Here is a 55,887-nt window from a genome sequence, read left to right on the forward strand (position 1 = left end):
CCGCCGAATAATTGGTCTTGCAGGTGGAATTGGACCATATAGTCTCATTCAAAACGTAGGGGATCACAGCATGACCTGGTTCGCTTTTGGCCGTCGCGCGCCGGGCGCACGTGCCTTCGCCGCCCTCCTCGCCACCACTCTGATCGGTGCCGCCGCCGTCGCGGCGCCCGCCGCGGCCCAGACCGCGGCGCCGGAGAAGCTCACCGTGCGGCTCGATTTCTCCCCCTGGGGCGTGCATGCCGGCATGCAGCTCGCCAAGGAGAAGGGCTGGTTCAAGGACGCCGGTCTGGACGTGGACGTGCAGGACGGCCGCGGCTCCGGCAACACGCTCCAGCTGGTCAATTCCGGCCAGGTGGACGTGGGCCAGATCCAGCTCGGCCTGCTGCCCCAGGCGCGGGAGAATGGCTCGCAGGTGAAGTCGTTCGCCGGCTTTGACAAGCGCACCGACCTCGCCGTGCTGGTGGACAAGGACAGCCCCATCACCAAGGTGTCGGACTTCGCCGGCAAGAGCGTCGTGGTGTTCGCCGCCAGCCCGTGGGCGCCCTTCATCGACTACTGGCTGAAGCAGGGCGGGCTCGACCGCACCAAGGTCAACGTGATGTTCGTGGACCCCGCCGCCCTGTGGGGCACCTACACGGCGAAGCGCGCCGACGGGCTCATGTCCACCTCGCCCTCCGCCCTCCCCGTCGCCGAGGCGGCGCGGCCCTCCAAGGCCATCCTCGCATCGGACGCGGGCGTGGTCTTCCCGAGCTACGGCCTCATCGCCACCGAGAAGACCATCGACACCCGCAAGGACGCGCTGAAGAAGCTCGTCGCCGTGCAGCAGAAGGCGTGGGACTACATCCGCAACGGCCACGTGAGCGAGGCGGCCGACGCCATCATCGCCCAGCGCCCGGATGCCAAGCTGAACAAGGCCGTGCTGGAGGAGCAGATCCGCCTCACCATCGACTTCTTCGACACCCCCGCCACCAAGGGCAAGCCCTTCGGCTGGCAGGCGGAGGAGGACTGGACCAAGGCCCTCGCCGCGCTGGAAGCCGCTGGCGCCGTCAAGCCCGGCACGAAGCCGGAGGCGTATTTCACCAACGAGCTCGTGAACTGATACGCTCGGATCATGTCCTGACGGGTCGCAGCACCATGGCGTATGTCTCCATCGACCGCGTGAGCAAGGCCTATGCCTCGCCACGCGGCCCGGTCCATGCCCTTGAGGACATCGTGCTCGATGTCAACGAGGCCGAGTTCGTCTCCATCCTTGGCCCGTCGGGCTGCGGGAAGTCCACGTTGCTCAAATGCGTCGCCGGGCTGGAGAAGGTCACGGGCGGCAGCATCTCCATCCACGGCGAGAAGCTGTCTGGTCCGCCGCTCGAAATGGGCATGGTGTTCCAGCGCGACGTGCTGCTGGACTGGCGCACCATCCTCGACAACGTGCTGCTCACCGCCGAGTTCGCCCACATCCGCCGCAGCGCTGTCATCGACCGGGCGCGGGCGCTCCTCGCCCGCTTCGGCCTCGCCGGCTACGAGGGGCGCCATCCGTGGGAATTGTCCGGCGGCATGCGCCAGCGCGTCGCCATCTGCCGGGCGCTGCTCACCGACCCCAAGCTTCTGCTCATGGACGAGCCCTTCGGCGCGCTGGACGCCATGACGCGGGACGACCTCAACCTCGAGCTCGCCCGCATCTGGCAGGAAACCCGGAAGACCGTGGTGTTCGTCACCCACGGCATCCAGGAGGCGGTCTTCCTCTCCGATCGCGTGGTGATGATGGACCGCAACCCCGGCCGCATCGTCGAGATCATCGACATCGACCTGCCCCGCCCGCGCGCCCTGGCGCTGCGCGAGACGCCGGAATTCGGCCGCTACGTGGCGCACATCCGCCACCTGTTCGCCAGCCTCGGCGTGCTGAAGGACGACGCCCCCGCGGAGGCCGAGGCCATCGCCCGCGCCGCGGCCGGAGGGCATGGCCGATGAACCGCCTCTATTCCGCCCTGTATGAAACCGCCATGGTGGCGGCCCTGCTCGCCGGCGCGCTGGTGCTGTGGCAGCTGGGCGTGGCGGTGTTCCGCCCGCCGGCCATCATCCTGCCCGCCCCCACCGACATCTGGGCCGAGTTCATCAGCTCGCCCGGCTTCTTCCTGCGCATGGCGGCCTTCACCCTCTACACCACCCTCGCGGGCTTCGCCCTGGCGGTGGTGCTGGGCCTCGTGCTCGCAGTGGGCATCGTGCATTCCAAGTTCCTGGAGCGCACGGTCTACACTTTGCTGGTGGCGCTCAATTCCGTGCCCAAGGTGGCGCTGGCGCCGCTGTTCGTGATCTGGATGGGCACCGGCATCGAGCCGAAGATCGCCATCGCCCTGATGCTGGCGCTGTTCTCCGTGGTGATCGACGCCGTGCTCGGCCTGCGCACCGTCGATCCGGACATGGTGAACCTCGCCCGCGCCAGCCGCGCCTCCACCTTCGACATCCTGCGCAAGATCCGCCTGCCCAACGCGCTGCCCAGCATCTTCGCCGGCCTGAAGGTGGCCATCTCCTTCGCGCTGGTGGGCGCCATCGTCGGCGAGTTCGTCGCCGGTTCCGAAGGCCTCGGCTTCGCCATCCTGACCGCCCAGGGCCAGTTCGACACGCCGCGGGTGTTCGTCTGCCTGTTCCTGCTGGGGCTGCTCGGCACCGTGCTGTTCTACGTGGTGGAGGCGGTGGAGACGCTGCTCCTGCCCTGGCACGTCTCCAAGCGCGCCGTTCCCGGCAGCGACCACTGAGCGAGGGCGGCCCAGCCCCCGTTCCGGCGCCCGCGCGCCTCGGCCGGCGCGAGGCGCTGCTCGCGGCGGCGGCGCTCGCCGCCACGGCGCTCCTGTGGGGCAGCAACCACGTCGCCGCCCGCGCCATCCACGGCGACGTGCCCCTCCCGGCGCTGATGTTCTGGCGCTGGGCGCTGGCCCTCGCCGTGCTCACCCCCTTCGCCCTGCCCGGCCTCATGCGCGAATGGCCGGTCATCCGTCCGCAGCTCTGGCGCATCTTCGTTCTGGGCACGGCGGGCGTCGGGCTGTTCTCCGCCTGTCTCTTCGCCGGCGCCTATTACAGCCTCGCGCTGGAGGTGGGGCTGCTCAACGCGACGACGCCCATCTGGGTTGTGCTGATGGCCATGGCGGCGGGGGCGCCCTCCGGCGGGGCGCGGCAATGGGGCGGCATCCTGCTCGCCCTCGCCGGGGTCGCCACCATCCTGCTCAAGGGGTCGCTCGCCGGCATCGGCACCCTCGAATTCCACGTGGGCAACATATTCACCCTGGCGGGCGCCATCGTGTTCGCCTGGTACACCCTGGCGCTCGGCGCGCGGCCCCTCGGCATCTCCTCGCTGAGCGCCACGGTGGTGATGGCCTGGAGCGGCCTCATCAGCATCCTCGCGCCGGCCTATGCGGGCTATCTGCTGCTCGGCGGCACCGATCCGCTCCTCTCCGCCGATCGTCCGCCCGCGGCGAGCCTTGCCGTCGCCTATATCGCCTTCGGCCCGACCCTGCTCGGCAACCTGTTCTGGATCTACGGCGCCTCGCGCCTCGGTGCGGCGCGGGCGGGGCCGTTCCTCTATCTCTCGCCGGTGGCCTCGCTGGTGCTGGCGGTGACCCTCCTCGGCGAGCCGCTGGCCCTGTTCCAGCTTGCCGGCGCCTGCGCCATCCTGTGCGGCGTCGCCCTGTCGAGCACGGCGCGCCCCGCCGCCTGAGGCCGGCCGGCGCCGATCTTTATGAGATTCCTATACGGACGGTCGGGCGCCCGTCTCGAATCCTTATGCGCCGTCTTCCAGATTGAGCCTTGCGGAGACCGGTGCCCTGCGGGGGATGCACCGGCGCTTCGGCGTGGGGCATGAGCCCCACGCACCCCGATCACTCGAAGGCACGCACGATGCTCGACATGGTGATGCTCGCATTGGGCTTCGGACTGTTCGCCGGGGCCATCGGCTATGGCTTCGTCTGCGAGCGGCTCTAGCGGCTCGACCCCTCATCGACTTCGAGGCGGGCGACCCACCGGGCCCATCGACGACATCGGCCCGGCGGATCGCGCGCCGACCAAACCCCTTCCGGCACCCTTGCCGAGGAGACGTCCCATGATCGTCGACTATGTCGCCGGTGGCCTCGTGGCCGCTGGCCTCCTCTTCTATCTCACCCTCGCGCTCGTAAAGCCCGAGCGGTTCTGAGGAGCCCATCCCATGCCCCTCGATCTCACCTTCACCGGCCTGATCCAGATCGCCCTATTCTGCCTCGCGGTCGGGCTGCTGACGCGGCCGCTCGGCGGCTACATGACGCGCGTCTTCACCGGCGAGCGCACGCTGCTCTCCCCGGTGCTGCGCCCCGTGGAGGGCCTCGTCTACCGCGCCGGCGGCATTGATCCGGCACGCGAGCAGCACTGGCTCGCCTATGCCGTCTCCATGCTGGTGTTCCACGCCGGCGGCTTCCTGCTGCTCTACGCCATCCTGCGGCTCCAGGGCTTTCTGCCGCTGAACCCGCAGGGCATGGGCGCGATGACGCCGGAGCTCGCCTTCAACACGGCGATCAGCTTCCTCACCAACACCAACTGGCAGAACTACGGCGGCGAGAGCACCCTCAGCTATCTCACGCAGATGCTGGGCCTCGCCCACCAGAACTTCCTCTCCGCCGCCACCGGCATCGCCTTGGCGCTGGCACTGATCCGCGGCTTTTCCCGCGCCTCGGTGCGCACGGTGGGCAATTTCTGGGTGGATGTGACGCGCTGCACCCTCTACGTGCTGCTGCCCATCTGCATCGTCTACGCCCTCTTCCTGGTGTGGCAGGGCATGCCGCAGACCCTCGGCGCCTATGTGGACGCGACGACGCTGGAAGGCGGCACGCAGACCATCGCGCTCGGGCCGGTGGCCTCGCAGGTGGCCATCAAGATGCTGGGAACCAACGGCGGCGGCTTCTTCAACGCCAATGCCGCGCACCCGTTCGAGAACCCCACCGCGCTCTCCAACTTCGTGCAGATGGTCTCCATCTTCGCGCTCGGCGCGGCGCTCACCAATGTGTTCGGGCGCATGGTGGGCGACGAGAAGCAGGGCTGGGCGATCCTTGCCGCCATGGGCGTGCTGTTCATCGCCGGCGTCGCGGTGACCTGGTGGGCGGAGGCTTCGGGCACGCCCGCGCTGAACGCCCTCGGCCTCTCCGGCGGCAACATGGAGGGCAAGGAGCTGCGCTTCGGCATCGTCGCCTCGGCGCTGTTCGCGGTCATCACCACGGCCGCCTCCTGCGGCGCGGTGAACGCCATGCACGACAGCTTCACGGCGCTCGGCGGCATGATCCCGCTCATCAACATGGAGCTCGGCGAGATCATCGTCGGCGGCGTGGGCGCCGGCCTCTACGGCATGCTGCTGTTCGTGGTCATCACCATGTTCGTGGCCGGCCTCATGGTGGGCCGCACGCCGGAATACGTGGGCAAGAAGATCGAGGCGAAGGAAGTGAAGATGGCCATGCTCGCCATCCTCGTCCTGCCGCTGATGATGCTCGGCTGGTCCGCGCTGGCGGTGGTGCTGCCCTCGACGGTGGCCTCCATCGCCAATCCGGGGCCACACGGCTTCTCGGAGATCCTCTACGCCTTCACCTCGGCCGCCGCCAACAACGGCTCGGCCTTCGGCGGGCTCACCGGCAACACGCCCTTCTACAACGTGACGCTGGGCATCTCCATGTTCGTCGGGCGCTTCCTGATGATCGTGCCGGCCCTCGCCATCGCCGGTTCGCTGGCGGCGAAGAAGACCGTGCCGGCCTCGGCGGGCACCTTCCCCACCACGGGCGGGCTGTTCGTGGGGCTTTTGGTGGGGGTGATCCTCATCGTCGGCGGGCTCACCTTCTTCCCGGCCCTCACCCTCGGGCCCATCGCCGAGCACCTCGCGGCGCTGGCGGGCCAGAGCTTCGGTGCGGGAGGCTGACGTGGCCGAACCCGACATCCGCCCCGGGCGGCGGGGGCGCGACGCCCGCCCCGCCCGCCGCCTGCCGCTCAGCCCCTCGGAGCTGATCCTGATCGCCAGCGTCGCGTGCCTCGTGGCCGCGGCCGCCGTCCAGGCGGTGATCGCGCTCATCGCCGAGGCCTCCGGCCAATGACCCCTTCTGCAAATTCGGGAGTTGCTCCCATGGCAAGACAAAGCTCAAGCGTGATGCAGACCTCCATCCTCGTTCCCGCCATCGGCGCGTCGTTCAAGAAGCTCGATCCGCGCGCGATGGTGAAGAACCCGGTGATGTTCGTGGTGGAGGTGGTGGCCGCGCTCACCACCCTCCTGTTCCTGCGCGATCTCGTCACCGGCGGGAGCGGCCTCGGCTTCTCCTTCCAGATCATCCTGTGGCTGTGGTTCACCGTGCTGTTCGCCAATTTCGCCGAGGCGGTGGCCGAAGGCCGCGGCAAGGCGCAGGCCATGACCCTGCGGCGCACCCGCACGGAGACGCAGGCCAAGCTGCTGGCGGCCGACGGCAGCCACACCAGCGTGCCCGGCACCGCCCTCAAGGTGGGGGATGTGGTGCTGGTGGAGGCGGGCGACGTCATCCCCTCCGACGGCGAGGTGGTGGAGGGCGTCGCCTCGGTGAACGAGGCCGCCATCACCGGCGAGAGCGCGCCCGTGATCCGCGAATCCGGCGGCGACCGCTCGGCCGTCACCGGCGGCACGACCGTGGTGTCCGACTGGCTGAAGGTGCGCATCACCGCCGCCGCCGGCTCCACCTTCCTTGACCGCATGATCGCCTTGGTGGAGGGCGCCGAGCGGCAGAAGACGCCGAACGAGATCGCCCTCAATATCCTCCTCGCGGGGATGACCATCATCTTCATCTTCGCCACGGCCTCGATCCCGAGCTTCGCCGCCTATGCGGGGGGCACCATCTCGGTGGTGGTGCTGGTGGCGCTGTTCGTCACGCTCATCCCCACCACCATCGGCGCGCTGCTCTCCGCCATCGGCATCGCCGGCATGGACCGCCTGGTGCGCTTCAACGTGCTCGCCATGTCGGGCCGCGCGGTGGAGGCGGCGGGCGACGTGGACACCCTGCTGCTGGACAAGACCGGCACCATCACCCTCGGCAACCGGCAGGCCTCCGCCTTCCGCCCGGTGCGCGGCGTCAGCGAGCAGGAACTGGCGGATGCCGCCCAGCTCGCCTCGCTCGCCGACGAGACGCCGGAAGGCCGCTCGGTGGTGGTGCTGGCCAAGGAGAAATACGCCATCCGCGGTCGCGACATGGCGAGCCTCAACGCGCAATTCGTGCCGTTCACCGCCCAGACCCGCATGAGCGGCGTCGATCTCGACGGCGCTTCGGTGCGCAAGGGCGCGGTGGACGCCATCCTCCGCCATGTGGAGGGCACGAGCCACGCCGTCGCCTCCTCGGGCGCCCTCGCCAACGTGCGCACCCTGCCCAATGCCGAGGCGGTGCGGGAGATCCAGGCCATCGCCGAGGAGATCGGCAAGGCCGGCGGCACGCCGCTCGCCGTCGCCCGCGACGGCCGGCTGCTCGGCGTCATCCACCTGAAGGATATCGTGAAAGGTGGCATCCGCGAGCGCTTCGCCGAGCTGCGCCGCATGGGCATCCGCACGGTGATGATCACCGGCGACAACCCGCTGACCGCCGCTGCCATCGCCGCCGAGGCGGGGGTGGACGACTTCCTCGCCGAGGCCACCCCCGAGGCGAAGCTGAAGCTGATCCGCGACGAGCAGGCCAAGGGCAAGCTGGTCGCCATGTGCGGCGACGGCACCAACGACGCCCCGGCGCTGGCCCAGGCCGACGTGGGCGTCGCCATGAACACCGGCACGGTGGCCGCCCGCGAGGCCGGCAACATGGTGGACCTCGACAGCGACCCCACCAAGCTCATCGAGATCGTGGAGATCGGCAAGGCGCTGCTGATGACGCGCGGTTCGCTGACCACCTTCTCCATCGCCAACGACGTGGCGAAGTATTTCGCCATCATCCCGGCCATGTTCGTGGCCTTCTACCCGCAGCTGTCGGCGCTCAACGTGATGGGCCTCGCCTCGCCGCAGAGCGCCATCCTCTCCGCCATCATCTTCAACGCGCTGGTCATCATCGCGCTGATCCCGCTGGCGCTGAAGGGCGTCGCCTTCCGGCCCATCGGCGCTGCGGCGCTGCTGAAGCGCAATCTCGCCATCTACGGCCTCGGCGGCATCGTGGTGCCCTTCGTCGGCATCAAGGCCATCGACCTCGCCGTCTCCGCTCTGCACCTCGTCTGAGGAGTTTCATCCCATGCTCAAGGACCTTCGCCCGGCGCTCGCCGTGCTCATCCTGCTCACCGCCCTGACGGGCCTCGCCTATCCCCTCGCCATCACCGGCGTCGCCCAGGCGGTATTCCCGACGCAGGCCAACGGCAGCCTCGTCCGCAAGGACGGGACCGTCGTCGGATCGGCGCTCATCGGTCAGAACTTCACCGCTGAGCGCTATTTCCACGGCCGCCCCTCCGCCACCACCGGCGCCGACCCGGCGGATGCCTCCAAGACCGTGCCGCAGCCCTACAACGCGGCCAATTCCATGGGCTCCAACCTCGGCCCGACCAATCCCGCCCTCGCCGACCGGGTGAAGGCGGACCTTGAGACCCTCAGGGCCGAAAACCCCGGCGCGCCGGTGCCGGTGGACCTGGTGACCACCTCGGGCAGCGGGCTTGATCCCCACGTCTCGCCGGCGGCGGCGCTGTTCCAGGTGTCTCGGGTGGCCAAGGCCCGCGGCCTGCCGGAAGAGACCGTGCGCCAGCTGGTGCTTGCCCATGTGGAGGAGCGCACCCTCGGGCTTCTCGGCGAGCCGCGGGTGAACGTGCTCGCCCTCAACCTTGCGCTCGACACGACGCGGGCGCAGTGACAGACAACTGACCGATCATGGGCGCGCCGTCCCCGGCCCGGGGGCGGCGCGTGATCCGTGGAAGGAGCCATGGCCGAAGAGCGTGCCGAACCCGTCCGACCCTCGCCCGAGGCGCTGCTCGCCGCAGCGCGGCAGGAGGCGCGCGGCCGCCTCAAGATCTTCCTCGGCGCGGCGCCGGGCGTCGGCAAGACCTACGCCATGCTGGAAGCCGGCCGCGCCCGCGCCGCCGAGGGCGCCGACGTGGTCATCGGCATCGTCGAGACCCACGGCCGACGCGAAACCCAGGCGCTGGTGGAAGGGCTGGAGCTGATCCCCCGCCGCCAGGTCGCCTACAAGGGCCACGTGCTGGACGAGATGGACCTCGACGCCATCCTCGCCCGCCGCCCCGCCCTGGTGCTGGTCGACGAACTCGCCCACACCAACGCCCCCGAGAGCCGCCACGCCAAGCGCTACATGGACGTGGAGGAACTGCTCGCCGCCGGCATCGACGTCTATTCCACCCTCAACATCCAGCACGTGGACAGCCTCAACGACGTGGTGGCGCAGATCACCCGCGTGCGGGTGCGCGAGACCGTGCCCGACGCCATCATCGACCGGGCGGACGACATCGAGGTCATCGACATCACCCCGTCGGACCTCATCCAGCGGCTGCACGACGGCAAGGTCTACGTGCCGCAGACGGCGCGGCGGGCGGTGGAGAATTATTTCTCCCCCGGCAACCTCACCGCCCTGCGCGAGCTGGCGCTCCGCCGCACCGCCCAGCGGGTCGACGACCAGCTGCTCACCCACATGCAGGCCCACGCCATCCCCGGCCCCTGGGCGGCGGGCGAGCGGGTGCTGGTCTGCGTCAGCGAGGATCCGCGCACCCCGGCGCTGCTGCGCTACGCCAAGCGCCTCGCCGACCGCCTGCGCGCCCGCTTCGTGGCGCTCAACGTGGAGACGGCGCGGGTGCTGCGCCTCGACGCCACCCAGCGCGCCCGCATCGCCGAGTGCATGCGCCTTGCCGAGCGCATGGGCGGGGAGGCGGTGACCATTCCCGGCGGCACCCGCATCGCCGACGACGTGCTGGCCTATGCCCGCGCCACCAACGTCACCCAGATCGTCACCGGCAAGTCGGATCGCCCGTTGTGGTTCGAGATCCTCAACGGCTCGGTGGTGCATGATCTGGTGCGCAGGTCCGGCAACATCTCGGTCCATGTCATCGCCGGCGAGGCCGAGGCGGCACCGGCGCCGGATCGGGTGGAGCCGGCCCCCGTCCGGCGTATCGACGCCCGGCCCTACCTCGTCAGCCTCGGCGTGGTGGGCGTCGCGACGCTGGTGGGCTTCGGCCTCCAGCAGGTGCTGGCGCTGCAGAACATCGCCCTCGTCTTCCTCACCGCGGTGCTGGTGAGCGCGGTGCAGTTCGGCCTCGGGCCGGCGCTGTTCGCCTCCCTCGCCGGCATGCTGGCGTTCAACTTCTTCTTCATCCCGCCGCTCTACACCTTCACCATCGCCGACCCGGAGAACGTGGTCGCGCTGTTCTTCTTCCTGGTGGTGGCGGGCATCGCTTCCAACCTCACCGCGCGGGTGCGGGCGCAGGCGCTTGCGGCCCGGGCGAGGGCCAAGACGGCGGAGGACCTCTACCTCTTCTCCCGCAAGCTGGCGGTGGCCGGCACACTCGACGATCTGCTGTGGGCCACAGCCTACCAGATCGCCTCCATGCTCCAGGTGCGCGCCGTGCTGCTGCTGCCCGAGGGCGACACGCTGGCGGTGAAGGCCGGCTATCCGCCGGAGGACGACATCGACGCAGCCGACCTCGCCGCCGCCAAATGGGCCTTCGAGCACAACCGCATCGCCGGCCGCGGGGCCGATACCCTGCCGGGGGCGAAGCGCCTGTTCATGCCCATGCAGACCGGGCGCGGCGCGGTGGGCGTCATCGGCATCGACCGCGACGCCGAGGGCCCGCTTCTCACCTCCGAGCAGCGCCGGCTCATCGACGCCCTCGCCGACCAGGCGGCGCTGGCGGTGGAGCGGGTCAACCTCGTTGCCGACGTGGAGAAGGCGCGCCTCCAGACCGAGACGGAGAAGCTGCGCGCCGCCCTCCTCACCTCCATCTCCCACGACCTGAAGACGCCGCTCGCCTCCATCCTCGGCGCGGCGGGCACGCTGAAGGACTTTTCCGGCGCCCTCGATGCGCCAGCCCGCATCGATTTGCTCGCCACCATCGAGGAGGAGGCGGAACGTCTCAACCGCTTCATCGCCAATCTGCTGGACATGACGCGCCTCGAGTCCGGCGCGGTCTCGCCCCATGCGGGCTATCATGACGTGAGCGAGATCGTCGGTACCGTGCTGCGCCGCGCCGGGCCGATCCTGCGCAACCATCGCGTCGCCACCCGCATCGCGCCGGACCTGCCCATGTTGTTCATCGACCCGGTGCTGTTCGAGCAGGCCCTGTTCAACCTGCTGGACAATGCCGCAAAATACGCGCCGGAGGGCTCGCAGGTGCTGATCGAGGGCTATAGCGACGGGCGCGAGGTGGTGGTGCGCGTGCTGGACGCCGGCCCCGGCATCGCGCCCGAGGACCGCGCCAGGGTGTTCGACAAGTTCTTCCGGGTGCGCAAGGCCGACAGCGTGCGCGCCGGCACAGGCCTCGGGCTCGCCATCTGCCGCGGCTTCATCGAGGCCATGGGCGGCACCATCACCGTCTCCGGCCGCTACGACGGACCCGGCTCTGCCTTCACCATCCGCATGCCCGTGCCCCCCGCCCCCAGGCTGGAGGCCCTGCCGTGAGCGCCCGCGTGAAGGTGCTGGTGGTGGACGACGAACCGGCCATCCGCCGCCTGCTGGTGGCCGGGCTCGGCACGCAGGATTACGAGGTGCTCACCGCCGCCACCGCCGCCGAGGCGGAGGCGGAGGCGGCGCGGGCGCGGCCCGATCTCGTCATCCTCGACCTCGGCCTGCCCGACCGGCCGGGGCAGGCGCTTCTGGCGGCGTGGCGCGCGGCGGGGGAGGACATGCCCGTCGTCATCCTCTCCAGCCGCACCGACGAGCCGGGCATCGTCGAGGCGCTGGACGCGGGCGCCGACGACTATGTCACCAAGCCCTTCGGCATCAACGAACTGATCGCCCGCATCCGCCTCGCCCTGCGCCACCGCCTGCAGCGCCAGGGCGAGAAGCCGCTGTTCCAGGTGGGCGACCTCTCGGTGGACCTGGTGCGGCGCATCGTGCGGCTGAAGGGCGAGGAGGTGAAGCTCTCGCCCAAGGAATACGACATCCTGCGCCTGATGGTGCAGCATGCCGGCAAGGTCCTCACCCACCATTTCCTGCTCCAGCGGGTTTGGGGGGACGCTTACGACGTGCAATATCTGCGCGTCTACGTGCGCCAGCTGCGGCAGAAGCTGGGCGACGACCCCGAACATCCGCGTTACATCCGCACCGAGACCGGCGTCGGCTATCGCCTCAGCGCGCCGGAGTGAGGGCGCGAGGGCGCTGAGCGGCCGAGGCCAGCGCATGCGTCGGGGCCCGCGCCAGTCTCTTTCACCATCGCCCTCCCTCCCCCTCCTCCGTCGCCCTCCGGCTTGACCGGAGGGCCCATGGCACGCCCGGGCGCTCTGCACAGGCGGAGAGATGGGTGCTCCGGTCAAGCCGGAGCACGACGGCGGGGGGAATACCGGAAGCGGGAGTGGCCGGGATCGCCGCCCCTCCCCCTCTCCTCCGTCGCCCTCCGGCTTGACCGGAGGGCCCATGGCACGGCCGGGCGTTGCGCGGGGCGGAGAGATGGGTGCTCCGGTCAAGCCGGAGCACGACAGCGGGCGGGGGGCCGGCGCGCGCTGGTGCGCCACCAATGGCGCTTCCACCCCGAGCGCCCCCGCCCCCTCACCCGCGCGCGAAAGGGTCGGCGGCGAGAGCGGCGAGAGCGGCGTGATATTCGGCGCCGAGCCGCTGGCACAGCTCGGCGGCGGGCGGCAGGTCGGCGATGCCGCCCACCCCCTGCCCGGCGGACCATATGGCCTTCCACGCCTTCACCTCGTTGTTGAGGTCGAGCTTGCCGTGGCCCGTCAGATTGTCCGGGTCGAGCCCGGCCGCTCGGATGCTGGGCTTGAGGAAGTTGGCGTTCACGCCGCTGATGGCCGGCGTGTAGAGGATGTCGGCGGCGGCGGAAGACAGGATCATGTCCTTGAACTCTTCCTGCACCATGGCCTCGCGCGTGGCGATGAAGCGCGTGCCCATATAGGCAAGGTCCGCCCCCGCCGCGCGGGCGGCGAGGATCTGCGCGCCGGTGTTGATGGCACCCGCCATCAGGATGGTGCCGGCGAACACCTGCCGGATCTCGCTCACCAGCGCGAAGGGGCTCACGCTCCCCGCGTGCCCGCCCGCCCCTGCCGACACCGCGATGATGCCGTCCACACCCGCTTCCGCCGCCTTCTCCGCATGGCGGCGGCTGATGACGTCGTGGAACACCACGCCGCCGTAGGCATGCACTACCTTCACCAGGTCCGGCACCGCCCCGAGCGAGGTGATGATGAGCGGCACCTGCTCCTCGGCGCAGATGGCGAGGTCCGCCTCCAGCCGCGGGTTGGACTTGTGCACGATGAGGTTGACGCCGAACGGCGCCGCATCGCCCGCCGCCGCAAGGCGCGCCTTGATCTCGCGCACCCAGTCGCGGAAGCCCTCGCTGGTGCGGCAGTTGAGCGCCGGGAAGGTGCCCACCATGCCCGAGCGCGAGACCTCGACCACGAGATCCGGCCCCGAGGTGAGGAACATGGGCGCGGCGACGGCGGGGATCTTCAGGCGGCCCTCGAAAGAAGCGGGAATGGGCATGGAATGGTCCTTGGGTCTTGAGCGGCCGGGCCGCCGACGTGTTTGCACAATTCGAGTGGTCCTGCCACCGCCGGTCCGGATGTGATAGCCGCCTGGCGCACGGCTATCCGGCCTCGGCTGTCCCCACGGCCGCCGCGCTCGCCTTCGCGGTCCCGCGGGTGAAGAAAGCGGCGATCTTTTCTTGCGCCTGCGCACTCTGGATGAGGCGGGCGCAATAGTCGCGCTCCACCTTCTGCGCCGTGTCCATGGCGAGGCGTGATCCCTCGAAGACGCAAGAGAGGATCGCCTGCTGCGCCGGCTCCTCGCCCCGCGTTCGGGCCAGCACGCGGGCGTTCCAGAGGGCGAAGAGGTCGCCGGCGGCGCTGCTGGTGGGCGCCAGGCCGGGCAGGCGGAAGCCCTTCGCATCCCACGGGGCGACAGGGTTCACCCGGCCGTTCCGCAGCGCCGCCTTGGCGGCGGGGATGAGGTCGCCGGGCGGCACGACGGCATCGAGCAGTCCGGCCTCCAGCGCCTCGGCGGCGGGCATGGTCCGGCCCTCCAGCAGCAGCGGGATCGCCTTGGCGATGCCGAGGCGCCGCAGCACGCGCTGGGTGCCGCCGGCGCCGGGCAGGATGCCCAGCGTCACCTCGGGCAGGCCGAACAGAGCCTTGGGGCTGTCGGCGGCGATGCGGTGATGGCAGGCGAGCATCCATTCCAGCCCGCCGCCCAGCGCCGTGCCGGGCGCTGCGGCCACCACCGGCTTGCCGCAGGTCTCCAGCCGGCGGAACAGGCCGCCGATGCGGCCGATGCGGCGCGCCGCCTCGATGAGCGTCACCTGCGGCGCGGCGAGCCCGGTCATGATGGATAGGTCCGCCCCGGCCAGGAAGGAGGACTTGGCCGAGGTGACGACGATGCCCGACACGGCGCCATCCGCCACGAGGCGCTCCACCTCCGCCTCCAGCACCTCGAGCAGCGCCCAGCCGATCGTGTTCACCGGCCGCTCCGGCTGGTCGAGGATGAGGGTGGCAATGCCGTCGCCGTCGATCTCAGTGCGCAGCATGGCTCAGACCCGCTCGATGATGGTGGCGACGCCCATGCCGGCGCCGATGCACAAGGTGGCGAGGGCCGTGCCCTTGCCGGTCCGCTCCAGCTCGTCGAGCACGGTGCCGAGGATCATGGCGCCGGTGGCGCCGAGCGGATGGCCCATAGCGATGGCCCCGCCGTTCACGTTCACCTGGGCGGGATCCAGCTCCAGGGCGTCGATGAAGCGCAGCGCCACGGCGGCGAAGGCCTCGTTGATCTCGTAAAGGTCGATGTCGCGCGCCCCCATCCCCGCGCGCTTCAGCGCCCGTTCGGCTGCGAAGGACGGGGCGGTGAGCATGATGGTGGGCTCCGAGCCGATCTCGGCGAAGGCGCGGATGCGCGCCCGCGGCGTGAGCCCCGCCGCCGCCCCGGCCTCCCGCGTGCCGATCAGCACCGCGGCGGCGCCGTCCACGATGCCGGAGGAATTGCCGGCGTGGTGCACATGGGCGATCTCGCCCACCTCGGGATAGCGCAGGAGCGCGATGGCGTCGAAGCCCGGGTCGGCGCCCATGGCGGCGAAGGCGGGCTTCAGCCGCGCGAGGTCCTCGGTGGTGGAATTGCCGCGCACGGTCTCGTCGCGCTCCAGCAGCACCTCGCCGATATGGTCGGTGACGGGCACCACCGAGCGGGCGAAGCGGCCTTCCGACCACGCCCGCGCGGCGCGGCGGTGGCTCTCCACCGCGAACGCGTCCACCGCGGCGCGGTCGTAGCCCCATTTGGTGGCGATGAGATCGGCGCTGATGCCCTGCGGCACGAAGCGCGTGGCGAAGGACACGTCCGGGTCCTGGCTCCAGGCCCCGCCGTCGGACAGGATGGGAATGCGGGACATGGATTCGCAGCCGCCGCCCACCACAAGGTCCGCCTGCCCGGCCATCACCTTGGCGGAGGCCATGTTGACCGCCTCCAGACCCGAGCCGCAGAAGCGGTTGATCTGCACCCCCGCCACCTGCTCGTCATAGCCCGCCCGCAGCGCCGCGATGCGCGGCAGGCACTGGCCCTGCTCGCCCACGGGCATCACCACGCCCATCACGATGTCGCTCACGCCGCTGGTGTCGAGGGCGCTGCGGTCGCGCAGGGCGCAGAGCACCGTCGAGGCGAGATGGACGGGGGTCGCCGCGTTGAGCGCGCCGTCCGGCTTGCCGCGCCCGCGCGGGGTGCGCACGTGGTCGAAGATGAAGGCGTCGGGCATGGCAAGGTGTCCTGCGTAACGGCGCGCGCACGGGTGGGGAGCTCAGGCGGAGGCGTAGAGCCCCTCGATCTCCGCGGCATACTTCTTCTGGATGTTGGAGCGGCGGATCTTCATGGTCGCCGTCACCTCGTCGTCGTCATGGTCCAGCTCCTTGGTGAGGAGATGGAAGCGGCGGATATGGGAGACCTGCGCCAGCTGCGCGTTGGCACGGCCGATCTCCGCTTCGATCAGCGCGCGCACCGCGGGGTTTTCCACGAGGTTGCGGAAGTTGGTGTAGGCCACCGCCTTCTCCTCGGCCCACTTGCCCACCGTCTCGAAGTCGATCTGGATCAGGGCCGAGACGTATTTGCGCGCCTCGCCGATGACGATGCATTCCTTGATGAAGACGCTGGACTTGGCGACGTTCTCGATCTCCGACGGGCTCAGATTCTTGCCGCCGGCGGTGATCATGATGTCCTTGAGGCGATCGACGATCTTCACCTGATCGCCCACCATCTCCACCACGTCGCCGGTGTGCAGCCAGCCGTCGCGCAAGGCGGCGGCCGTCGCCTCCGGGCTGCGGTAATAGCCGGCGAAGACGATGTCGCCCTTGACCAGAAGCTCGTTGTGCGGCCCGAGACGGACCTCGACGCCTTCAGCAGCCGGGCCGACACAGCCGGGCCTCAGGTCCGACAGGCGCTGGCCCGTGGCCATGCCCGTGGTCTCTGTGGCGCCGTAGACCTCCACCAGCGGCACGCCGATGGTGCGGAAGAAGCGTACGATGTTGGGCGAGATGGGCGCCGCCCCCGTCATCGCCACCTTCGCCCGCCGCAGCCCGATGAAATTCTGCAGCGCGCGGAAGAACAGCACGTAGGCGAGGGCGAATGTCGCCCGCTCCCTGAGCGTCCGTTCGGCCGTCGGCTTGGTGGCGAACGGCTCGCAGGCCTTCAGCAGCCGCTCGTAGAGCGCCCGGCGCAGGCCGCCCGCCTCCATCATCTTGATGGTGATGGCGGCGTTCAGCTTCTCCCAGATGCGCGGCACCCCGAGGAACATGGAGGGCGCCACCTCGCGCAGGTCCTCCTGGATGGTGCGGACGCTCTCGCCGAAATTCACCTGCGAGCCGAGATAGATAGGCGCCATGGTGGTGAGCATCTGCTCGGCCACGTGGCAGAGCGGCAGATAGGAGACGTGGGTGGTCGAGGCGTCCAGCTCCAGCCGCTCGGCGAGCGCGATCGCCTCCGCCCTGAGGTTGCGATAGGAGAGCATCGCCCCCTTGGGCTTTCCGGTGGAGCCGGAGGTGTAGATCATCAGCGCGATGTCGCCGAGGGTCTGGCGCGCCAGCACGTCGTCGATGAGGCCGGGATAGGCGGCGCGGTGGGCGGCGCCCTCCCCGAGCAGCGCGTCGAAGGAGACGACGGCGCCGTCGGCATAGCCGCGCAGGCCCTTCTTCTCCATCACCACGATGCGCCGGAGCTTCGGCAGTTCCTCCCGCCGCTCCAGCACCTTGTCCACCTGCTCCTGGTCCTCGCAGACGACGATCTCCGCCTCCGCATGGCCGAGCACATAGGCCACCTCGTTGGCCGGGCTGGTGGGATAGACGCCCACCGTGACCGCGCCGACGAGCCCGGCGCCGAGCTGCGCCAGCACCCACTCGATGCGGTTCTCCGACAGCACCGCCACGTGCCCGCCCGCATTGAGCCCCAGCGCCCGCAGGCCGTGGCCGGCGAGGGCCGCGCGCTCGAAATAGGCCTGCCAGGAGACCGGAGTCCAGATGCCGAAATCCTTCTGGCGGATGGCCGTGCGCGCGCCGATGCGCTCGGCATTGAGGCGCAGCATCTGCGGCAAAGTGAGGTTGGGGAAGCTCGGCTTCGTCATGGGTCGCACGCTCACGAAAGCCAGCGCTTGCGGCGCTTGTAATGCTTGATGTCGCGATAGCTCTTGGCGCCGGCCTCGCCGGCCATGCCGAGGTAGAACTCGCGCACGTCCTGGTCCGCCATCAGGCGCTCGGTGGGGCCGTCGAGCACGATCTTGCCGGTCTCCATGATGTAGCCGTAGTGGGAGACCGCGAGCGCCACCGCCGCATTCTGCTCCACCAGCAGCATGGAGACGCCGCGCTCGCGATTGATGCGGGCGATGATGGTGAAGATCTCCTCCACCAGCTTGGGCGACAGGCCGAGGGAGGGCTCGTCCAGCAGGATCAGCTTCGGCTCCGCCACCAGCGCGCGGCCGATGGCGAGCATCTGCTGCTCGCCGCCGGAGAGATAGCCGGCGCGGCCGTGCCGACGCTCGTGCAGGCGCGGGAAATACTCGTACACCGCCTCGAAGGATGCGGGCTTCGCCTTGCGCCCGGAGAGCGCATAGGTGGCGGCGACGAGGTTTTCCTCCACCGTCAGGTCCTCGAAGATGCGCCGGCCCTCCATGACGTGGAACAGGCCACGGCGCACCAGATCGTGCGGCGCGAGCGCCCCGCTCGGGGCGCCGTCGAAGGTGATGGCGCCGGAGGTGACGTCGCCGTCCTCCAGCGCCAGCAGGTTGGAGACCGCCTTCAGCGTGGTGGACTTGCCCGCCCCGTTGGAGCCGAGCAGCGCCACCACCTTGCCGGCCTCCACCTTCAGGGACAGGCCGCGCAGCACCTGGATCGTCTTGTTGTAGACGACCTCGATGCCGGAGATGTCGAGGATGGGAGCCGCAGGGACCGCAGCCTGGCTCATCTTCCCCTCCCCCGAACCGCCGTCAGGCCAACCGCCGTCATGCTCCGGCTTGACCGGAGCATCCATCGCGCCGACGCGCCGGAGCGCCCGGACCGGCCATGGGCCCTCCGGTCAAGCCGGAGGGCGACGGCATAAGGGACCGGCTGGAGCGGGTTCATCTGGCTCACTTCTTCAGGCTGATCCAGTCGGACGCCGGCTTCATCTGCTTGTCGGCGGCGCTGAACTGGTAGATGCGCCCCACCGGCACCGAATTGCCCGGCACAGAGACGGGCACGCCCATGATGCCGCCGGTGTCGAAATCCTTGATGGAGTTGAGCGCGGCCTTCAGATTCTTGGCGTTCAGCTCCTGGCCCTTGTCCAGCGTGCGCCTGGCCGCCTCGCCCATGAGCATGGCGGTGAGGAAGCCCTGCATGTAGCCCGTCGCCTGATAGGTGGGGCGCAGCTTGCGGATCTTCTCCAGCATGGGGGCGTCGGGCGCGGTGTCGTAATAATAGCGGTAGGGCATCACGCCCATGAAGCCGTCCGCCGGCGCGCCCACATTGGCCCAGAGCGAATTGTCCATGGACCAGAAGGTGCCCATGAACTTGGTCTTGAGCCCGAGCTGCTTGGCCTGCGACATGAATTCCGGCAGCGGCGCCAGCACATAGCCGTGGAAGATGGTGAAGTCCGGATTGGCGCGGCGCAGCTTCAGCACCTCGGTGGAGACGTCCACCGCCGTGGGCGGGGTGACGATCTGCGCGACCACGTCGAGGCCCGTCGCCTTCGCCCGCTTCACGCTCGCCTCGATGGGGTCGCGGCCGAACTCGGTATCGGAATTGACGAAGACCAGCTTCGCCCCCGGCTGCGTCTTGGCGATGTATTCGAGCAGGATGGCGAACATCTCCACATAATCCGGCCCGGCCATGAACTGGAACGGATACTTGGCGGGATCGTTCAGCTCGCTGCCGAAGGAGGCGCCGGCCATCATGATGGTGCCGCGGCGGTTCAGCTCCTCGTTGATGGTCTTGGCGAAGCCGGTCGAGTCCCCATAGTAGAGATGGATGTCGTTCTGCGTGGTCAGCTTGTTGAACACCGCCACCGAGGTATCCACCTTGTAGGCGGTGTCCTCATAGGCGAGGCGCAGCTTGCGCCCGGCGATGCCGCCCGCCTCGTTGGCGATCTTCACATAGTCCGAAATGCCGGCCTCGATGGCGACGCCGGCGAAGGCGAACACGCCGGTGAGCGGGATGGACCCGCCGATCACCAGCTCTTTCTCCTGCGCCTGCACGGTGAGGCCCGGAAAGGTCGAGGCAAGGCCGGCACCGGCGGCGAGGGCCATCATCTGACGTCTGTTGAGACTGGTCATAGGCGTTTCCTTCCTTGGATCTTTTTACTTCCGTTTTTCTTTATTCACGTCCTGAACGGCCACAAATGGAAGAAGCGGCGGACGCGCCGCACCATCTCCGCAAGCCCGTGCGGCTCGAACACCAGGAACAGGATGATGAGTGCGCCGAACACGATGGTGCGCACCGGCGAGAGTGCGGCGCCGGCATTGGGGAAGACCGGGCCGAGCCACTCCACCACGTATTTCAGCAGTTCCGGCACCAGCGTCATGAAGGCCGCGCCCAGCACCGGGCCGAGAATGGTGCCGAGCCCGCCCACGATCACCGCCGCGAGGAAGAAGATGGAGGTGGCGAAGGGAAAGCTTTCCGGCGTCACCACGCGGAAGAAATAGGCCCACATGCCGCCCGCCACCCCGGCATAGAAGGAGGACAACGCGAAGCTCATGAGCTTGTAGCGCAGCAAAGGAATGCCCAGCACCTCGGCCGAGATGTCCCGGTCTCGGATGGCGATGAAGGCGCGGCCGATGCGGGTGCGGAACAGGTTCGCCGCGCCCAGCACCATCAGGCAGGTGATGGGCACGATGACGAAATAGAGCGCGAACGGGCTCGCCAGCTCCAGCCCTAAGAGACGCGCCGGGGCCACGTTGATGCCGCGCACGCCGCCCGTGACCGACACCCAGTGGGTGAAGACGAAATGCAGGATGAAGGAGGCGGCGATGGTGGCGATGGCGAGGTACAGCCCCTTCACCCTCAGGCTCGGGATGCCCACCAGCACACCCACGAAGGCGGCGACGAAGCCGGCGGCCAGGATGTTGAGGAGGAAGGGCGTGCCCAGCGCGCCTTCGAGAAAGGCCACCGCATAGGCCCCCACCGCCATGAAGGCCGCCTGCCCGAGGCTCACGAGGCCGGTATAGCCGGTGAGGATGTTGAGCCCGGTGGCGCTCGCCACGTTGATGGCGACGAGGCAGGCGAGATAAAGCCAGTATTGGTTCAGCACGAAGGGCGCGAGCACCAGCATGGCGATGAGCACGCCCATCCACGCCCGCTGGGTGGCGGTGACGAGCAGGCCCTCGTCGGCGATGTAGGTTTCCTTGGCGGTTGCGATGCGCATCAGAGCCGCTCGATCTCGACGGTGCCGAACAGGCCGTAGGGCCGGATCATCAGCGCCGCGATGAGAAGGGAGAAGGTGGTGACAAGCTTGTACTCGCCGCCGAGGAAGGTGCCGGCCCAGGCCTCCACGAGGCCGATGAGGATGCCGCCGACGAGCGCGCCGAGCACGCTGTCCAGCCCGCCGATGATGACCACCACCAGCGCCGAGAGGCCGAACACGCCCATGGTGGGCGAAATGCCGCCGATGGCCCCCACCAGAAGCCCCGCCCCCGCCGCGGTGGCGCAGGCGACGATCCAGGCCAAAGAGAACACCGCCGGCACGTTGATGCCGCAGGAATAGGCCGCCGCCTGGTCGGTCGCCGTGGCACGCAGGGCAACGCCGCCGCGCCAGAAGCGGAACAGCAGCAGGAACAGGGCGATCACGATGGCCGCCACGACGAAGCCGATGGCGATCTTGCGCGAGACATAGGCCTCGCCGATGAACACCGGCGTCTGCCCCATGAAGTCCGGCAGGGCCCGCGGATCGGTGTTCCAGATCAGCTCGACGGCGCCGATGAGCACGGAGCCGAGCCCCACCGTGAGCATCAGCACCGAGATGGAGCTTTCCCCCAGCATGGGCCGGATGAGCGTGCGCTCCACCACCATCCCGAACAGCCCGCCGCCGGCGATGGCGAGGGGGATGGCGAGCCAGGTGGAAAGGCCCAGAGCCGTGACGAAGGCGAAGAAGAGATAGCCGCCCAGCATCAATATCTCGCCCACTGCGAGGTTGATGACGCGCGTCGCCTTGTAGATCAGCACGAAGGACAAAGCGGTGAGCGACAGGAGCGCGCCGGAGCCGAGCCCCGCCAGCGTCACCTCGGTGAAGAAGAGCCAATCCATCAGGCGGCCTCCCCCACGCCGGAGAGACGCCGCATCAGCTCCGCCGGATCGCCCGAGCCGAGATAGGCGGCGGCGACCTCGCTATTGCGCTGCACCTCGGCGGGCAGCCCCTGGGCGATGACCTTGCCGAAATTGAGCACCACCACATGGTCGGAGATGTCCATCACCATCCCCATGTCGTGCTCCACCATGAGGATGGAGATGCCCCACTCCTCCTTCACGTCGAGGATGAAGCGGGCCATGTCCTCGGTCTCTTCGCGGTTCATGCCGGCGACGGGCTCGTCCAGCATCAAAAGGCGCGGGCGCATGGCGAGCGCGCGGGCGAGTTCCACCCGCTTCTGCAGGCCGTAGGAGAGCGAGGCGACCGGCTTGTTGCGGATGTGGTCGATCTCCAGGAAATCGATGATCTGCCGCTCCACCTCGGCGCGCAGCTCCATCTCCTCGGCCCGGGCCGCGCCCCAATAAGTCAGCGCCTGCAACAAGTTGGTCTTCATGTGGGCGTGCCGGCCGAGCTTGATGTTGTCGAGCACGGTCATGCCCTTGAAGAGCGCGATGTTCTGGAAGGTGCGGGCCAGCCCCGCCTTCGCCCGCTCCGGCGGATGGGTGCGGGTGATGTCGGCGCCGTCGAGGCGGATGGAACCGGCGCGCGGGCGGTAGAAGCCGGAGATGCAGTTGAAGAGCGAGGTCTTGCCCGCGCCGTTGGGGCCAATGAGGGCGGTGATGGTGCCGGGCTTCACCTCGAACGACACGTCGGTGAGCGCCTTCAGCCCGCCGAACCACAGGCCGAGGCCTTCCACCGCGAGATGGGCGGGAGCGAGATGGGCAGCGGCGCCGGGCGCGGCGGCGGGAGAGGACGCGGCAGGAGCGATGCTCATGCCCCCTCCCCCGGCCGCAGGCCGGCGCACGCGCGGTCCCCGGCCCGATGGACCAAGATGACGTGTTCCAAGGCACTCCCTCCAAAGTCGCCGGTTTCTCCGGCGATCATCTTGGCTTTACTTGTTCTCAGCTCTGCGACTTGCTCAGAGCGTAGCGCGCGAAGATGCGCTCCACCGGCTGGTCGATCTCGCGTCCCGCCCGCACGAAGCCCTTGCGCCAGTCCACCAGATGCCGGCGCATCCAGGTGCGGGCGAGATCGAGGTCGCGGGCCTTGATGGCGTCGATGATGTGGCGGTGCGCCTGCGCCATGCGCCCTGCGCCCTCCGGCACCCGACGGCAGATCATCTCCGTGGACGGAAAGAACAGGAGGGCGGCAGGCTCGCGCGCCATCTCCAGCACGAGGTTGCCGCACGCGCGGGCGAGCAACGCGTGAAACTCCGAATCCAGCTCCGCGATGACGACGGGATTGTTCACCGCCGCTTCCAGGCGCTCCTGATTGTCCTCCAGCGCGGCCAGCATCTCCGCATCCGCATGGACGACCGCGCCCTCGACCGAGCCCACTTCGAGCACCATGGCGGTGTCGAACAATTCGCGGAAAGTCACGTCCTGTAGCACCAGCGCCCGGCTGATCCGGGTGGACAGGCCGCCGGCGCGCGGCTCGCAGACGAACAGCTTGCGGCTCGCTTCCCGCCGCACCAGGCCGCCCTGTTCCAGCACGCGGATGCCCTCGCGCACGGTGGAACGGTTGACCCCGAACTGCCGCACCAGCGCCGCCTCGGTGCCGATCTCGTCACCCGGCCGCAGGCGGCCCGAGACGATCTCCGCCTCGATGGCGTCAGCCACCATCTCGTAGGCTGAAGGGACCTTGATGCGGTCGAAGCGTTCCATGGCGCCCGAGGCTCAGAAGCGAAAAGCCGCTTTGTCCGACAAACGCTATTTTTCTCGTCGCAACGTGTCAATGCACCAGCTTTGCAGGTGCAACATGGCGATAATATATTGCTTTTAAATGATATAATGGCAGTTGGCAGAATCTGCCCGATAATCCCCGGAATTGTCGCAGTGCGACATTCTTCCGCCAAGTCGACGCTTATGGGGCGGAATTTCGAGGCGGGTTCGGTGACCGTCTTTGCCCGCTCAGGCCGAGCGGCAGAGGGCGGTAAATCCGGCGGCGACAAAGCGCACGAAATCGTCGAACAGGTCCGGATCGCCTGCCGTGGCCCGGCCGTCCGACAGGCGCTCGATGCGCTTGTCGGCCACGTACATCAACAGCGCGCCCACGGCATATTCATAGGCCCACAGCAGGCGGTCCGGCGGGCATCCCGGCAAGGCGATGGCCATGGCGTCCACAAAGGCCCGGACCAGCGGGTCGTAGAAGCGCTCGATGATCTGCGTCGCCTCCGGTCCCGGATCCCAGGCGGTGCGGGCGACCAGGAGGGAGAAGCTGTCGCCGCTCGCCGACCCGTGCAGGCGCACCACCGGCTCGGCCCAGGCCACCACGATCTCCTCCACCCGTCCCGGCCCCGGCCCGCGCGCGCCCACCTCGCGGATGCGGGAAATGCGCTCGTCCAGATTGGCCTGGCGATGCTCGAAAACGGTGGCGAGGAGCTCGGGCTTGCGGCCGAAATAATAGCCCACCAGAGCCACCGGCACGCCGGCGCGGGCGGCGATGTCGCGCACCGATACGGCGGAATAGCCGCGCTCCGCGAAGAGATATTCCGCGCTCGTCAGGATGTCCTGCCGCCGGTCGGGGCGCTGCAGTTCACCGGGAGCCACGGCCGAGCGCCGCGCCCTCTTCGCCCGCGCCGGCGCCGTCTGTCGCGCCGTGCCGGGGGACTTTTGCCTCGTCGTCTCCATGGACTCGTTCTAGCCTCGCACCGGCCGCGGCGCCAGCCGCTGCATCAAGCGCGCCGATGGCCGCTCGCGGCATCTTGTACAAGCGTACAATAACATATACGACTGTACAAAACAGGCAGGATCGCGCCGCGCCGGGAGGAAGCCGAGACAGTGCCCCGATTCATCGACATTTCGATTCCGCTGGAAAACGACGTGCCCGCGGACCCGCCCTTCCAGCGGGTACGCATCGAGTATTCCACCCATGCGCAGACCGCCGCAACTCTGTGCACGGCCTTTCCCGGATTGACGTCCGAGCAGCTTCCCGACCGCATGGGCTGGGCGGTCGAGACGGCCCACATCTCCACCCACAACGGCACCCATGTGGACGCCCCCTGGCACTACCATCCAACCATGGATGGCGGCGCGCGGGCCATCACCATCGACGAGATTCCCCTCGACTGGTGCTTCCGTCCCGGCGTGAAGCTCGACTTCCGCCACCTGCCGGACGGCCATGTGGTGTCCCCGGCCGAGATCGACGCGGAGCTCGCCCGCATCGGCCACACCTTGAGCCCCCTCGACATCGTGGTGGTGAACACCGCCGCCGGCCTCGCCTACGGCCAGCCCGACTATATCGACAAGGGCTGCGGCTTCGGCCGCGATGCGACGCTGCACCTCGTGAATCTGGGGGTGCGCGTCGTCGGAACGGACGGCTGGAGCTGGGATGCCCCCTTCTCCTTCACCGCCCGCCGCTTTGCCGAAACGGGCGACGCTTCCCTCATCTGGGAAGGCCACAAGGCGGGACGCGAGAAGGGCTATTGCCAGATCGAGAAGCTGCACAATCTCGAAGCCCTTCCCGCCACCGGCTTCACCGTCAGCTGCTTTCCCGTGAAGGTGCGCGCCGCCTCCGCCGGCTGGACGCGCGCCGTCGCCATCCTTCCCGATTGAACGCCTCTTTTCCCGGAGACATGTCTTGAGCAAGGTCATCATCACCTGCGCGGTGACGGGCGGCATCCACACGCCCACCATGTCCGATGCGCTGCCCATCACGCCCAACGAGATCGCCGAGCAGGCCATCGCCGCGGCGGAGGCCGGCGCCGCCATCCTGCACCTGCATGCCCGCGATCCGAAGGACGGCCGCCCGACGCCCGATCCGGCGGTGTTCATGGAATTCCTGCCCCGCATCAAGCAGGCGACCGACGCGGTGATCAACATCACCACCGGCGGCGGCCTCAACATGACGGTGGAGGATCGCCTCGCCGCGCCGCTGAAGGCCGCGCCGGAAATGTGCTCGCTGAACATGGGCTCCATGAACTTCGCGCTGCATCCCCTCGCCAAGCGCTATTCCAACTGGAAGCACGAGTGGGAGGAGCCCTACCTCACCGGCACCAAGGACTTCATCTTCCGCAACACGTTCGGCGACATCGAGCGGATCTACAAGATGCTGGGCGAGGAGCACGGCACCAAGTTCGAGCATGAATGCTACGACGTGGGCCACCTCTACAATCTCGCCCACTGCCTCGATCAGGGCTGGTTCAAGCCGCCGGTGTTCCTGCAGCTCATCTTCGGCATTCTCGGCGGCATCGGCCCGGACATGGACAATCTGATGTTCATGAAGCGCACCGCCGACAAGCTGTTCGGCAAGGATTACTACTTCTCGGTGCTCGCCGCCGGCCGCCACCAGATGCCGTTCGCGACGCAGTCGGCCATGATGGGCGGCAATGTGCGGGTGGGGCTGGAGGACAGCCTGTTCATCGGCCGCGGCAAGCTCGCCTCCTCCAATGCCGAGCAGGTGGCGAAGATCCGCCGTATCCTGGAGGAGCTCGGCCACGAGATCGCCACCCCGGACGAGGCCCGCGCCACCCTCGGCCTCAAGGGCGCCGACAAGGTGAGCTTCTGACAGACTGAGGAACGCCATGGCAGCGCCCAACCCCATCGACGGCTTCGAGGTCGATCCCGCGGCCCTCTCCTATGTGGGCGAGGGGCTCCAGCGGCCCGAATGCATCCTCGCCGAGCGCGACGGCTCCCTGTGGAGCGCGGATGCGCGCGGCGGGGTGGTGCACATCCGCCCGGACGGCACGCAGACCCTCATCGCCCAGACCGAGGAGACTCATTTCGCCTCGGCCACCGACGAGGAGACGCGGTTCGTCTCCGGCACGCTGCCCAACGGCCTCGCCTTCGCCCGCAATGGCGACATCCTCATCTCCAATTTCGGCACCGACCGGCTGGAGGTGATGACCCGCGACGGGCGCAGCCATGTGCTCGCGGACACCCTCGACGGCGCCCCTATCGGCAAGGTCAATTTCGTGCTGCGCGACAGCCGTGACCGCATCTGGCTCACCATCTCCACCCGCATCAAGAACTGGATGCGGGCCATGAGCCCGAGCGTGTCGGACGGCTATGTGGCGCTCTATGACGAGGGCCGTCTGCGCATCGTCGCCGACGGCTTCTGCTTCACCAACGAGATCCGCTTCGATGCGAAGGAGGAGTGGCTCTATGTGGTGGAGACCGGCGGCAAGAAGGTGACGCGCCTGCGCGCCCTGCCCAATGGCGACCTCGTGGACCGCGAGACCTTCGGCCCCTCGGACCACGGCGCCTTCATCGACGGCATCGCCTTCGACGCCTATGGCAATCTGTGGGGCACCCACGTGATGACGGATCGCATCTTCGCCATCACGCCGCAGGGCGACCTGCGCATCATTCTCGACGACGACAAGGGCAGCGCCGCCGGCAAGGCGCTGATGGCGGCGCTGGAGCAGGATGCCGTGACGCCGGAGCTGATGCTGGCCTGCGGCGGCACCATCGCGCCCTGGTTCGCCAGCGTCACCTTCGGCGGACCGGACCTCAAGACGGTTTATGTGGGCAGCCTGCGCGGCACCCGCATTCCGCTCTTCCGCTCGCCGGTGGCGGGCCTGCCCATGGTGCATTGGTAAAAGCCGAGCGGACCGAACGAACCAACGGGAGGAAGTCATGAAGGTAAGGATTGCGGGAGCCGCGCTCGCGGTGACGCTGGCGGCGGGCCTGTCCCCGGCAGCGGCGCAAGGCTCCGGCCCGGTGAAGGTGGGTGTGCTCACCGACATGTCGGGCGTCTATTCCGACATCACCGGCAAGGGCTCGCTGATCGCCGCGCAGATGGCCATCGACGACTGCCTGAAGGCCGAATGCGCCGGCATGAAGATCGAGATGATCTCGGCCGACCACCAGAACAAGGCGGACATCGCCTCGGCCACCGCGCGCAAGTGGATCGACCAGGAGGGCGTGGACGTCCTCGCCGACATGTCCAACGCCTCCATCCAGCTCGCCATCGCGCCGCTGGTGAAGGAGAAGAACCGCGTTGCCCTCTTCCCCGGCGGCACCGCCCGCCTCACCGGCGATGCCTGCCAGCCCGGCCATGTGGTGCAGTGGATGTGGGACACCTACGTGCAGGTGGCCGGCATCGCCAACCGCCTCACCCAGCCGGGCACGTCGTGGTACCTCGTCACGGCGGACTACGCCCTCGGCCAGCAGCTGGAAGCCGATGCCAAGACGGTGGTGGGCAAGAAGGGCGGCAAGGTGCTCGGCTCCGTGCGCCATCCCTTCCCGGCGGTGGACCTCTCCTCGCCGCTGCTGACGGCCCAGGGCTCCGGCGCGGACATCATCGCCCTCGCCAATGCCGGCAACGACACGGTGCAGGGCATCAAGACGGCGCGCGAATTCGGCATCACCACCTCCAAGCAGAAGCTGGTGGCCTTCTTCCTCACCGCGCTGGACGTGAAGAGCGTGGGCCTGCCCGTCGCCCAGGGCACTCTGCTCTCCGAGGGCTTCTACTGGGACCTCGACGACGGCACACGCGCCTTTTCCGAGCGTTTCAAGGCGCAGAACGGCAAGGTGCCCTCCGCCATCCACGCCGGCGTCTATTCCTCCGTCCTGCATTATCTGAAGTCGGTGGCGGCGGCGAAGAGCAAGGATGCCGAGACGGTGGTGAAGAAGATGGGCGAGCTGCCCATCAAGGACGACGTGGTGCGCAACGCCAGGCTCCGCGAGGACGGCCGCATGGTGCACGACTTCTACGTGTTCGAAGTGAAGGCGCCCGACGCCTCAAAGGGCGAGTGGGACCTCTACAAGCTGGTTGCCACCCTGCCCGGCGACGAGGCGTTCCGCTCCCTCGCCGACAGCGCCTGCCCCGCGGTCATCGCCGCACGCGGCGAGAAGAAGGCCAACTGAGCCGGCCCTCGCGGCGCGGCCCCATTCTTGCTCCGTTCGCCGGCGCGCTCCCTCACGCGGGAGCGCGCCGGCAGGTGTGGGCGCCGGGGACGCGGTGGGACGAGGGCAAGACCTTGGCTGACTTGATCTTTTTCGCGCCGCACGGCGCCTGCGCCGGCGCGTCGCATATCCGACACGGCATGCGCCATGGTGCGGCCGTGCACCGGCATGGGGCGTAAGGCGGCCATGACGAGCCTTGCCGCCCCTCTCCCCGCCGCCGACGACGCCCCCGCGCGGGATGGCGCCATCTCCGCCGGCCCGATGATCTCGGCCCTCTCCTGCGGCAAGCCGGCCTTCCTGGTGGTGCTGCTGCACGAGGAAGGCGCGTGCGGGCAGGATGTCATCAACCTCGCCCTCAACTGGGCGCCGGAGCTGCCCAAGGCCGATTTCCTCGCCGCCGAAGCCCCGTTTGTTACCGAGGGCGGCGGCCGGCGCTGGTTTCCCGATGACCCAATGACGCCGGAGGCGATCTCCGCGGGGCTCGCCGCGGTGGGGCCGAAGCTGGAGGCGTTCCTCGCGGAGATGCTGGCGGCGCGGCGCCTGCCCGACCATCACCTCGCCCTCGTCGGCTTCTCGCAGGGCGCCATGCTGGCGCTGCACGCCGGACTGCGCCGGCCCAATGCGCCGGCCGTGGTGATCTCTTTCGGCGGCGCGCTGCCGGAGGACGATCCCGCCGCCGAGGCCGTCACGGCCCGCCCGCCCGTGGTGTTCATCCATGGCGAGGCGGACGCGGTGGTTCCCGCGGCACAGATGATCGCCACCCGCGACCGCCTGAAGGCCCTCGGCATCGCCGCCAAGAGCATGCGCCGCCCGGAGTTGGGCCACGGCGTGGATGACGTGGGCATCATCGCCGCCGGCGACGTGCTGACCCAATCGCTGAAGAAGAAGCCGCCGGCCGCGGCGGCCCAAGAGAGCCACGACCAAGACAGCCACGACCAAGACAGCGACGATCATGACGACCACGATCACGACGACCACGACCACGATCATGACCACTGAGACGGCGTCCGCCCCCCCGGCGGAGACCCCTGCCGCCCCCGAGCCGCTCCGCCGCTTCAGCTGGGATATCCAGTCCATGGTAGAGCTGGCGGATGATCCGCGCGAGATATTGATGATCGGCCGCGATCTCATGGGCCGCCTCGTGGCGTCGGACGACTGGCTGCCCGAGGTGTTCGCCCGCCTCGATGGGGCGCCGTTCCGCCAGTACCAGCTCTATGCCGACCAGATGACTCGCTTCACCGTCGTCGCCACCGTGCTGGCGCTGGGCGCGGCGCTCCCTTTGTGCGAGCAGGCGGTGTGGGAGCTGGCGGGCGTGCTGCGCGGCGCGATCGTCCGCCAACGCTTCGGCCTGCCCGAGGGGGCAGCACCGGTGGCGCGGGCGGTGGAGAAGAGGTTCGCGGCGGGCGCGGTGGATGCCTTCGTCGCCAAGGATGGCGACGGCCTCGCCATCGCCAATGGCTCGTCGACGGACCCGGCCATCCTCATCCAGGTCCACGGCGCGGAGATCGGCGGGCAGCCGCGCCGGACCGTCGCGGCGGACGGCGCCCGCGGCACCTTCGCCACCACCTACGCCAACCCGCCCGAGGCGCCGGCCTGGGACATCCTGACCATCCAGGCGCGGATCGTGGACTGAGAGGGGAGCCGTGGGCGGCAGCTAGCGCGAACAAAAAAGCCCCGGAGCAGTGATTGCCGCTCCGGGGCCTGCCTCAGAGTCTGAGGATCAGTTCTTCGTCTTGTCCACCAGCGCCTTGGCCTTGATCCAGGGCATCATGGCGCGCAGCTTCTCGCCGACTTCCTCGATGGGATGGGCGTTGGCGCGGGCGCGGGTTGCCTTGAAGGAGGCCTGGTTGACCTTGTTCTCCAGCATCCAGTCGCGGGTAAACTTGCCGGACTGGATGTCGTTCAGCACGCGCTTCATCTCGGCCTTGGTCTCGGGCGTGATGATGCGCGGGCCGGTGACGTATTCGCCATATTCCGCGGTGTTGGAGATGGAATAGTTCATGTTGGCGATGCCGCCCTCATAGATGAGGTCGACGATGAGCTTCACCTCGTGCAGGCACTCGAAATAGGCCATCTCCGGGGCGTAGCCGGCTTCCACCAGGGTCTCGAAGCCGGCGCGGATCAGCTCCACGAGGCCGCCGCACAGCACCACCTGCTCGCCGAAGAGGTCGGTCTCGCACTCTTCCTTGAAGGTGGTCTCGATGACGCCGGCGCGGCCGCCGCCGATGGCGGACGCATAGCTGAGGCCGAGGTCATGGGCGTTGCCCGAGGCGTCCTGGGCGATGGCGATGAGGGTCGGTACGCCGCCGCCGCGCTGGTACTCGGAGCGCACGGTGTGGCCGGGGCCCTTCGGGGCCACCATCAGCACGTCGAGGTCCTTGCGCGGCTCGATCAGGTTGAAGTGCACGTTGAGGCCGTGGGCGAACAGCAGCGCCGCGCCGTGCTTCATGTTGTCGGCGAGGCTGTCGCGATAGATGTCGCCCTGCAGCTCGTCGGGGGTGAGCATCATCACCACGTCGGCCCACTTGGCGGCGTCGGCGGCGCTCATCACCTTGAAGCCCTCGGCCTCGGCCTTCTTGGCGGTGGCGGAGCCCGGACGCAGCGCGACCGCCACTTCCTTCACGCCGCTGTCGCGCAGGTTGAGCGCATGGGCATGGCCCTGGCTGCCGTAGCCGACGATGGCGACCTTCTTGCCCTTGATGAGGTTCAGGTCGGCATCGCTGTCGTAATAAACGCGCATCATTGTCTCCTTATGGGCGTTGTCTTGAATTGGGTGATGGCCGCGGCTCCTTTGCACCGGATCGCGGCAAATGAAAACAGGCGTTTCGCCCGGCACCCCTGCCGGTGAACGCCTGTTTCCGATCGGTCACATGGTCAGGCCACGGTCCTCACATGGCCTCCGGTCCGCGGGAGATGGCGACCACGCCGGTGCGCGCCACCTCCACCAGGCCGAGGGGCTCCATGAGCCAGGCGAACTGGTCGATCTTGTCGCTCTTGCCGGTGATCTCGAACACGAAGCTCTCGCGGGTGGCGTCGATGACGCGGGCGCGGAAGGCCTCGGCCAGCCGCAGGGCCTCGCCGCGGGCCTCGCCCACGCCGCGCACCTTCACCATGGCGAGCTCGCGCTCCAGACCGCTCGATTCCACGGTGAGGTCGCGCACCCGGTGAACGGGCACCAGGCGGTCGAGCTGGTTCTTGATCTGCTCGATCACCATGGGCGTGCCGGTGGTGACGATGGTGATGCGCGAGAGGTGGCCCTCGTGGCTCACCTCCGACACCGTCAGGCTGTCGATGTTGTAGCCGCGGCCGGAGAACAGGCCGATGACGCGGGCCAGCACGCCCGGCTCGTTGTCGACCAGGACGGAAAGGGTGTGGCGCTCGGTGGGCTCGGGGGTCTGGGACATGGAAGTCTCGGATGGATGGGCGTGAGGGCGCCGGGAAGAGGCTCCCTCTCCCCTTGCGGGAGAGGGTTGGGGTGAGGGGGTGTGTCGCGGCTCGGCCAGCCGGCCGCCTTTCACCCGCCCGTCCTCACCCTCAGCCTGGCCCCTCTTCCGCAAGGGGAGAGGAGAAGGGCAGGAAAGGGAGAGGTCCGGAGCGAGCAGGACGTCCGTCGCCTCACACCAGCATCTTGCCCTCGTCGGTGATGGCCTCGTCGAGGTCCACGGCCATGTCGCCGAGGATCATCTCGTTGTGGGCGCGGCCCGAGGGGATCATGGGGAAGCAGTTTTCCTGCTGGTCCACGATGCAGTCGAAGATCACCGGCCGCTTGATGGCGATCATCTCCGCGATGGCCGCATCGAGGTCGGCCGGCTTGTCGCAGCGGATGCCCACGCCGCCATAGGCGTCGGCCAGCTTCACGAAGTCGGGCAGCGCCTCGGAATAGGAGTGGGAGTAGCGCCCGCCGTGCAGCAGTTCCTGCCACTGGCGCACCATGCCCATGTATTTGTTGTTCAGGATGAAGATCTTCACCGGCAGGTCGAACTGCACCGCGGTGGACATCTCCTGCATGTTCATGAGGATGGAGGCCTCGCCCGCGATGTCGATGCACAGCGCGTCCGGGTGCGCCTTCTGGGCGCCGATGGCGGCGGGCAGGCCGTAGCCCATGGTGCCGAGGCCGCCGGAGGTCATCCAGCGGTTCGGCTCCTCGAAGCGGAAGAACTGCGCCGCCCACATCTGATGCTGGCCCACCTCGGTGGAGATGTAGACGTCCTTGTCCTTTGTCAGGTTGTAGAGCCGCTCGATGGCGTACTGCGGCTTGATGATCTCGTCGGACACCCGATAGGCAAGGCAGTTGCGTGCCCGCCAGCGGTCGATCTGCGACCACCAGGCATCCATGGCGCCGGCGTCGAGCCTGAGGTCGCGGGCCTTCCAGGCGGCGACGAGGTCGGCGAGCACGCGGGTGCAATCGCCGATGATGGGCAGGTCCACCTTGACGTTCTTGTTGATGGACGAGGGATCGATGTCGATGTGGATCTTCTTCGAGCCCGGCGAGAAGGCATCGAGGCGGCCGGTGATGCGGTCGTCGAAGCGCGCGCCGATGCACACCATCACGTCGCAATCGTGCATGGCCATGTTGGCTTCATAGGTCCCATGCATGCCCAGCATGCCCAGCCACTGGCGGCTGGCCGCCGGGAAGGCACCGAGGCCCATGAGGGTCGAGGTGACGGGCACGTTGGTGAGCCGCGCCAATTCGCGCAGCAGGCGGCTCGCCTCCGGGCCGGAATTGATGACGCCGCCGCCGGTGTAGAAGATCGGCTTCTTCGCACCGGCAAGCATCTCCACCGCAGCGGTGATCTGCGGCACCTCGGCATTCAGCTTCGGGCGGTAGGTCTTGTGCTGGATGTTTTCGCGCCCGACATAGGTGCCGGTGGCGAACTGCACGTCCTTGGGGATGTCCACCACCACCGGGCCGGGCCGCCCGTTCTGGGCGACGTAAAAGGCCTCGTGCAGCACGCGCGCGAGGTCGTTCACGTCCCGCACCAGGTAATTGTGCTTGGTGCAGGGGCGGGTGATGCCCACCGTGTCGCATTCCTGGAAGGCGTCATTGCCGATGAGGTGGGTCGCCACCTGTCCGGTGATGCAGACGATGGGGATCGAATCCATGAGCGCGTCGGTGAGGCCGGTCACCGCATTGGTGGCGCCGGGGCCGGAGGTGACGAGCACCACGCCGACCTTTCCGGAGGAGCGGGCATAACCCTCGGCCGAATGCACCGCCGCCTGCTCGTGCCGCACCAGGATGTGCTCGATGCGGTTCTGGTGGAACAGCGCGTCGTAGATGGGCAGGACCGCGCCGCCCGGATAGCCGAAGATGTGCTCGACGCCCTGATCGGCGAAGGCCTGGATCACCATTTCGGCGCCGGTCATCTGTTTGGTCATGGTCGAAACTCCCTGCGGAGCGCGTCGGGCTCCGGGCGGCCGCTGCGGCCGGACTGTCGATGGATACGAAGGTCGAGAAGCAGGTCCAGAAACGACGAAGGGGCCCGAAGGCCCCTCGTCACGCACCACCTCGCTCGTCGCGGCCTCAGGCCGGACGGAAAGTGGCGCACCACCCTACGAGAAGAATAACGATCTTGCGCATGTCGGCGCCGTCCCTTTCGAAAGTTGCGCGAAACTACCGGCGCTCAGCGGGCCCGTCAAGCGCCCCGATGCATTCCATTAGGGAATGTGTGCTAGCTTCCGCGGATCCCGCCGCGATATTGCCCCATCTTCGGGGTCTGTATATCAAGCAGAGTTCCGCAGGGGTGGAATGAGGAGGGGCACAGCCTCATGAAGAAACTGACGCTCGTCATGTCGGCCGCACTGGTCGGAACGGCGCTCTCGGCCGGCGCCGCCCTGGCGGATTGCCAGAGCGACGTCGTCTCCATCCGCGGAGAGCTCGAACAAAAGGGCAAGGCGCTTCAGGCCGTCATGGGCAAGAAGCAGAACGACCCGCAGGTCCTCTGCCCGCTGTTCCGCGCCTATGCCGCTGCCGAATCCAAATGGGTGAAGTTCCTCGCCGACAACAAGGACTGGTGCCAGATCCCCGCCCAGGCCATCGACCAGGCGTCGGCCTCCAACAAGAAGACGGTGGAGCTGCGCAACCGCGTATGCGATGCGGCCGCCAACGGCGGCGCCCCGGCCGGCGCGCAGAAGCCGCCGCCGCAGGGCTCCATGTCCAGCGCGCTGGGCATCACCACCGGCTACAGCATCAACCCGGAAAAAAATACCGGCGTCTTCGGCACGCTCAACGGCAATGCGCTGAAGTGAGGTTCGCGTATTGAGTTCGAGCGAAGGGGCGACCGCCCCGCCGATCGCCGATGCGCCGCGGGGCAATTGGGTGGAACGCGTCGCGCCCGCGCCGCTGCGCCCGTATTTGCGCCTGGCTCGGCTCGATCGCCCCATCGGGTCCTGGCTTCTGCTCCTGCCGTGCTGGTGGTCGACGTCCCTCGCCGCCATCGCCAATGACGCGCCGCATCCGGATCTGAAGCTGCTAGTGCTGTTCGCCGTCGGCGCAGTGGCCATGCGCGGCGCCGGCTGCACCTGGAACGACATCCTCGACCGCAAGATCGATCGGCAGGTGGCGCGCACGCGCGGCCGGCCCATCGCCTCCGGCGCCGTGAGCGTGCCGGCAGCATTCGCCTTCCTGGTGCTGCAGGCCCTCATCGGCCTCGCGGTGCTGCTGTCGCTGCCGCATTTCGCCATCGTTACTGGCCTCGCCTCCCTCGGCGTGGTGGCGGTCTACCCGCTGATGAAGCGCGTGACCTCGGTGCCCCAGCTCATCCTCGGCATCGCCTTTTCCTGGGGGGCGCTCATGGGCTGGGCGGCGGTCATGCGCACCATTGCCGATCCCGCCCTGCTGCTGTTCGCCGGCTGCGTGCTCTGGGTGTTCGCCTACGACACCATCTATGCCCATCAGGACAAGGAGGACGACGCCATCGTCGGCGTGCGCTCCACCGCTTTGCTGTTCGGCCGCGCCAGCGCCCTCGCGGTGGGCATCTGCTACGCTTTTGTGGTCGCCCTGTTCGCGGCGGCCCTCCTGTCCGTTCCCGTCGGCGTCTTCTCCGTGCTCGGCCTGATCGGCTTCGCGCTGCACTTGTGCTGGCAGGTGCTTCGGCTCGACATCGACGACCCGGCGCGCTGCCTCGCGGTGTTCAAATCCAACCGCGACGCCGGCCTCATCCTGTTCGCGGGCCTCGCCCTCGACACCTTGATTCCCAACACCATAGCCCCGCTTCTGCCCTGACCCGGCGCGGGTCGGATTGACGCGGTGCAGCACGAGTCGGCTTGCCTCGCGGCGTCGGCGCCCCTATGTGGCAGGCGCATGAGCATCGAGACGACGAGCGCCGGCGGCGGGGCAGCCCTCCCCTCCGCCCTCGACGACGCCTTCGCCCGTCAGGTCACCGACACGGTGACGGCGGCGGGGGAACTCGCGCTCGCCATGTTCAGGGCCGGGCTCAAGACCTGGACCAAGGGCAACGACTCCCCCGTCACCGATGCCGACATGGCGGTAGACGCGTTCCTGCGCGAGCGCCTCACCGCGCTCGATCCGGCCATCGGCTGGCTGTCGGAGGAATCCGTCGACGGTCCCGAGCGCCTCGCCGCCCGCCGGCTGTGGGTGGTGGACCCCATCGACGGCACCCGAGCCTTCATGGCCGCCGGCGCGGACTGGGCGGTTTCGGTGGCGCTGGTGGAGGACGGCCGCCCGGTGGCGGCGGTGCTCTTCGCGCCGGCGAGCGGCGAGCTCTTCACCGCCGTGGCTGGCGCCGGTGCGCTGCACAACGGCCGCCCCCTCGCCATCGCTCCGCGCACCCGCCTGGATGGAGCCCGGGTGGCCGGCCCCGCCGCCGACCTCGACGCCATCGCCCGAACGGCGCCCATCGAGCGCCTGCCGCGCATCCGCTCCCTGGCGCTGCGCCTCGCCCGCGTCGCCACCGGCGAGATCGACGTCGCCTTTTCCGGCGCCAACAGCAACGACTGGGACCTTGCCGCCGCCGACCTCATCGTGGAGGAGGCGCGGGGCCTGCTGACCACGCGGGACGGCGCGCGCCTGCGCTACAACGCGCCGGTCCCGCGCCATGCGTCCCTCGTATGCGCCGGCGCGCCGCTCCATGCGGAGGCGCTTGGCGCCCTCAAGGCTGAAGTTTTTTTGAAAGCCAAATTGGACACGCCATGACCGAGACCAACAAGCAATTGCCGCACCTCGTTTTCGGCGGGGAGCTGACCACCCTCGACGGCACCGAGTTCAAGGATCTCTCCAAGCTCGACATTGTCGGGATCTACCCCGACTATGCCAGCGCGGCCGCTGCCTGGAAGGCGAAGGCGCAGCAGACGGTGGACAACGCGTTGATGCGCTACTTCGTGGTACATCTTCACCGGCTGCTTGATCCCGAGACCGGCAAGGTTCAGGGCGGGTGAGCGTGAGGCCACGAGCGGTGCCGCAGGGCCCGCGCCGGCGGCGGCACACAGAAAGAGCGAGCAGACCCTAAATGTGGCGGCGACTGAGGACCAACCGTGCCTTCAAAGTGGCGGCGGGCACGACGTTCGCGTCCTATTTCAAGCTCGTGGCGCGCACGACCGACTTCATCATCGAGCCGCCGGACATCTTCGAGACCATCGACGAGCACATGCCCGTCATCGTCACCTTCTGGCACGGGCAGCATTTCCTTACGCCGTTCGCCATGAAGCCGCACCACAAGGCGAAGGTGCTGATCTCCCGCCATGCCGATGCGGAAATCAACGCCATCGCCGCCGAGAAGCTGGGGGTGGGCACCATCCGCGGCTCCGGCGCCACCTCCCGTCGGGACTTCCACCGCAAGGGCGCGGTTTCGGCCACCTACGAGATGCTCGACACGCTGAAGGAGGGCATCAACGTCGCCATGACCGCCGACGTGCCGAAGATCGCCCGCAAGGTCGGCCTCGGCGTCGTGACCATTGCGCGCTATTCGGGACGCCCTATCATCCCGCTCGCCATGGCTACCCGTAACCGGATAACGCTGAAGAGCTGGGACCGCGCCAGCCTCAACCTGCCCCTCGGCCGCGGGGCCGCGGTGGTCGGCGAGCCCGTCTATGTCGCGCGCGACGTGGACGAGGCCGGGCTCCACGCCGCCCGGGACCTGCTCCAGGCGCGCCTCGAGGCCGCCACGGCGCGGGCCGAGGCGCTCGCCCGATCGAGGGGCGCATGAAGGGGCGCGCGCTGCCGCTCACCCTTCGCCTCTATCGCGGCGCCAGCTCGGCGGCCGCTCTCCTCGCCCCGGTCTGGCTGTCCTACCGCGTGCGCAAGGGCAAGGAGGACCCGGCCCGCCTCGCCGAGCGGCGCGGCTATGCCAGCGCCGATCGGCCGCGCGGCCCGCTGGTCTGGGTGCACGGGGCGAGCGTCGGCGAGGTGATCTCGGTGCTGCCGCTGATCGAGCGGCTGAGCGCCCGCGGCTTCAAGGTTCTGCTCACCTCCGGCACGCTCACCTCCAGCCGCGTGGCGGAGCGGCGGGCGCCGCCCGGCGTCATCCACCAGTTCGTGCCCCTCGATGCCCGCGGCTTCGTCGGCCGCTTCCTCGACCACTGGGCGCCCGACCTCGTGCTCCTGGCCGAGTCGGAGCTGTGGCCGAACGTGCTGGCCGAGCTCGGCCGGCGCGGCACCCCCGTGGTTCTGGTCAACGGCCGCCTCTCCGAGCGCTCGGCGCGCCGCTGGGCGCGCCTGCCGCGCAGCGCCCGCGCCCTGCTCTCGCGCGTCGACCTCTGCCTCGCCCAGAGCGAGGAGGACGCCGCGCGCTTCCGCGGCCTCGGGACGCCGCGCGTGGTGGTCTGCGGCAACCTCAAGTTCGACGTGCCGCCGCCTGCCGCCGATTCGGTGGAGCTGCAGCGCCTCTCCAAGGCCGTCGGCCGCCGGCCGGTGCTGCTCGCCGCCTCGACCCATGATGGGGAAGAGGACCTGATGATCGAGGCGCACGAGATCCTCATCTCGAAGATCCCGGACCTTCTCACCATCCTCGTCCCGCGCCATCCCGACCGCGGCGCGGACGTGGCGGCCCTCGCCCAGTCGGCCGATTTCTCCTCGCGCCAGCGCAGCCTCGGCCAGCTGCCCGATGCCGAAACGGACATCTACGTCGCCGACACCATCGGCGAGCTCGGCCTGTTCTACCGCCTCGCGCCCGTGGTGTTCATGGGCGGCTCCCTGGTGGAGCACGGCGGGCAGAACCCCATCGAGCCATCGAAGCTCGGCGCCGTGGTGCTGCACGGCCCCCATGTGTGGAACTTCGGCGCCATCTATGCGCAGCTCGACCGTGACGAGGGGGCGGCCGAGGTGCCCGATGCCCTCGGCATCGCCCGCGCCGCCTATGCGATCATGAAGGACCCCCAGCTTCACGGCCAGATGTCGGATGCCGCCCACGCAACCGTCAGCGCCCTCGGCGGCGCGCTGGAGCGGACGCTGGGCGCCATCGAGCCCTATCTGATCCAGATCCGCCTCGAGGCCCGCTGATGCGCCGCGCGCCCGCCTTCTGGTGGCGCGAACCGGGCCTTGCCAGCGCCCTCCTCTCCCCCATCGGCGCGGTGGTGGGCGCCGTCGCGGCCCGCCGCATGACGCAGGCGGGGGGGATCGTGGAGGTGCCGGTGCTGTGCATTGGCAATCCCACCGTGGGCGGTGCCGGCAAGACGCCCACCGCCATCGCTCTGCTCCAGCGCCTCATAGCGGCGGGCCACCGCCCGTTTGCCCTGCTGCGCGGCCACGGCGGCACGGCGCGCGGGCCGCTCCGGGTCGATCCGGCGGTACACGGCGCGCGGGAGGTGGGCGACGAGGCGCTGCTGCTGGCGTGTGTGGCGCCGACCATTGTCGCCGGCGGCGACCGGCTCGGCGGCGCCCGGCTGGCGGTGGCGGCGGGCGCAACCCACGTGGTCATGGATGACGGCTTCCAGAACCCCTCCCTCGCCAAGGATGCATCCCTGCTGGTGATCGACGGCGCGGTGGGCATCGGCAACGGCGCCGTCACCCCTGCCGGGCCGCTGCGTGCGCCCCTCGCGCCGCAGCTCGCGCGGGCGGACGCGGTGCTGGTGGTAGGTGAGGGAAAGGCGGGCGACGCGGTTGCGGGTGCCGCCCGCGCCGCGGGTGTCGCGGTTCTGCATGGCCGTCTCGTGCCCGACGGGGACGCGGTGGCCTCCCTGCGAGACGGGCCGCTCGTCGCCTTCGCCGGCATCGGCCGGCCGGAGAAATTCTTCGCGACCCTGGAGGCGGAGGGCCTCGCGCTTGGCACCCGCCACGCCTTTCCCGACCACCATCCCTATCGCGTGGAGGAGATTGCCCACCTCGCCGCCGAGGCGGAGCGCGGCGGGGCGCGGCTCGTCACCACGCAGAAAGACATGGCGCGCCTCTCCGGCCCGGCGTTCGCCGCGCTGCGCGGGCGCATCGCCACCCTGCCGGTGACCCTCGTCCTGAGCGAAGAGGCGGGCCTCGGCGGGCTGATCGCCCGCGCCGAGGCGCGCCGCGCAGCCCGGGGGTGAGCGCTCAGGCCTTGCGGGCGAACAGCGCGGCGACGGCGACGCCGAGCCAGCCGAGGATCATGAGGGAGCCGCCAAAAGGCGCGCTTCCGCCCAGGAGCTTGACATCCATCAAGGCCCGCATCGCCAGATCGCCGGAAAACAGCACTGCGCCGAGGGCGATGGCGCTGGCGCCCGTCCTCACAAGCGCACCCGCGCGGGACAGGTGCAGCGCGAGCGCGCAGAGCGCCGCCAGTGCGGCGGCGTGGAAGAGCAGGAAGTGCGCGGCGGTTTCGAGATTGGCGCCGCCGCCCACGTGGGCGGCCGCGGCCGCCGCGGCAACGCCAGCGGCGCCCATGAGGCCGGACAGGACAAGAAGAAGGCGGGTCCAGACATCCATGGCAGGTATCCTGCTGCGCAGAGCGCGATCTGTCCGTCTATAGGCCCGGCGCAACGGGGGGGAAACGCCCCGGACTGCGGCATCAAGGTGCAGGGCCGGTACGTTGCGGGAGTGGGGGCCGACCAACGGCTATGCGCCCAAAGTCTGCGCCGGGATGCCTTGTGGAGCGCCCGGCCGGTCCCCATAATCCGCCGCAAGCAAGGCGGGAAAAGCCGCCGTGAACGAAGGATCGCGGGTCTAGCACCTCGCGCGAGGGAGGCAAGAGAATGTCCGACAAGGTCTATGACGTTCCGTCCGATTGGGCGAAGAAAGCCTATGTGGACGATGCCGGCTATGAGTCCATGTATGCCGCCTCCGTGAAGGACCCGGATGCTTTCTGGGCCGAGCACGGCAAGCGGATCGACTGGTTCACGCCTTATACCAAGGTCAAGAACACTTCGTATGATCCCGGCCACGTCTCCATCAAGTGGTTCGAGGACGGCATCACCAACGTCGCCTACAATTGCGTCGACCGACACCTGGAGACGCGCGGCGATCAGGTGGCGATCATCTGGGAGGGCGACAGCCCCGACGAGAGCCGCCACATCACCTATCGCGAGCTCTCCGCCGAGGTGAACAAGCTCGCCAACGTGCTGCGCAACCGAGGCGTGGAAAAGGGCGACCGCGTCACCATCTACCTGCCGATGATCCCCGAGGCGGCGTACGCCATGCTCGCCTGCGCGCGGCTCGGCGCCATCCATTCCATCGTGTTCGGCGGCTTCTCGCCCGACAGCCTTGCCGGCCGCGTGGCCGACTGCGGCTCCAAGTGCATCATCACCGCCGACGAGGGCCTGCGCGGCGGCCGCAAGGTGCCGCTGAAGGCCAATGTGGATGCCGCCATCAACCAGATCGACGGCGGCGTCGACCATGTGATCGTGGTGCGCCGCACCGGCGGCAAGGTGGACATGACCCCGGGCCGCGACGTGTATTACGACGAGGCCGTCGCCATGGTGACGGAGGAATGCCCGGCCGAGCCGATGAATGCGGAAGATCCGCTGTTCATCCTCTACACCTCCGGCTCCACCGGCAAGCCGAAGGGCGTGCTGCACACCACGGGCGGCTATCTCGTCTATGCGTCCATGACGCACCAGTACATCTTCGACTATCACCCCGGCGACATCTACTGGTGCACGGCGGACGTGGGCTGGGTGACGGGCCACTCCTACATCGTCTACGGTCCGCTGGCGAACGGCGCCACCACGCTGATGTTCGAGGGCATCCCGAACTATCCCAGCATGTCGCGCTTCTGGGACGTGATCGACAAGCACAAGGTCAACATCTTCTACACCGCCCCCACCGCCATCCGCTCGCTGATGCAGGCGGGCGAGGAGCCGGTGAAGAAGACGTCGCGCGCGTCCCTGCGCCTGCTCGGCTCGGTGGGCGAGCCCATCAATCCCGAAGCCTGGGAGTGGTACTACCGCGTGGTGGGCGAGGAGCGCTGCCCCATCGTGGACACCTGGTGGCAGACCGAGACCGGCGGCATCCTCATCACCCCCCTGCCCGGCGCCACCAAGCTGAAGCCCGGCTCCGCCACCCGCCCGTTCTTCGGCGTGGTGCCGGAAGTGGTGGACGCGGCCGGACAGGTGCTCGAAGGAGCATGCGAAGGCAACCTCGTGATCGCGGATAGCTGGCCCGGCCAGATGCGCACGGTCTATGGCGACCACGACCGCTTCGAGCAGACCTATTTTGCCACCTATCCGGGGAAATACTTCACCGGCGACGGCTGCCGCCGCGACGCGGACGGCTTCTACTGGATTACCGGGCGCGTGGATGACGTGATCAACGTCTCCGGTCACCGCATGGGCACGGCGGAAGTGGAAAGCGCCCTCGTCGCCCATCCCAAGGTGTCGGAAGCGGCGGTGGTGGGCTTCCCCCACGACATCAAGGGTCAGGGCATCTATGCCTATGTCACCCTGATGGATGGCGAGGAGCCCTCCGAGGAGCTGCGCAAGGAGCTCGTCGCCTGGGTGCGCCGGGAGATCGGCCCCATCGCCTCGCCCGACCTCATCCAGTTCGCGCCGGGCCTGCCCAAGACCCGCTCGGGCAAGATCATGCGCCGCATCCTGCGCAAGATCGCGGAAGACCAGTTCGAGAGCCTCGGCGACACCTCGACCCTGGCCGACCCGACCGTGGTGGAAGACCTCATCCACAACCGCCAGAACAAGCGCGACGCGGCCTGAGGATCTCACACACTTTTGTCATCTCCCGGCGGTCCGGGGGATGACGAAGATCCGGCAAACTTTCGGCACAACGAGACGGCGCCCCCCGGGCGCCGTTTTCGTTTGCGCCGCACAGCAAAAAAACCGGGCGCTCGTGAGAGGCCCGGCCGGAGGAACGCGACGAAGAGGGAAGCCGGCGTCAGTGGGAGCGGCCGACCACGGTATATTCGCCGGCGGCAACGCGCTCGGCGACGCGGGCGACGTATTCGGCGCTCGCCTTCTCGCCATAGGTGGCGACGAGGCTGCGCAGGGCGGTGAACAGGGCGGCCTGCACGAGGCAGTCCTCCTCCAGCCCCTCGCGCACCGCCTCGACCCACGCGTCGTTCAGATAGGTCAGCGCGGCGTGGCGGTCGTCGGCGGCCATGTCCGAGATTTCGGGCAGGTCGATGACAGGGGTGGGCAAGGTGGACACGGTGTTTCGCCTCCGCGCCGTGAACCGGACGGCGCAGGCGCATCTCTAGCACGCCGCGCGGCGCTGTTCAGGGGAGTTCTGACCAAAAGGTTAATGTCAGGCGGTCAATTTCCGCCAAATCGAACCACGATCTCGTGTGCGAGCCGCGCGCCCTCGTCCAGCTGGCGGTCCACCGCCACTTTCGCCGCCGGCGTGCAGGTGCGGTAGACCTCCGCATAGCTCGAATAGCCGCGATTGAAGCTGGCGATGATTCGCGCACGGCGGGCATCGGAAGGCTGCTCGGTGTCGATCAGCGCCTGCATCTCGTTGCGCCAGCGCTGGCCTTCCGCCGTGACGCCGCACAGCGGCCGCAGATAGTGCAGCGCACCGAGGATTTCGGCGAGGCGCATGAGATCGCCGTCATAGGGCGGCGGCGCGCCTTCACTCGGCCCCGCGGCCGCGGCGGGAGAGAGGGTGCCAAGGGTCAGGGCGGCGGCGAGGAGAAGGGCAAGGGTGCGCATGGCGGTGCTGGTTCCGCCGCCACTCCTGCGGCCCGCGCCCGGCCGGGTCAAGGGGGGCAGGGACATCCGACTCACGTCTCGCCCAGAAGGAGCGCCGCCTTCTCCACCACCTCGGCGAGCCCCTCGGTGGTGGTGAGGCCCGCCACCTCGACGGGGCGGAACCAGCCCACCTCCGCCGCTTCCTCACCCGGCATGGGCTCGCCGGCGCGCCAGCGGGCCGCATGGGCGAGCACGACGAAATGCGCCCTCAGTTCGCCCTCGCGATCGCGCACGATGATGTCGCGGGCGGCGGCGAGGCCGACGATCTCAGCCTCCACCCCCACCTCCTCCATCACCTCCCGGGCGGCCGCCTGCGCCACCGTCTCGCCGGGCTCCACGCGCCCGCCGGGCAGGCTCCACAGGCCCGCGCCGGGATTGGCCGCGCGGCGGGCGAGCAGCACCAGCGGGCCGCGGAATACCGCGGCGCTGGCGGCAAGGGTGGGACGCACGGCGGAAAGAGCGGCCGTGGCGGCCGCGGTCGCGTCAGGCGCGGGGGCGTCGGACATGGTGGATCTCGAAAAGGGCTCGATGCGGCCGGGGATCAGGGGTGCCCGCCCGTGACGGACGGCTTGTGGAGCGTCGGCGGCAGCTTACCTTTGCCCGATCCCTGGAGCACGCGATTCGTGACCGCCGACGCCGACGACACCCCCGACCCCTCCGCCCGCAGGACGCCCGCCCCCCGGCGGGCTGCGCCGCGGGCGTGGCAGCGCATGCTTTCGGGCCGCCGGCTCGACCTGCTCGACCCCTCTCCTCTCGACGTGGAGATCGAGGACATCGCCCACGGCCTCGCCCGCGTGGCGCGCTGGAACGGCCAGACCTCCGGCGCCAACATCTATTCGGTGGCGCAGCATTCCCTGCTGGTGGAGCGCCTGTCGCGCCGCTCCCATCCCGACCTCGACCGGCGCTGGCGGCTGTGCGTGCTGCTGCACGACGCGCCGGAATATGTGATCGGCGACATGATCTCGCCCTTCAAGGCGGTATTGGGCGGGGATTACAAAGCGGTGGAGGCGCGCCTTCTCGCCGCCATCTCCATCCGCTTCGCTCTGCCGGCGGTGTGGCCCGATGCGCTTGTGAAGATCGCCAAGAGCGCCGATCGCGCCTCGGCCTATTTCGAGGCGACGCGCCTTGCCGGCTTCTCGGCGGAGGAGGCGAAAGCCTTCTTCGGCCGCCCGGCGCGCCTCGACGCTGCCGTGGAAAAGGACTATCTCACCCCCTGGGAGGCGGAAACGGCAAAAGCGCGTTTCCTGAAGAGGTTCGAGGAGCTGAACCCATGATCCACGTGTGCTCCCTCGCGAAGCTGCACGAGACGGTGGCGAGCACCGGCGCGCGGCATGTCATCACGCTCATCAACGGCGGCACGGTGTTGACCCGGCCGAGCAATGTCGACCCCACCAACCACCTCTTTCTCGGCATCAACGACATCGTCGAGGAAATCGAGGGTATGGTGGCGCCGGAGGAGGCGCACATGCACGAGCTCTTCGAGTTCGTGCATGCCTGGCCGCGCCAGACACCGCTGGTGATCCATTGCTACGCCGGCATCTCGCGCTCCACCGCCGCGGCCTATGCGACGCTCTGCGCGCTTCTGCCCGAGCGCGACGAGCTGGAGCTCGCCCAGCGCCTGCGCCACGCATCCCCCACCGCGACGCCGAACCCCCGCATCGTTGCCCTGGCCGATGCAGCGCTGCGCCGCGAGGGCCGCATGGTGGCCGCCATCCACACCATCGGCCGCGGCACCGACGCCTTCGAGGGCGAGCCCTTCTCCCTGCCGGTGGCGTGACGCGGCCGCGGCGCCTCGGCGCGGGCCTTTTGGCGCGGGAGCTTTGGCGACAAGGGGTAGGGTTTGAATTGTCCTGTGCCACCGAGCTTGGCGCGTGCAATCGCTTGCGCGCGCAAATGCCTTCGGGTATTTTGTTACGCCCAGTCAAGATACTTCAGCTCGCGTATCAAGCCCGGCAAGATCATTTGGCGGCTATAGTATTGCGCGCCGCGCCCGACAACGCCTGAAGTACCCAGCCGCGGGCGTGTAAGTCGTTGTACCAAGACATCTGAGCCGCGGCTGATGCCTGTTCTTCATAACCGCGCCGTCCGATCTTGTCCTGATTACCGCCACGGGCCCCATCCACCTGCGCGGGCGCCCGCACCCGACCCTTCCATTGCCGACCTGCGGCAACGAGGCCCAGCGCCATGGCTGACATCACCGGCACTCCCGGCAACGACACGCTCACCGGCACCGACGAGGCCGACACCATCCAGGGCCTCGGCGGAGACGACGAGATTTTCGGCCTCTACGGCAAGGACAACTTGTACGGCGGCGAGGGCAACGACAATCTGGTCGGGGCCGACAGCAACGACCTCCTTGACGGCGGCACCGGCGACGACCGGATGGAGGGCAACGAGGGCAGCGACACCTACATCGTCGACTCGGTCGGAGACGTGGTCGTCGAGGCCTTCGACCCCTCCGAGAACAGCGATGTCCGGCATACAGACCAGGTCCTGACGAGCCTCGACAGCTACACGCTTGGCGAATACGTCGAGAACCTGACCTACACCGGCACGGGCAGTTTCACCGGAAACGGCAACGCCCTCGCCAACGTGCTGACCGGCGGCGCGGGCATCGATACCCTCGCCGGCGGGGCGAACAACGATACCTATGTCATCAATCGCGTCGACGACGTGGTCATCGAGGCCGCGGACAACGGCACCGATACGGTGATCGCCTCGTTTACCGGCCCCTACACGCTCGGCGCCAATCTCGAGAACTTCACCTACGACGGGTCGGATACGTCCCCCATCACCCTCACAGGCAACGAGCTGGACAATGCGATCCGCACCGGCGACGGCGCCGACGTGATCGAGGCGATGGGCGGGAATGACACCGTCTACGGCCTTCTCGGCGACGACACCATCTACGGCGGCGACGGAAACGACAGGCTCTACGGCGGCGCCGGAAACGACTTCATGGATGGCGGCGCCGGGGTGGATCGGTTCGACGGCAGCAGCGGCGACGATACCTATGTGGTCGGAGCCGGCGACACCATCACCGAATATTACGACAGCGGCATCGACACGGTGCTCACCGACCTGTCGAGCTACACGCTGGTCGGCTATGTGGAAAACCTGACCTACACGGGGACGGGCGACTTCAACGGCACAGGCAACAGCGCCGCTAACATCATCATCGCCGGCAGCGGCAACGATACCATCTATGGGATGGGCGGCTCCGACACCATCTATGGCATGGACGGGGACGACCTGATCCACGCCGGCGACACCGGCGCCAACACCCTCGTCGGCGGCGCCGGCAACGACACCTATTACGTTCGCACCTACGACACCATCATCGAGGAGAGCGGCGGCGGCTACGATGTCGCCTTGTCCCGCTCGGCCTCCTACACGCTCGGCGCGTTCGTCCAGGACCTCACCTTCGTCAATCCCGGCGCGTCCACGGGCATCGGCAACGATCTCGACAACATCATCAGCGCCTATTCCCTTTCGGCCTACAACGACACGCTCAAGGGCAAGGGCGGCAACGACACGATCTACGCCTTCGGCGGCGACGACGTGCTGGACGGCGGCGACGGCAACGACACGCTGGACGGCGGCACGGGCAACGACCAGATGACCGGCGGATCGGGCAACGACGTGTTCCTGGTCGATGCCGCGGGCGACGTGGTGATCGAGGCGGCCGGAGGCGGGACCGACACCGTGCGCACCTCCTTGGCCAGCCACACCCTCGCCGCCAATGTGGAAAACCTGACCTACACGGGCGCCGCCGCCTTCGCTGGCACCGGCAACAGCCTTGCCAACGTCATCCGTGGCGGCGCCGGCAACGACACCATCGACGGGGGCGCCGGCAACGACACCATGTATGGCGGCCTCGGCGACGACCTCTATTTCGTCGATGCGGCCGGCGACGTGGTCATCGAGGACGCGGATGCGGGGATCGATTCCATCCGCGCCGCGACCGCGATCTATACGCTCGGCACGAACGTGGAGAACCTCGCGTACATCGGGTCCGGCAATTTCAGCGGGACCGGCAACACCCTCGCCAACGTGATGGCGGGCGGCGCCGGCAACGACAGCCTCGTGGCCAGCGCCGGCAACGACACCCTCAGCGGAAATGCCGGCGACGACTATCTGGACGGCGGCACCGGCGCCGATGCCATGACCGGCGGAACCGGCAACGACGTCTATCTGGTGGACAACACCGGCGACACGGTGAGCGAGGCGGACGGCGGCGGCACCGATCTGGTGCGCACCTCGCTCTCCTCCTACACCCTCGCGGCGGCGCTGGAAGACCTCACCTATACCGGCGCCGGTGACTTCACCGGCAACGGCAATGCCTCCGCCAATGTGCTCACCGGCGGCACCGCCAACGACACGTTCACCGCCGGCGCCGGCAACGACACGCTCTATGGCCGCTCCGGCAACGACTGGCTGGACGGCGGCACCGGCAGCGATGCGCTGATCGGCGGCACCGGCGACGATGTCTATCTGGTGGATTCCACCGGCGACGCCATCACCGAATATGCCGACGGCGGCAACGACACGGTCCGCACGACGCTGGTCAGCTACACCCTCGCGCCGGAGCTGGAGAACCTCGTCTACACCGGCACGGGCGGCGCCAATTTCACGGGCACCGGCAATGCCGCGGACAATTCCATCAGCGGCGGCAAGGCCAACGACACGCTGGACGGCGGCGCCGGCAACGACGCGCTGGCCGGGGGCCTCGGCAACGACACCTACATCGTCGATGCCGCCGGCGACGTGGTGACCGAGGCGGCGAACGCCGGCACCGACACGGTGCGCACCTCGCTCTCCTCCTACGCGCTCGGCGCCAACGTCGAGAACGTCACCTATACCGGGACGGGCGATTTCACCGCCACCGGCAACACCCTGGACAACACGCTGAAGGGCGCCGCCGGCAACGACATCTTCTCCGGCGACACCGGCAGCGACACGCTCTATGGCCTTGTCGGCGACGACTGGCTGGACGGCGGCGCGGGCAGCGACTGGATGGAGGGCGGGGCCGGGAACGACACCTATGTGGTGGACAGCACCGGCGACACCGTGAAGGAGGCTGCCTCCGCGGGCACCGACACGGTGCGCACCACGCTCGCGACCTATACGCTCGGCGCGGACTTTGAGAACCTCGTCTATACCGGCACGGGCGGCGCCAATTTCACCGGCACCGGCAACGCGCTCGACAATTCCATCAGCGGCGGCAAGGCCAACGACACGCTGGATGGCGGCCTCGGCAACGACTCCATGGCGGGCGGGCTCGGCAACGACACCTATTTCGTCGATGCCGTCGGCGACGGGGTGAGCGAGGCGCAGGACGCGGGCATCGACAGCGTGCGCACGTCGCTCACCACCTACACGCTCGGCGCCAACGTGGAGAACGTGACCTACACAGGCGCGGACAATTTCTCCGGCAACGGCAACGGCCTCGCCAATGCTTTGAAGGGGGGCGCGGGCGACGACACCCTCTATGGCGGCGCCGGGAACGACACGCTCTACGGCCTCGCCGGCACCGACACGCTGGCGGGCGGCTCCGGGGCGGACCTCATCTATGGCGGGGGCGGCGCCGATCAATTCGTCTATTCCGACGTGGCCCAGTCGAGCGCCTCGGCGTTCGACACCATCGCCGACTTCTCGGCGAGCGGCGGCGACATCGTCAATCTTGCGGCCATCGACGCCAACAGCGTCGGCGGCTCCGCCAACGACGCCTTCGTCTATGTCGGGTCCGCCGCCTTCTCCGGCACCGCGGGCGAGCTGCGCTTCGCCGACGGCCAGCTCCAGGGCGACACCAATGGCGACGGCAACGCCGATCTCGTCATCGCCCTCAGCAACACCACTTCGCTCTCGGCGACGAGCCTGAAGCTGTAGCCCGCGGGGGCGCTCAGCCACGCCCCGCCACGCCCACCAGCCCGGGGACGGGCACGCCCTTTTCCGAGCGGGTGGATGCAGCCTCCAGCGCGACGAGGGCAAGCCCCGCCTCCGCCGCGAGGCGCCGGACATGGGCCTCGCCATGCGCGAAGCGCAGCGTCTCGCGCAGCAGCACGCCGTCGCCGCCGTGGGTCTCAAGCGTGAAGGCGAACAGCCCGCCGGCGGCGAGCGCGCGGTGTGCGGCGCGGAAGATGGGCGCGAGGTCGCCCACGTAGCACAGGGCGTCGGCGGCGAGGACGAGGTCGAGCCCGGCCTCCGCCTGCGCCTCCAGCGCGGCTCTCATCTCCCCCACCTCCAGGCGGGCATAGACGCCGAGCGCGCGCGCCTTTTCCAGCATGGCCGGCGAGAGATCGACGCCCTCCAGCCGCGCCGCCAGAGGCGCGAACAGCACGCCGGCAAGGCCGGTGCCGCAGCCGAGGTCCAGCGCCGCGCCGAAGGCGGGCTCCCGCCCCACGGCGGCGCAGGCGCGCAGCGTCGCCTCCACCAGCAGCTCGGGGCCGCGGTAATTGAGGCTCTCGCGCAGGGCGGCGTCGAAGCGGTCGGCATATTGGTCGAACAGCGTGCGCACATAGGCCGCCGACATGGCCCCTTGGGCCGGCTCCCCTCCGAGACGCGCCCGCCGCAGGCCCGCGCCGAGCCTGTCATCGGGATCGAGTGCCAGCGCCCGGCCATAGGCGTCCCCGGCCGCGGCGCCGTCGCCGAGGCTCTCGCGCGCCTCGCCCAGCAGGAACCACGCGGCGGCAAAGGCGGGCGCCGCGCGCACCGTTTCGGCCAGCAGGTCCGCCGCCGCCGCCGCGTCACCTTCCGCCAGGAAGGCCCGCGCCCAGTCGAGCCGCCGGTCGAGGACGGGGTCGCCGGAGGTGGAGGGATGGGCAGGAAAGGCCAAGGCCGACCTCGGGATTGTCAGGGAACCTCGCGCACGCGCTTGGGCGTTCCCATATAACGGGCAACCCGCCCGATAAAGATACCCGCCGGAACACATGCGCCCGGAAGACCTGCTCTGTCCCTCGCCCCGCGGGCTCTATTCGCCTGCCGGCGATTTCTACGTGGATCCGACCCGTCCGGTGGAGCGCGCCGTCATCACTCACGGCCATTCCGACCACGCCCGCGCCGGCCATGCCCACGTGCTCGCCACCCGCGAGACGCTGAACATCATGGCGCTGCGCATGGGCGCGGGGTTCGCCGGGGCGACCCAGGCCATCGCCTATGGCGAGGCGGTGGAGATCAACGGGGTGAAGGTGAGCGCCCATCCCGCCGGCCACGTGCTCGGCTCGGCGCAGATCCGCATCGAGAAGGACGGTCTGGTGATCGTGGTATCGGGTGACTACAAGGATGCCGCCGATCCCACCTGCGTGCCGTTCGAGCCGGTGCGCTGTCATGTCTTCGTCAGCGAGGCGACCTTCGGCCTGCCGGTGTTCCGCCACCCGGACGCCATGGGCGAGACCCAGAAGCTGCTCGCTTCGGTGCGCATCTTCCCCGAGCGCACCCATATCGTTGGGGCCTATTCCCTCGGCAAGGCCCAGCGCATGATGGCGCTTATCCGGCAGGCGGGCCACCGCGCGCCCATCTATGTCCACGGCGCCCTCATCGCCATCACCGATTACTACCTTAGCCTTGGCATGGACCTCGGCGAAATCGTGCCAGTGAAGGGCGCGCCGAAATCCGCCTTCGCGGGGGCCATCGTCATCGCCCCACCCTCCTCCATGACCGACCTGTGGGCGCGCCGTTTTGCCGATCCCATCACCTGTTTCGCCTCCGGCTGGATGCGGGTGCGCGCCCGCGCCCGCCAGCGCGGCGTCGAGCTGCCGCTGGTGGTGTCCGACCACGCCGACTGGGACGGGCTCTGCGCTTCCATCCGCGCCACGGGATGCGAGGAATTGTGGGTGACCCACGGCGCCGAGGACGCCCTCGTCCACTGGGCCCACACCCGGCAGCTGAGAGCGAAGCCGCTCCACATGGTGGGCTATGGCGAGGAGGACGAGGAAGCCGCCCTGCCCGCCGCGGAGCGCGAGGGATGAACCGCTTTGCCGCGTTGCTGGACCGCATGTCCTACGAGGCCGGGCGCAATGCCAAGATCCGGCTGATGGCGGACTATTTCCGCACCACGCCGGACCCCGAGCGCGGCCTCGCGCTGGCAGCGCTCACCGGCGCGCTGTCCTTCGCCAATGCCAAGCCCGGGCTGGTGCGCGCGCTGATCGCGGAGCGGGCGGACCCGGTGCTGTTCGAGATGTCCTACGATTATGTGGGCGACCTCTCCGAAACCGTCGCGCTCATGTGGCCGAAGCCGGAAGGCGCGGCGCCGCACGCGCCGCTGCTGTCCGAGATCGTCCACGGCCTCTCCACTTTGTCCAAGACCTCTTTGCCCCGCCGCCTCGCCGACTGGCTCGACGGCCTGGACGAGACCGGCCGCTGGGCGCTTCTGAAGCTCATCACCGGCTCCATGCGCGTTGGCGCCTCGGCGCGTCTCGCCAAGACCGCAGTGGCGAGCCTCGGCCAGGGCCTGACCGAGATCACGCCGGACGAGGTGGAGCTGGTATGGCCGGGGATGGTCCCGCCCTATGAGGACCTGTTCGCCTGGGTGGAAGCGCGCGGTCCGCGGCCGCAGACCTCCAATCCCGCGCCGTTCCGCCCGGTGATGCTGGCCCACGCCATCGAGGAGGCGGATTTCTCCACCCTCGATCCCGCCGCCTTCCGCGCCGAATGGAAATGGGACGGCATCCGCGTCCAGGCGGTGGCCGGCACCGGTCCGGAGGGCGAGCGAACGGTGCGGCTTTATTCGCGCACCGGCGAGGACATCTCCGGGGCGTTTCCGGACCTTGCCGGATCCTTGGCCGATGCCACCGCCTTCGACGGTGCCATGGACGGCGAGCTTCTCATCGTCCGCGACGGCAAGGTGGAGCCGTTCAACGTGCTCCAGCAGCGGCTGAACCGAAAGACGGTGACGGTCAAGATGCTGGCCGAGTTCCCGGCCCATATCCGCGCCTACGACCTGCTGGTGGAGAACGGCGAGGACCTGCGCGACCACACCTTCGAGGCCCGCCGCGCACGGCTTCAGGCGCTGGTGGAGCGGCTCGCGAGCCCCCGCATCGACCTCTCGCCCATGATCGCCTTTTCCTCATGGGATGAACTGACCCGCGCCCGCCGCGATCCCGAGGCCGCCGGCGCCGGTGCGGACGCCGAGGCGGTGGAAGGGGTGATGATCAAGCGGGCCGACAGCCTCTATCTGCCGGGCCGGCCCAAGGGGCCGTGGTGGAAGTGGAAGCGCGATCCGCACACGGTGGATGCGGTGCTCATGTATGCCCAGCGCGGCCACGGCAAGCGCTCGTCCTTCTATTCGGACTACACCTTCGGAGTGTGGACGCAGGGCGAAGAGGGCGAGGATGTTCTGGTGCCGGTGGGCAAGGCCTATTTCGGCTTCACCGACGAGGAATTGAAGCAGATCGACGCCTTCGTGCGGCGCTTCACCGTGAACCGCTTCGGCCCGGTGCGGGAGGTGGTGCACGAGAAGGAAAGCGGCCTCGTGCTGGAGGTGGCGTTCGAGGGCCTCGCGCGCTCCACCCGCCACCGCTCCGGCATCGCCATGCGCTTCCCCCGCATCGCCCGTCTGCGATGGGACAAGCCGCCGGGCGAAGCCGACCGGCTGGAGACGCTGGAGGCGCTGCTGGCGTAGCGCTCGCCGCTCACGCCGCGGCCGAGCGGTGCTCAGCCCGCGCCGCCTGCCACACCTCCCGCGCCGCATCCGCATTCATCAGCGCGATGCCGAGGCCGACGATCACGTCGGGCCACGCCGACACGCTGAGCCAGGTTACGAGCCCGGCCACGATGATGGCCATGTTGACGAGGGTGTCGTTCCGCGCCGAGAGGAAGGCAGCCCGGGTGAGGCTGCCGCCGTGGCGCCGATAGCGCGAGAGGATGAGCGCGCAGGCGAGGTTGACCGCCAGGGCGCCGAGGCCGGTCAGGGACAGAATGAACGGCTCCGGCGCCGTGGGGGTCATCACCTTCGTCCAGGCGGTCCAGAGCGTGGCGAGGCCGGGAACGAGGATGATGGCGGCGAGCGCCATGCCGAGCCGCGCGCGCCAGACCGCGGGCCAGCCGAGTGCCACGAGGATCAGCAGATTGATCGACGCATCCTCGAGGAAATCGACGCTGTCGGCGAACAGCGACACCGATCCGATGGCGCCCGCCACCGCAAACTCGATGCCGAAATAGCCGAGATTGAGCAGCGCCACCACGAGGACGGCGCGGCGCAGCCCGGGATCTCGGGAAGCTTCGTCCATCGCCTCACCTTTATCCGAACACCATGGCTCGCGGAGCAGCGCGCTGCCCGCCTCTCACTGGCTGGCCCAGATGATGCGGGCCATCCATTCCACCTGGTCGAGGGGGATCTGGCGGTCCTCATGAGCGGGGTTGAGGGAGCGCAGCTCCACGTGGCGGGTGGTCTTGCGCACCAGTTCCTTCGCCAGCACCTCGCCCTCCTTGGTCTTCAGCACTACCCGGTCGCCGCGGCGCGGCTCGGAGGCGGGGGACACCACGACGATATCGCCGTCGCGATACACCGGCTCCATGGAATCGCCGGCGATCTCCAGCGCATAGGCATGGGTATCGTTCACGTCGGGAAAGGCGATCTCGTCCCAGCCCGCGCCGGCAGGGAAGCCGGCGTCGTCGAAGAAGCCGCCCGAGCCGGCCTGGGCGAAGCCGATCTGCGGAATGGCGTGGATCGGCCCCTTGGGCGGATCCTCGGCAAAGCCGGAGGCGCCGCCGTGGGGCGGACGGTCGGCGGGGTCCATGAGGGCGAAGAAGTGCTCGGCGCTGGTGCCGGTGGCGGCCAGCGCCTTGGCGATGCTCTCGGTGGAGGGCCAGCGCGCCCGCCCGTCGATGGTGATGCGCTTGGAGCGGTTGAAGGTGGTGGGATCGAGCCCCGCCCGGCGCGCGAGGCCGGAGGTGGACATTCCGTGCTGCTCGGCGAGCTGGTCGATGGCGCGCCAGATCTGACCGTGGGTAAGCATCAGATAGAGGTTCCTTGCCTCGACAGCGGACCCGCCGCCTCCGGATCCTGGCGCATCCCCGACGATGCGGATGATAAGAATTTGTTCCCTATTTGTACAGGAATTGAATCCGCACGCAACCTGGAGGCGAAATGGGTTGCCGTTTCGTTCAGGCCACCCTATGGCAAGCGCGCCCCTTTTGAAGTCCCCTGTTCGAGTCCTCTGCCCCGCGCCCGGAGCCCAGCCCATGCCCGCCCCCGACCTCGTCTTCAAGATCTGCCCGGCCGACATGTGGGCCGAAGCGGAAGCCCGGGGCGAGTTCACCGGTGCGCCGGTGGATCTTGCAGATGGCTTCATCCATTTCTCCACCACGGCCCAGGTGCGCGAGACTGCGGCACGGCATTTCGCCGGCATGGACGGCCTGAAGCTGGTGGCGGTGGAAACCGCCGCCCTTGGCCCGGCGCTGAAATGGGAGCCGTCCCGCGGCGGCGACCTCTTTCCCCATCTCTACGGGGCGCTGCTGCTCTCGGCCGCGCTCTGGGTGCGCGATCTGCCCCTGGGACCCGACGGCGTGCACGTCTTTCCCGCCGAACTTGCCGCCCCGCCGCGCTGACCTCAGGGGCCGAAGGTCCGCCGCACCAGCGCCGGCAGCCGCAGGGCCTGCAGCACCCCGCGCGCCAACAGGAAGGCGAGGAAGGCGAGCCACAGGCCGTGGTTGCCGAGCGGCTGAAGCGCCCACCAGGCCAGCAGATAGACGGCGAGGGCGGCGAGCATGAGGTTCCGCATGTCCCGCGACCACAGGGCGCCGATATAGACGCCGTCGAAGGCGTAGGCCGTCACGCCCGCCACCGGCAACAGCGCGGCGTAGATCAGGAATATCCGCGCCTCGGCCCGCACCTGCGGGTTGGTGCTCATGGCATCGACGATGGCCGGGCCGGTCAAAAGATAGACGACGCCGGCCGCGAGGGCGAAGCCGAGGCCCCACAGGAGGCTCAGCCGCACCCCCGCCGAAAAGTCCGCCCGCCGCCGCGCCCCGACGGCCGAGCCGCAGACCTGCTCAGCGGCGGTGGCGAAGCC

General features: G+C 69.0%; 54 protein-coding genes (1 of these 54 running past the window's edge). 32 read left to right on the top strand and 22 right to left on the bottom strand.

Annotated elements, in window-relative coordinates:
• The first annotated feature begins 70 nt into the window (after positions 1 to 70).
• The 12 genes from ABLE93_RS01860 to ABLE93_RS01915 all read left to right on the top strand — a co-directional run bounded on the left by ABLE93_RS01860 (position 71) and on the right by ABLE93_RS01915 (position 12,277).
• The gene (locus tag ABLE93_RS01860; protein WP_348837548.1) at positions 71 to 1,099 is read left to right on the top strand and encodes an ABC transporter substrate-binding protein; all 1,029 of its coding nucleotides are present in this window, start codon (positions 71 to 73) and stop codon (positions 1,097 to 1,099) included.
• A 35-nt stretch (positions 1,100 to 1,134) separates the two neighbouring features.
• Complete coding sequence (locus ABLE93_RS01865; protein WP_348837549.1) at positions 1,135 to 1,962, top strand: ABC transporter ATP-binding protein; 828 nt, start codon at positions 1,135 to 1,137, stop codon at positions 1,960 to 1,962.
• The gene (locus tag ABLE93_RS01870) at positions 1,959 to 2,747 is read left to right on the top strand and encodes an ABC transporter permease (RefSeq protein WP_348837551.1); all 789 of its coding nucleotides are present in this window, start codon (positions 1,959 to 1,961) and stop codon (positions 2,745 to 2,747) included. The genes ABLE93_RS01865 and ABLE93_RS01870 overlap by 4 nt, the downstream gene beginning before the upstream one ends.
• A gap of 56 nt (positions 2,748 to 2,803) precedes the next feature.
• The gene (locus ABLE93_RS01875; protein ID WP_348838460.1) at positions 2,804 to 3,703 is read left to right on the top strand and encodes a DMT family transporter; all 900 of its coding nucleotides are present in this window, start codon (positions 2,804 to 2,806) and stop codon (positions 3,701 to 3,703) included.
• Between the two features lie 140 nt (positions 3,704 to 3,843).
• Positions 3,844 to 3,966, top strand: coding sequence for a hypothetical protein (locus ABLE93_RS01880; protein WP_348837552.1), 123 nt, complete (start codon positions 3,844 to 3,846; stop codon positions 3,964 to 3,966).
• A gap of 118 nt (positions 3,967 to 4,084) precedes the next feature.
• Positions 4,085 to 4,174 (top strand): potassium-transporting ATPase subunit F, encoded by a 90-nt coding sequence (locus ABLE93_RS01885; protein ID WP_348837553.1) that lies wholly within the window; start codon positions 4,085 to 4,087, stop codon positions 4,172 to 4,174.
• A 12-nt stretch (positions 4,175 to 4,186) separates the two neighbouring features.
• Positions 4,187 to 5,914: a potassium-transporting ATPase subunit KdpA gene (gene kdpA / locus ABLE93_RS01890; RefSeq protein ID WP_348837554.1), complete on the top strand. Its 1,728-nt coding sequence runs from the start codon at positions 4,187 to 4,189 to the stop codon at positions 5,912 to 5,914.
• Between the two features lies 1 nt (position 5,915).
• Positions 5,916 to 6,086 carry a hypothetical protein gene (locus ABLE93_RS01895; RefSeq protein WP_348837556.1) on the top strand — a complete coding sequence of 57 codons (171 nt, stop codon included), beginning with the start codon at positions 5,916 to 5,918 and terminating at the stop codon, positions 6,084 to 6,086.
• Positions 6,087 to 6,115: 29 nt separating this feature from the next.
• Positions 6,116 to 8,203, top strand: coding sequence for a potassium-transporting ATPase subunit KdpB (kdpB, locus tag ABLE93_RS01900; protein ID WP_348837558.1), 2,088 nt, complete (start codon positions 6,116 to 6,118; stop codon positions 8,201 to 8,203).
• A 13-nt stretch (positions 8,204 to 8,216) separates the two neighbouring features.
• The gene (locus ABLE93_RS01905) at positions 8,217 to 8,822 is read left to right on the top strand and encodes a K(+)-transporting ATPase subunit C (RefSeq protein ID WP_348837559.1); all 606 of its coding nucleotides are present in this window, start codon (positions 8,217 to 8,219) and stop codon (positions 8,820 to 8,822) included.
• Positions 8,823 to 8,891: 69 nt separating this feature from the next.
• Positions 8,892 to 11,591 carry a DUF4118 domain-containing protein gene (locus ABLE93_RS01910; RefSeq protein WP_348837560.1) on the top strand — a complete coding sequence of 900 codons (2,700 nt, stop codon included), beginning with the start codon at positions 8,892 to 8,894 and terminating at the stop codon, positions 11,589 to 11,591.
• On the top strand, positions 11,588 to 12,277 hold the full coding sequence (locus tag ABLE93_RS01915) for a response regulator (RefSeq protein ID WP_348837561.1): 690 nt from the start codon (positions 11,588 to 11,590) through the stop codon (positions 12,275 to 12,277). The genes ABLE93_RS01910 and ABLE93_RS01915 overlap by 4 nt, the downstream gene beginning before the upstream one ends.
• Positions 12,278 to 12,677: 400 nt before the next feature.
• Here ABLE93_RS01915 and ABLE93_RS01920 read toward each other — a convergent pair whose 3' ends face one another.
• The 11 genes from ABLE93_RS01920 to ABLE93_RS01970 all read right to left on the bottom strand — a co-directional run bounded on the left by ABLE93_RS01920 (position 12,678) and on the right by ABLE93_RS01970 (position 24,523).
• On the bottom strand, positions 12,678 to 13,622 hold the full coding sequence (locus tag ABLE93_RS01920; protein ID WP_348837562.1) for an NAD(P)H-dependent flavin oxidoreductase: 945 nt from the start codon (positions 13,620 to 13,622) through the stop codon (positions 12,678 to 12,680).
• A 103-nt stretch (positions 13,623 to 13,725) separates the two neighbouring features.
• Entirely contained in the window at positions 13,726 to 14,661 is a 936-nt protein-coding gene (locus ABLE93_RS01925) for an enoyl-CoA hydratase-related protein (RefSeq protein ID WP_348837563.1), read from the bottom strand.
• A 3-nt stretch (positions 14,662 to 14,664) separates the two neighbouring features.
• On the bottom strand, positions 14,665 to 15,873 hold the full coding sequence (locus ABLE93_RS01930) for an acetyl-CoA C-acetyltransferase (RefSeq protein WP_348837564.1): 1,209 nt from the start codon (positions 15,871 to 15,873) through the stop codon (positions 14,665 to 14,667).
• Between the two features lie 42 nt (positions 15,874 to 15,915).
• Entirely contained in the window at positions 15,916 to 17,727 is a 1,812-nt protein-coding gene (locus tag ABLE93_RS01935) for an AMP-dependent synthetase/ligase (RefSeq protein ID WP_348837565.1), read from the bottom strand.
• Between the two features lie 11 nt (positions 17,728 to 17,738).
• A complete protein-coding gene (locus tag ABLE93_RS01940) occupies positions 17,739 to 18,563 on the bottom strand; it encodes an ABC transporter ATP-binding protein (protein ID WP_348837566.1) in 825 nt (274 codons plus the stop codon).
• A 163-nt stretch (positions 18,564 to 18,726) separates the two neighbouring features.
• A complete protein-coding gene (locus ABLE93_RS01945) occupies positions 18,727 to 19,908 on the bottom strand; it encodes an ABC transporter substrate-binding protein (RefSeq protein ID WP_348837567.1) in 1,182 nt (393 codons plus the stop codon).
• A gap of 44 nt (positions 19,909 to 19,952) precedes the next feature.
• Entirely contained in the window at positions 19,953 to 20,996 is a 1,044-nt protein-coding gene (locus ABLE93_RS01950; protein WP_348837569.1) for a branched-chain amino acid ABC transporter permease, read from the bottom strand.
• Complete coding sequence (locus ABLE93_RS01955; RefSeq protein WP_348837570.1) at positions 20,996 to 21,874, bottom strand: branched-chain amino acid ABC transporter permease; 879 nt, start codon at positions 21,872 to 21,874, stop codon at positions 20,996 to 20,998. Before ABLE93_RS01955 ends, ABLE93_RS01950 begins: the two co-directional genes overlap by 1 nt.
• Entirely contained in the window at positions 21,874 to 22,749 is an 876-nt protein-coding gene (locus ABLE93_RS01960; protein WP_348837571.1) for an ABC transporter ATP-binding protein, read from the bottom strand. The genes ABLE93_RS01955 and ABLE93_RS01960 overlap by 1 nt, the downstream gene beginning before the upstream one ends.
• Positions 22,750 to 22,876: 127 nt before the next feature.
• On the bottom strand, positions 22,877 to 23,638 hold the full coding sequence (locus tag ABLE93_RS01965; RefSeq protein ID WP_348837572.1) for a FadR/GntR family transcriptional regulator: 762 nt from the start codon (positions 23,636 to 23,638) through the stop codon (positions 22,877 to 22,879).
• 246 nt (positions 23,639 to 23,884) lie between these two features.
• Positions 23,885 to 24,523 (bottom strand): TetR/AcrR family transcriptional regulator, encoded by a 639-nt coding sequence (locus ABLE93_RS01970; RefSeq protein ID WP_348837574.1) that lies wholly within the window; start codon positions 24,521 to 24,523, stop codon positions 23,885 to 23,887.
• 231 nt (positions 24,524 to 24,754) lie between these two features.
• On the opposite strand from ABLE93_RS01970, the gene ABLE93_RS01975 reads away from it, so the two are divergent.
• The 6 genes from ABLE93_RS01975 to ABLE93_RS02000 all read left to right on the top strand — a co-directional run bounded on the left by ABLE93_RS01975 (position 24,755) and on the right by ABLE93_RS02000 (position 30,455).
• Positions 24,755 to 25,528 (top strand): cyclase family protein, encoded by a 774-nt coding sequence (locus ABLE93_RS01975; protein WP_348837575.1) that lies wholly within the window; start codon positions 24,755 to 24,757, stop codon positions 25,526 to 25,528.
• 25 nt (positions 25,529 to 25,553) lie between these two features.
• Complete coding sequence (gene kce / locus ABLE93_RS01980; protein WP_348837576.1) at positions 25,554 to 26,480, top strand: 3,5-dioxohexanoate:acetyl-CoA acetone transferase; 927 nt, start codon at positions 25,554 to 25,556, stop codon at positions 26,478 to 26,480.
• Positions 26,481 to 26,496: 16 nt separating this feature from the next.
• Positions 26,497 to 27,513 (top strand): SMP-30/gluconolactonase/LRE family protein, encoded by a 1,017-nt coding sequence (locus ABLE93_RS01985; RefSeq protein WP_348837577.1) that lies wholly within the window; start codon positions 26,497 to 26,499, stop codon positions 27,511 to 27,513.
• 37 nt (positions 27,514 to 27,550) lie between these two features.
• Positions 27,551 to 28,783, top strand: coding sequence for an ABC transporter substrate-binding protein (locus tag ABLE93_RS01990; RefSeq protein WP_348837579.1), 1,233 nt, complete (start codon positions 27,551 to 27,553; stop codon positions 28,781 to 28,783).
• 186 nt (positions 28,784 to 28,969) lie between these two features.
• The gene (locus ABLE93_RS01995) at positions 28,970 to 29,821 is read left to right on the top strand and encodes an alpha/beta hydrolase (RefSeq protein ID WP_348837580.1); all 852 of its coding nucleotides are present in this window, start codon (positions 28,970 to 28,972) and stop codon (positions 29,819 to 29,821) included.
• Complete coding sequence (locus ABLE93_RS02000; RefSeq protein ID WP_348837581.1) at positions 29,811 to 30,455, top strand: cysteine dioxygenase family protein; 645 nt, start codon at positions 29,811 to 29,813, stop codon at positions 30,453 to 30,455. The genes ABLE93_RS01995 and ABLE93_RS02000 overlap by 11 nt, the downstream gene beginning before the upstream one ends.
• A gap of 87 nt (positions 30,456 to 30,542) precedes the next feature.
• On the opposite strand, the gene ilvC is transcribed toward ABLE93_RS02000, so the two are convergent.
• The 3 genes from ilvC to ABLE93_RS02015 all read right to left on the bottom strand — a co-directional run bounded on the left by ilvC (position 30,543) and on the right by ABLE93_RS02015 (position 34,198).
• The gene (gene ilvC, locus ABLE93_RS02005) at positions 30,543 to 31,592 is read right to left on the bottom strand and encodes a ketol-acid reductoisomerase (RefSeq protein ID WP_348838461.1); all 1,050 of its coding nucleotides are present in this window, start codon (positions 31,590 to 31,592) and stop codon (positions 30,543 to 30,545) included.
• Between the two features lie 118 nt (positions 31,593 to 31,710).
• The gene (gene ilvN, locus ABLE93_RS02010) at positions 31,711 to 32,226 is read right to left on the bottom strand and encodes an acetolactate synthase small subunit (RefSeq protein WP_348837582.1); all 516 of its coding nucleotides are present in this window, start codon (positions 32,224 to 32,226) and stop codon (positions 31,711 to 31,713) included.
• A gap of 211 nt (positions 32,227 to 32,437) precedes the next feature.
• Entirely contained in the window at positions 32,438 to 34,198 is a 1,761-nt protein-coding gene (locus ABLE93_RS02015) for an acetolactate synthase 3 large subunit (RefSeq protein ID WP_348837584.1), read from the bottom strand.
• A 390-nt stretch (positions 34,199 to 34,588) separates the two neighbouring features.
• Here ABLE93_RS02015 and ABLE93_RS02020 point away from each other — a divergent pair, with 390 nt between their 5' ends.
• The 7 genes from ABLE93_RS02020 (at position 34,589) to lpxK (ending at position 40,291) form a co-directional block, all read left to right on the top strand.
• Entirely contained in the window at positions 34,589 to 35,068 is a 480-nt protein-coding gene (locus ABLE93_RS02020; RefSeq protein ID WP_348837586.1) for a hypothetical protein, read from the top strand.
• Positions 35,069 to 35,078: 10 nt separating this feature from the next.
• On the top strand, positions 35,079 to 36,044 hold the full coding sequence (ubiA, locus tag ABLE93_RS02025) for a 4-hydroxybenzoate octaprenyltransferase (protein WP_348837587.1): 966 nt from the start codon (positions 35,079 to 35,081) through the stop codon (positions 36,042 to 36,044).
• Between the two features lie 78 nt (positions 36,045 to 36,122).
• Positions 36,123 to 36,974 carry a 3'(2'),5'-bisphosphate nucleotidase CysQ gene (locus ABLE93_RS02030; RefSeq protein WP_348837588.1) on the top strand — a complete coding sequence of 284 codons (852 nt, stop codon included), beginning with the start codon at positions 36,123 to 36,125 and terminating at the stop codon, positions 36,972 to 36,974.
• Entirely contained in the window at positions 36,971 to 37,216 is a 246-nt protein-coding gene (locus ABLE93_RS02035) for a DUF4170 domain-containing protein (protein ID WP_348837589.1), read from the top strand. The genes ABLE93_RS02030 and ABLE93_RS02035 overlap by 4 nt, the downstream gene beginning before the upstream one ends.
• 71 nt (positions 37,217 to 37,287) lie before the next feature.
• Positions 37,288 to 37,983, top strand: coding sequence for a lysophospholipid acyltransferase family protein (locus tag ABLE93_RS02040; protein ID WP_348837590.1), 696 nt, complete (start codon positions 37,288 to 37,290; stop codon positions 37,981 to 37,983).
• Positions 37,980 to 39,275 carry a 3-deoxy-D-manno-octulosonic acid transferase gene (locus ABLE93_RS02045; protein ID WP_348837591.1) on the top strand — a complete coding sequence of 432 codons (1,296 nt, stop codon included), beginning with the start codon at positions 37,980 to 37,982 and terminating at the stop codon, positions 39,273 to 39,275. The genes ABLE93_RS02040 and ABLE93_RS02045 overlap by 4 nt, the downstream gene beginning before the upstream one ends.
• Complete coding sequence (gene lpxK / locus ABLE93_RS02050; RefSeq protein WP_348837592.1) at positions 39,275 to 40,291, top strand: tetraacyldisaccharide 4'-kinase; 1,017 nt, start codon at positions 39,275 to 39,277, stop codon at positions 40,289 to 40,291. Before ABLE93_RS02045 ends, lpxK begins: the two co-directional genes overlap by 1 nt.
• Positions 40,292 to 40,295: 4 nt before the next feature.
• Here the strand turns inward: lpxK and ABLE93_RS02055 are convergent, their stop codons facing one another.
• Complete coding sequence (locus tag ABLE93_RS02055) at positions 40,296 to 40,667, bottom strand: DUF423 domain-containing protein (protein WP_348837593.1); 372 nt, start codon at positions 40,665 to 40,667, stop codon at positions 40,296 to 40,298.
• A gap of 266 nt (positions 40,668 to 40,933) precedes the next feature.
• Between ABLE93_RS02055 and acs the strand changes: the two genes are divergently transcribed.
• Positions 40,934 to 42,886: an acetate--CoA ligase gene (gene acs, locus ABLE93_RS02060; RefSeq protein ID WP_348837594.1), complete on the top strand. Its 1,953-nt coding sequence runs from the start codon at positions 40,934 to 40,936 to the stop codon at positions 42,884 to 42,886.
• A gap of 178 nt (positions 42,887 to 43,064) precedes the next feature.
• On the opposite strand, the gene ABLE93_RS02065 is transcribed toward acs, so the two are convergent.
• The 3 genes from ABLE93_RS02065 to ABLE93_RS02075 all read right to left on the bottom strand — a co-directional run bounded on the left by ABLE93_RS02065 (position 43,065) and on the right by ABLE93_RS02075 (position 44,382).
• Entirely contained in the window at positions 43,065 to 43,337 is a 273-nt protein-coding gene (locus ABLE93_RS02065) for a hypothetical protein (protein ID WP_348837595.1), read from the bottom strand.
• 104 nt (positions 43,338 to 43,441) lie between these two features.
• Entirely contained in the window at positions 43,442 to 43,837 is a 396-nt protein-coding gene (locus ABLE93_RS02070) for a TIGR02301 family protein (protein WP_348837597.1), read from the bottom strand.
• A 71-nt stretch (positions 43,838 to 43,908) separates the two neighbouring features.
• Positions 43,909 to 44,382, bottom strand: coding sequence for an NUDIX hydrolase (locus ABLE93_RS02075; protein ID WP_348837598.1), 474 nt, complete (start codon positions 44,380 to 44,382; stop codon positions 43,909 to 43,911).
• A gap of 204 nt (positions 44,383 to 44,586) precedes the next feature.
• On the opposite strand from ABLE93_RS02075, the gene ABLE93_RS02080 reads away from it, so the two are divergent.
• The 3 genes from ABLE93_RS02080 to ABLE93_RS02090 all read left to right on the top strand — a co-directional run bounded on the left by ABLE93_RS02080 (position 44,587) and on the right by ABLE93_RS02090 (position 49,765).
• Positions 44,587 to 45,150: an HD domain-containing protein gene (locus tag ABLE93_RS02080; protein WP_348838462.1), complete on the top strand. Its 564-nt coding sequence runs from the start codon at positions 44,587 to 44,589 to the stop codon at positions 45,148 to 45,150.
• The gene (locus ABLE93_RS02085; protein ID WP_348837600.1) at positions 45,147 to 45,653 is read left to right on the top strand and encodes a tyrosine phosphatase family protein; all 507 of its coding nucleotides are present in this window, start codon (positions 45,147 to 45,149) and stop codon (positions 45,651 to 45,653) included. Before ABLE93_RS02080 ends, ABLE93_RS02085 begins: the two co-directional genes overlap by 4 nt.
• A 407-nt stretch (positions 45,654 to 46,060) precedes the next feature.
• The gene (locus tag ABLE93_RS02090) at positions 46,061 to 49,765 is read left to right on the top strand and encodes a beta strand repeat-containing protein (protein ID WP_348837601.1); all 3,705 of its coding nucleotides are present in this window, start codon (positions 46,061 to 46,063) and stop codon (positions 49,763 to 49,765) included.
• Positions 49,766 to 49,778: 13 nt separating this feature from the next.
• Here the strand turns inward: ABLE93_RS02090 and ABLE93_RS02095 are convergent, their stop codons facing one another.
• On the bottom strand, positions 49,779 to 50,711 hold the full coding sequence (locus ABLE93_RS02095; protein WP_348837602.1) for a class I SAM-dependent DNA methyltransferase: 933 nt from the start codon (positions 50,709 to 50,711) through the stop codon (positions 49,779 to 49,781).
• Between the two features lie 94 nt (positions 50,712 to 50,805).
• On the opposite strand from ABLE93_RS02095, the gene ABLE93_RS02100 reads away from it, so the two are divergent.
• Together ABLE93_RS02100 and ABLE93_RS02105 are read left to right on the top strand one after the other, a co-directional pair.
• A complete protein-coding gene (locus ABLE93_RS02100; protein WP_348837603.1) occupies positions 50,806 to 51,843 on the top strand; it encodes a ligase-associated DNA damage response exonuclease in 1,038 nt (345 codons plus the stop codon).
• On the top strand, positions 51,840 to 53,495 hold the full coding sequence (locus ABLE93_RS02105) for a cisplatin damage response ATP-dependent DNA ligase (RefSeq protein WP_348837604.1): 1,656 nt from the start codon (positions 51,840 to 51,842) through the stop codon (positions 53,493 to 53,495). The genes ABLE93_RS02100 and ABLE93_RS02105 overlap by 4 nt, the downstream gene beginning before the upstream one ends.
• 10 nt (positions 53,496 to 53,505) lie before the next feature.
• On the opposite strand, the gene ABLE93_RS02110 is transcribed toward ABLE93_RS02105, so the two are convergent.
• The gene (locus tag ABLE93_RS02110; RefSeq protein ID WP_348837606.1) at positions 53,506 to 54,102 is read right to left on the bottom strand and encodes a cation efflux transmembrane domain-containing protein; all 597 of its coding nucleotides are present in this window, start codon (positions 54,100 to 54,102) and stop codon (positions 53,506 to 53,508) included.
• A gap of 54 nt (positions 54,103 to 54,156) precedes the next feature.
• Positions 54,157 to 54,831, bottom strand: a complete 675-nt coding sequence (locus tag ABLE93_RS02115; RefSeq protein WP_348837607.1) for a S24 family peptidase — start codon at positions 54,829 to 54,831, stop codon at positions 54,157 to 54,159.
• A gap of 226 nt (positions 54,832 to 55,057) precedes the next feature.
• Between ABLE93_RS02115 and ABLE93_RS02120 the strand changes: the two genes are divergently transcribed.
• Positions 55,058 to 55,423: a DUF952 domain-containing protein gene (locus tag ABLE93_RS02120; protein WP_348837608.1), complete on the top strand. Its 366-nt coding sequence runs from the start codon at positions 55,058 to 55,060 to the stop codon at positions 55,421 to 55,423.
• Positions 55,424 to 55,425: 2 nt separating this feature from the next.
• Here ABLE93_RS02120 and ABLE93_RS02125 read toward each other — a convergent pair whose 3' ends face one another.
• A protein-coding gene (locus ABLE93_RS02125; RefSeq protein WP_348837609.1) for an MATE family efflux transporter crosses the window boundary here: on the bottom strand, positions 55,426 to 55,887 show its 3' portion. The gene runs 861 nt beyond the window's last position; the window shows 462 of its 1,323 coding nt (coding positions 862-1,323); its start codon lies off the right edge, out of view; it ends in the stop codon at positions 55,426 to 55,428.

Source organism: Xanthobacter pollutisoli, from assembly GCF_040044995.1.
Lineage (GTDB): Bacteria > Pseudomonadota > Alphaproteobacteria > Rhizobiales > Xanthobacteraceae > Xanthobacter.

Excerpts from the sequence above, each read along its gene's own strand:
- ABLE93_RS01940 (WP_348837566.1), bottom strand. The coding sequence starts at position 18,563 with ATGAGCCAGGCTGCGGTCCCTGCGGCTCCCATCCTCGACATCTCCGGC.
- ABLE93_RS01865 (WP_348837549.1), top strand. The coding sequence starts at position 1,135 with ATGGCGTATGTCTCCATCGACCGCGTGAGCAAGGCCTATGCCTCGCCA.
- ABLE93_RS02085 (WP_348837600.1), top strand. The coding sequence starts at position 45,147 with ATGATCCACGTGTGCTCCCTCGCGAAGCTGCACGAGACGGTGGCGAGC.
- kdpA (WP_348837554.1), top strand. The coding sequence starts at position 4,187 with ATGCCCCTCGATCTCACCTTCACCGGCCTGATCCAGATCGCCCTATTC.
- ABLE93_RS01880 (WP_348837552.1), top strand. The coding sequence starts at position 3,844 with ATGAGCCCCACGCACCCCGATCACTCGAAGGCACGCACGATGCTCGAC.
- ABLE93_RS01995 (WP_348837580.1), top strand. The coding sequence starts at position 28,970 with ATGGTGCGGCCGTGCACCGGCATGGGGCGTAAGGCGGCCATGACGAGC.
- ABLE93_RS02015 (WP_348837584.1), bottom strand. The coding sequence starts at position 34,198 with ATGACCAAACAGATGACCGGCGCCGAAATGGTGATCCAGGCCTTCGCC.
- ABLE93_RS01990 (WP_348837579.1), top strand. The coding sequence starts at position 27,551 with ATGAAGGTAAGGATTGCGGGAGCCGCGCTCGCGGTGACGCTGGCGGCG.
- ABLE93_RS02040 (WP_348837590.1), top strand. The coding sequence starts at position 37,288 with ATGTGGCGGCGACTGAGGACCAACCGTGCCTTCAAAGTGGCGGCGGGC.
- ABLE93_RS02075 (WP_348837598.1), bottom strand. The coding sequence starts at position 44,382 with ATGTCCGACGCCCCCGCGCCTGACGCGACCGCGGCCGCCACGGCCGCT.
- ABLE93_RS02090 (WP_348837601.1), top strand. The coding sequence starts at position 46,061 with ATGGCTGACATCACCGGCACTCCCGGCAACGACACGCTCACCGGCACC.
- ABLE93_RS02020 (WP_348837586.1), top strand. The coding sequence starts at position 34,589 with ATGAAGAAACTGACGCTCGTCATGTCGGCCGCACTGGTCGGAACGGCG.
- ABLE93_RS02080 (WP_348838462.1), top strand. The coding sequence starts at position 44,587 with ATGCTTTCGGGCCGCCGGCTCGACCTGCTCGACCCCTCTCCTCTCGAC.
- ABLE93_RS01935 (WP_348837565.1), bottom strand. The coding sequence starts at position 17,727 with ATGACGAAGCCGAGCTTCCCCAACCTCACTTTGCCGCAGATGCTGCGC.
- ABLE93_RS02105 (WP_348837604.1), top strand. The coding sequence starts at position 51,840 with ATGAACCGCTTTGCCGCGTTGCTGGACCGCATGTCCTACGAGGCCGGG.
- ABLE93_RS01860 (WP_348837548.1), top strand. The coding sequence starts at position 71 with ATGACCTGGTTCGCTTTTGGCCGTCGCGCGCCGGGCGCACGTGCCTTC.
- ABLE93_RS02115 (WP_348837607.1), bottom strand. The coding sequence starts at position 54,831 with ATGCTTACCCACGGTCAGATCTGGCGCGCCATCGACCAGCTCGCCGAG.
- ABLE93_RS01985 (WP_348837577.1), top strand. The coding sequence starts at position 26,497 with ATGGCAGCGCCCAACCCCATCGACGGCTTCGAGGTCGATCCCGCGGCC.
- lpxK (WP_348837592.1), top strand. The coding sequence starts at position 39,275 with ATGCGCCGCGCGCCCGCCTTCTGGTGGCGCGAACCGGGCCTTGCCAGC.
- ABLE93_RS01955 (WP_348837570.1), bottom strand. The coding sequence starts at position 21,874 with ATGGATTGGCTCTTCTTCACCGAGGTGACGCTGGCGGGGCTCGGCTCC.
- ABLE93_RS02100 (WP_348837603.1), top strand. The coding sequence starts at position 50,806 with ATGCGCCCGGAAGACCTGCTCTGTCCCTCGCCCCGCGGGCTCTATTCG.
- ABLE93_RS01870 (WP_348837551.1), top strand. The coding sequence starts at position 1,959 with ATGAACCGCCTCTATTCCGCCCTGTATGAAACCGCCATGGTGGCGGCC.
- ABLE93_RS01910 (WP_348837560.1), top strand. The coding sequence starts at position 8,892 with ATGGCCGAAGAGCGTGCCGAACCCGTCCGACCCTCGCCCGAGGCGCTG.
- acs (WP_348837594.1), top strand. The coding sequence starts at position 40,934 with ATGTCCGACAAGGTCTATGACGTTCCGTCCGATTGGGCGAAGAAAGCC.
- ABLE93_RS01960 (WP_348837571.1), bottom strand. The coding sequence starts at position 22,749 with ATGAGCATCGCTCCTGCCGCGTCCTCTCCCGCCGCCGCGCCCGGCGCC.
- ABLE93_RS02110 (WP_348837606.1), bottom strand. The coding sequence starts at position 54,102 with ATGGACGAAGCTTCCCGAGATCCCGGGCTGCGCCGCGCCGTCCTCGTG.
- ABLE93_RS01925 (WP_348837563.1), bottom strand. The coding sequence starts at position 14,661 with ATGCTGCGCACTGAGATCGACGGCGACGGCATTGCCACCCTCATCCTC.
- ABLE93_RS02070 (WP_348837597.1), bottom strand. The coding sequence starts at position 43,837 with ATGCGCACCCTTGCCCTTCTCCTCGCCGCCGCCCTGACCCTTGGCACC.
- ABLE93_RS01885 (WP_348837553.1), top strand. The coding sequence starts at position 4,085 with ATGATCGTCGACTATGTCGCCGGTGGCCTCGTGGCCGCTGGCCTCCTC.
- ABLE93_RS01945 (WP_348837567.1), bottom strand. The coding sequence starts at position 19,908 with ATGACCAGTCTCAACAGACGTCAGATGATGGCCCTCGCCGCCGGTGCC.
- ABLE93_RS02055 (WP_348837593.1), bottom strand. The coding sequence starts at position 40,667 with ATGGATGTCTGGACCCGCCTTCTTCTTGTCCTGTCCGGCCTCATGGGC.
- ABLE93_RS01950 (WP_348837569.1), bottom strand. The coding sequence starts at position 20,996 with ATGCGCATCGCAACCGCCAAGGAAACCTACATCGCCGACGAGGGCCTG.
- ABLE93_RS02120 (WP_348837608.1), top strand. The coding sequence starts at position 55,058 with ATGCCCGCCCCCGACCTCGTCTTCAAGATCTGCCCGGCCGACATGTGG.
- ABLE93_RS01905 (WP_348837559.1), top strand. The coding sequence starts at position 8,217 with ATGCTCAAGGACCTTCGCCCGGCGCTCGCCGTGCTCATCCTGCTCACC.
- ABLE93_RS01930 (WP_348837564.1), bottom strand. The coding sequence starts at position 15,873 with ATGCCCGACGCCTTCATCTTCGACCACGTGCGCACCCCGCGCGGGCGC.
- ABLE93_RS02045 (WP_348837591.1), top strand. The coding sequence starts at position 37,980 with ATGAAGGGGCGCGCGCTGCCGCTCACCCTTCGCCTCTATCGCGGCGCC.
- ABLE93_RS01920 (WP_348837562.1), bottom strand. The coding sequence starts at position 13,622 with ATGCCCATTCCCGCTTCTTTCGAGGGCCGCCTGAAGATCCCCGCCGTC.
- ABLE93_RS02000 (WP_348837581.1), top strand. The coding sequence starts at position 29,811 with ATGACCACTGAGACGGCGTCCGCCCCCCCGGCGGAGACCCCTGCCGCC.
- ABLE93_RS01965 (WP_348837572.1), bottom strand. The coding sequence starts at position 23,638 with ATGGAACGCTTCGACCGCATCAAGGTCCCTTCAGCCTACGAGATGGTG.
- ilvN (WP_348837582.1), bottom strand. The coding sequence starts at position 32,226 with ATGTCCCAGACCCCCGAGCCCACCGAGCGCCACACCCTTTCCGTCCTG.
- ABLE93_RS02035 (WP_348837589.1), top strand. The coding sequence starts at position 36,971 with ATGACCGAGACCAACAAGCAATTGCCGCACCTCGTTTTCGGCGGGGAG.
- ABLE93_RS02030 (WP_348837588.1), top strand. The coding sequence starts at position 36,123 with ATGAGCATCGAGACGACGAGCGCCGGCGGCGGGGCAGCCCTCCCCTCC.
- kdpB (WP_348837558.1), top strand. The coding sequence starts at position 6,116 with ATGGCAAGACAAAGCTCAAGCGTGATGCAGACCTCCATCCTCGTTCCC.